Origin of the sequence: Streptomyces montanus (assembly GCF_005786655.1) — a bacterium.
GTDB classification, from domain to species: domain Bacteria; phylum Actinomycetota; class Actinomycetes; order Streptomycetales; family Streptomycetaceae; genus Streptomyces; species Streptomyces sporangiiformans.
Map to the genome: position 1 here is coordinate 1,033 of NZ_VBZC01000055.1, position 56,875 is coordinate 57,907.

50 protein-coding genes and 1 tRNA gene (1 of these 51 cut by a window edge) are annotated in these 56,875 nt (G+C 68.9%); 24 read left to right on the top strand and 27 right to left on the bottom strand.

Translation table 11 applies throughout. From position 1 onward, the window contains the following. Positions 1-80 precede the first annotated feature (80 nt). Positions 81-1,418, bottom strand: coding sequence for an MATE family efflux transporter (locus FE633_RS35865; protein ID WP_171060260.1), 1,338 nt, complete (start codon positions 1,416-1,418; stop codon positions 81-83). A gap of 459 nt (positions 1,419-1,877) precedes the next feature. Between FE633_RS35865 and dnaB the strand changes: the two genes are divergently transcribed. Beyond that, the gene (gene dnaB, locus FE633_RS35870) at positions 1,878-3,356 is read left to right on the top strand and encodes a replicative DNA helicase (protein ID WP_138049353.1); all 1,479 of its coding nucleotides are present in this window, start codon (positions 1,878-1,880) and stop codon (positions 3,354-3,356) included. 99 nt (positions 3,357-3,455) lie between these two features. Here dnaB and FE633_RS35875 read toward each other — a convergent pair whose 3' ends face one another. Next, positions 3,456-4,019, bottom strand: a complete 564-nt coding sequence (locus FE633_RS35875) for a dihydrofolate reductase family protein (protein WP_138049354.1) — start codon at positions 4,017-4,019, stop codon at positions 3,456-3,458. A 590-nt stretch (positions 4,020-4,609) separates the two neighbouring features. Between FE633_RS35875 and FE633_RS35880 the strand changes: the two genes are divergently transcribed. Further along, positions 4,610-6,079, top strand: coding sequence for an FG-GAP-like repeat-containing protein (locus FE633_RS35880; RefSeq protein ID WP_246113984.1), 1,470 nt, complete (start codon positions 4,610-4,612; stop codon positions 6,077-6,079). A gap of 497 nt (positions 6,080-6,576) precedes the next feature. On the opposite strand, the gene FE633_RS35885 is transcribed toward FE633_RS35880, so the two are convergent. Continuing rightward, entirely contained in the window at positions 6,577-7,692 is a 1,116-nt protein-coding gene (locus FE633_RS35885) for an FAD-dependent oxidoreductase (protein ID WP_138049355.1), read from the bottom strand. Between the two features lie 71 nt (positions 7,693-7,763). Between FE633_RS35885 and FE633_RS35890 the strand changes: the two genes are divergently transcribed. Beyond that, positions 7,764-8,444 carry a TetR/AcrR family transcriptional regulator gene (locus FE633_RS35890; RefSeq protein WP_138049356.1) on the top strand — a complete coding sequence of 227 codons (681 nt, stop codon included), beginning with the start codon at positions 7,764-7,766 and terminating at the stop codon, positions 8,442-8,444. A gap of 133 nt (positions 8,445-8,577) precedes the next feature. On the opposite strand, the gene FE633_RS35895 is transcribed toward FE633_RS35890, so the two are convergent. After that, positions 8,578-9,063, bottom strand: coding sequence for a DUF488 domain-containing protein (locus FE633_RS35895; RefSeq protein ID WP_138049357.1), 486 nt, complete (start codon positions 9,061-9,063; stop codon positions 8,578-8,580). A gap of 145 nt (positions 9,064-9,208) precedes the next feature. Next, entirely contained in the window at positions 9,209-9,562 is a 354-nt protein-coding gene (locus tag FE633_RS35900; RefSeq protein WP_212747322.1) for a YybH family protein, read from the bottom strand. 62 nt (positions 9,563-9,624) lie between these two features. Between FE633_RS35900 and FE633_RS35905 the strand changes: the two genes are divergently transcribed. Beyond that, positions 9,625-10,599 (top strand): helix-turn-helix transcriptional regulator, encoded by a 975-nt coding sequence (locus tag FE633_RS35905; RefSeq protein ID WP_138049358.1) that lies wholly within the window; start codon positions 9,625-9,627, stop codon positions 10,597-10,599. A gap of 220 nt (positions 10,600-10,819) precedes the next feature. After that, the gene (locus FE633_RS35910; protein ID WP_138049359.1) at positions 10,820-12,205 is read left to right on the top strand and encodes a serine hydrolase domain-containing protein; all 1,386 of its coding nucleotides are present in this window, start codon (positions 10,820-10,822) and stop codon (positions 12,203-12,205) included. A 143-nt stretch (positions 12,206-12,348) separates the two neighbouring features. Here the strand turns inward: FE633_RS35910 and FE633_RS35915 are convergent, their stop codons facing one another. Both FE633_RS35915 and FE633_RS35920 read right to left on the bottom strand, forming a co-directional pair. Continuing rightward, positions 12,349-12,801 (bottom strand): GNAT family N-acetyltransferase, encoded by a 453-nt coding sequence (locus tag FE633_RS35915; RefSeq protein WP_138049360.1) that lies wholly within the window; start codon positions 12,799-12,801, stop codon positions 12,349-12,351. Between the two features lie 10 nt (positions 12,802-12,811). Then, positions 12,812-13,285 (bottom strand): MarR family winged helix-turn-helix transcriptional regulator, encoded by a 474-nt coding sequence (locus FE633_RS35920; protein WP_138049361.1) that lies wholly within the window; start codon positions 13,283-13,285, stop codon positions 12,812-12,814. A gap of 143 nt (positions 13,286-13,428) precedes the next feature. Between FE633_RS35920 and FE633_RS35925 the strand changes: the two genes are divergently transcribed. After that, positions 13,429-14,637, top strand: coding sequence for an MFS transporter (locus FE633_RS35925; RefSeq protein ID WP_138049362.1), 1,209 nt, complete (start codon positions 13,429-13,431; stop codon positions 14,635-14,637). A gap of 32 nt (positions 14,638-14,669) precedes the next feature. Here the strand turns inward: FE633_RS35925 and FE633_RS35930 are convergent, their stop codons facing one another. Together FE633_RS35930 and FE633_RS35935 are read right to left on the bottom strand one after the other, a co-directional pair. Continuing rightward, positions 14,670-15,536 (bottom strand): GNAT family N-acetyltransferase, encoded by an 867-nt coding sequence (locus tag FE633_RS35930; RefSeq protein WP_138049363.1) that lies wholly within the window; start codon positions 15,534-15,536, stop codon positions 14,670-14,672. Between the two features lie 5 nt (positions 15,537-15,541). Beyond that, on the bottom strand, positions 15,542-16,078 hold the full coding sequence (locus FE633_RS35935) for a DUF2269 domain-containing protein (RefSeq protein WP_138049364.1): 537 nt from the start codon (positions 16,076-16,078) through the stop codon (positions 15,542-15,544). A gap of 76 nt (positions 16,079-16,154) precedes the next feature. Between FE633_RS35935 and FE633_RS35940 the strand changes: the two genes are divergently transcribed. Both FE633_RS35940 and FE633_RS35945 read left to right on the top strand, forming a co-directional pair. Then, positions 16,155-16,787: an HAD family hydrolase gene (locus FE633_RS35940; RefSeq protein WP_138049365.1), complete on the top strand. Its 633-nt coding sequence runs from the start codon at positions 16,155-16,157 to the stop codon at positions 16,785-16,787. Between the two features lie 431 nt (positions 16,788-17,218). Then, a complete protein-coding gene (locus FE633_RS35945) occupies positions 17,219-18,673 on the top strand; it encodes a globin domain-containing protein (RefSeq protein ID WP_246113985.1) in 1,455 nt (484 codons plus the stop codon). A gap of 29 nt (positions 18,674-18,702) precedes the next feature. On the opposite strand, the gene FE633_RS35950 is transcribed toward FE633_RS35945, so the two are convergent. The 5 genes from FE633_RS35950 to FE633_RS35970 all read right to left on the bottom strand — a co-directional run bounded on the left by FE633_RS35950 (position 18,703) and on the right by FE633_RS35970 (position 22,361). Further along, the gene (locus FE633_RS35950) at positions 18,703-19,185 is read right to left on the bottom strand and encodes an NUDIX domain-containing protein (RefSeq protein ID WP_138049367.1); all 483 of its coding nucleotides are present in this window, start codon (positions 19,183-19,185) and stop codon (positions 18,703-18,705) included. Positions 19,186-19,227: 42 nt separating this feature from the next. Next, positions 19,228-20,133 carry a LysR family transcriptional regulator gene (locus FE633_RS35955; RefSeq protein ID WP_138049368.1) on the bottom strand — a complete coding sequence of 302 codons (906 nt, stop codon included), beginning with the start codon at positions 20,131-20,133 and terminating at the stop codon, positions 19,228-19,230. A gap of 215 nt (positions 20,134-20,348) precedes the next feature. Beyond that, the gene (locus FE633_RS35960; protein WP_138049369.1) at positions 20,349-21,488 is read right to left on the bottom strand and encodes a cystathionine gamma-lyase; all 1,140 of its coding nucleotides are present in this window, start codon (positions 21,486-21,488) and stop codon (positions 20,349-20,351) included. Then, the gene (locus FE633_RS35965; RefSeq protein WP_138049370.1) at positions 21,485-21,976 is read right to left on the bottom strand and encodes a low molecular weight protein-tyrosine-phosphatase; all 492 of its coding nucleotides are present in this window, start codon (positions 21,974-21,976) and stop codon (positions 21,485-21,487) included. Before FE633_RS35965 ends, FE633_RS35960 begins: the two co-directional genes overlap by 4 nt. Before the next feature lie 7 nt (positions 21,977-21,983). Further along, positions 21,984-22,361 carry a phage holin family protein gene (locus FE633_RS35970; RefSeq protein WP_119106143.1) on the bottom strand — a complete coding sequence of 126 codons (378 nt, stop codon included), beginning with the start codon at positions 22,359-22,361 and terminating at the stop codon, positions 21,984-21,986. 60 nt (positions 22,362-22,421) lie between these two features. On the opposite strand from FE633_RS35970, the gene FE633_RS35975 reads away from it, so the two are divergent. The 4 genes from FE633_RS35975 to FE633_RS35990 all read left to right on the top strand — a co-directional run bounded on the left by FE633_RS35975 (position 22,422) and on the right by FE633_RS35990 (position 24,706). Further along, entirely contained in the window at positions 22,422-22,739 is a 318-nt protein-coding gene (locus FE633_RS35975) for a cupin domain-containing protein (protein WP_119106144.1), read from the top strand. A 152-nt stretch (positions 22,740-22,891) separates the two neighbouring features. Further along, complete coding sequence (locus tag FE633_RS35980) at positions 22,892-23,104, top strand: DUF5326 family protein (RefSeq protein ID WP_138049371.1); 213 nt, start codon at positions 22,892-22,894, stop codon at positions 23,102-23,104. A gap of 261 nt (positions 23,105-23,365) precedes the next feature. Next, positions 23,366-24,166 (top strand): IclR family transcriptional regulator, encoded by an 801-nt coding sequence (locus FE633_RS35985; RefSeq protein WP_281291310.1) that lies wholly within the window; start codon positions 23,366-23,368, stop codon positions 24,164-24,166. Positions 24,167-24,265: 99 nt separating this feature from the next. Continuing rightward, positions 24,266-24,706, top strand: a complete 441-nt coding sequence (locus tag FE633_RS35990; protein WP_119106146.1) for an SsgA family sporulation/cell division regulator — start codon at positions 24,266-24,268, stop codon at positions 24,704-24,706. 64 nt (positions 24,707-24,770) lie between these two features. Here the strand turns inward: FE633_RS35990 and FE633_RS35995 are convergent, their stop codons facing one another. Next, positions 24,771-26,108 (bottom strand): YibE/F family protein, encoded by a 1,338-nt coding sequence (locus tag FE633_RS35995; protein WP_425473271.1) that lies wholly within the window; start codon positions 26,106-26,108, stop codon positions 24,771-24,773. Between the two features lie 300 nt (positions 26,109-26,408). On the opposite strand from FE633_RS35995, the gene thiC reads away from it, so the two are divergent. Continuing rightward, entirely contained in the window at positions 26,409-28,211 is a 1,803-nt protein-coding gene (thiC, locus tag FE633_RS36000) for a phosphomethylpyrimidine synthase ThiC (protein WP_138049373.1), read from the top strand. Between the two features lie 130 nt (positions 28,212-28,341). Here the strand turns inward: thiC and FE633_RS36005 are convergent, their stop codons facing one another. From FE633_RS36005 to FE633_RS36015, 3 genes are all read right to left on the bottom strand, one after another. Continuing rightward, complete coding sequence (locus FE633_RS36005) at positions 28,342-29,211, bottom strand: hypothetical protein (RefSeq protein WP_138049374.1); 870 nt, start codon at positions 29,209-29,211, stop codon at positions 28,342-28,344. A 183-nt stretch (positions 29,212-29,394) separates the two neighbouring features. Continuing rightward, positions 29,395-30,501, bottom strand: a complete 1,107-nt coding sequence (locus FE633_RS36010) for a metallophosphoesterase (RefSeq protein ID WP_138049375.1) — start codon at positions 30,499-30,501, stop codon at positions 29,395-29,397. 215 nt (positions 30,502-30,716) lie between these two features. Further along, the gene (locus tag FE633_RS36015) at positions 30,717-31,829 is read right to left on the bottom strand and encodes a LacI family DNA-binding transcriptional regulator (protein WP_138049376.1); all 1,113 of its coding nucleotides are present in this window, start codon (positions 31,827-31,829) and stop codon (positions 30,717-30,719) included. A 443-nt stretch (positions 31,830-32,272) separates the two neighbouring features. On the opposite strand from FE633_RS36015, the gene hisC reads away from it, so the two are divergent. From hisC to FE633_RS36040, 5 genes are all read left to right on the top strand, one after another. Beyond that, entirely contained in the window at positions 32,273-33,352 is a 1,080-nt protein-coding gene (gene hisC / locus FE633_RS36020; RefSeq protein WP_138049377.1) for a histidinol-phosphate transaminase, read from the top strand. A 279-nt stretch (positions 33,353-33,631) separates the two neighbouring features. After that, positions 33,632-35,137, top strand: a complete 1,506-nt coding sequence (locus FE633_RS36025) for a cytochrome ubiquinol oxidase subunit I (RefSeq protein WP_138049378.1) — start codon at positions 33,632-33,634, stop codon at positions 35,135-35,137. A 20-nt stretch (positions 35,138-35,157) separates the two neighbouring features. Continuing rightward, positions 35,158-36,162, top strand: a complete 1,005-nt coding sequence (cydB, locus tag FE633_RS36030) for a cytochrome d ubiquinol oxidase subunit II (protein WP_138049379.1) — start codon at positions 35,158-35,160, stop codon at positions 36,160-36,162. 19 nt (positions 36,163-36,181) lie between these two features. Next, positions 36,182-39,889: a thiol reductant ABC exporter subunit CydD gene (cydD, locus tag FE633_RS36035; protein WP_138049380.1), complete on the top strand. Its 3,708-nt coding sequence runs from the start codon at positions 36,182-36,184 to the stop codon at positions 39,887-39,889. A gap of 166 nt (positions 39,890-40,055) precedes the next feature. Beyond that, positions 40,056-41,123, top strand: coding sequence for a M23 family metallopeptidase (locus FE633_RS36040; RefSeq protein ID WP_138049381.1), 1,068 nt, complete (start codon positions 40,056-40,058; stop codon positions 41,121-41,123). Positions 41,124-41,190: 67 nt separating this feature from the next. Here the strand turns inward: FE633_RS36040 and FE633_RS36045 are convergent, their stop codons facing one another. The 4 genes from FE633_RS36045 to FE633_RS36060 form a co-directional block, all read right to left on the bottom strand. Next, positions 41,191-42,078 (bottom strand): Cof-type HAD-IIB family hydrolase, encoded by an 888-nt coding sequence (locus tag FE633_RS36045; RefSeq protein WP_171060262.1) that lies wholly within the window; start codon positions 42,076-42,078, stop codon positions 41,191-41,193. 168 nt (positions 42,079-42,246) lie between these two features. Then, positions 42,247-43,149 (bottom strand): LLM class flavin-dependent oxidoreductase, encoded by a 903-nt coding sequence (locus tag FE633_RS36050; protein ID WP_138049383.1) that lies wholly within the window; start codon positions 43,147-43,149, stop codon positions 42,247-42,249. Between the two features lie 104 nt (positions 43,150-43,253). After that, positions 43,254-43,802 carry an RNA 2'-phosphotransferase gene (locus tag FE633_RS36055; protein WP_138049384.1) on the bottom strand — a complete coding sequence of 183 codons (549 nt, stop codon included), beginning with the start codon at positions 43,800-43,802 and terminating at the stop codon, positions 43,254-43,256. Positions 43,803-44,065: 263 nt separating this feature from the next. Next, positions 44,066-45,829, bottom strand: a complete 1,764-nt coding sequence (locus FE633_RS36060; protein WP_138049385.1) for an SDR family oxidoreductase — start codon at positions 45,827-45,829, stop codon at positions 44,066-44,068. A 248-nt stretch (positions 45,830-46,077) separates the two neighbouring features. Here FE633_RS36060 and FE633_RS36065 point away from each other — a divergent pair, with 248 nt between their 5' ends. The 6 genes from FE633_RS36065 to FE633_RS36090 all read left to right on the top strand — a co-directional run bounded on the left by FE633_RS36065 (position 46,078) and on the right by FE633_RS36090 (position 50,245). Further along, entirely contained in the window at positions 46,078-47,052 is a 975-nt protein-coding gene (locus FE633_RS36065; RefSeq protein ID WP_138049402.1) for an ABC transporter ATP-binding protein, read from the top strand. Beyond that, on the top strand, positions 47,042-47,947 hold the full coding sequence (locus FE633_RS36070; protein ID WP_138049386.1) for an ABC transporter permease: 906 nt from the start codon (positions 47,042-47,044) through the stop codon (positions 47,945-47,947). Before FE633_RS36065 ends, FE633_RS36070 begins: the two co-directional genes overlap by 11 nt. Then, entirely contained in the window at positions 47,944-48,855 is a 912-nt protein-coding gene (locus tag FE633_RS36075; protein WP_138049387.1) for an ABC transporter ATP-binding protein, read from the top strand. Before FE633_RS36070 ends, FE633_RS36075 begins: the two co-directional genes overlap by 4 nt. A 10-nt stretch (positions 48,856-48,865) precedes the next feature. Then, positions 48,866-49,585 (top strand): ABC transporter permease, encoded by a 720-nt coding sequence (locus FE633_RS36080; RefSeq protein WP_138049388.1) that lies wholly within the window; start codon positions 48,866-48,868, stop codon positions 49,583-49,585. Positions 49,586-49,661: 76 nt separating this feature from the next. After that, positions 49,662-49,898: an SGM_3592 family protein gene (locus tag FE633_RS36085; protein ID WP_138049389.1), complete on the top strand. Its 237-nt coding sequence runs from the start codon at positions 49,662-49,664 to the stop codon at positions 49,896-49,898. Positions 49,899-50,157: 259 nt separating this feature from the next. Continuing rightward, positions 50,158-50,245: transfer RNA gene (locus FE633_RS36090), tRNA-Ser, on the top strand. Positions 50,246-50,465: 220 nt separating this feature from the next. Here FE633_RS36090 and FE633_RS36095 read toward each other — a convergent pair. The 5 genes from FE633_RS36095 to FE633_RS36115 form a co-directional block, all read right to left on the bottom strand. Next, complete coding sequence (locus tag FE633_RS36095) at positions 50,466-51,287, bottom strand: HAD family hydrolase (RefSeq protein ID WP_119105657.1); 822 nt, start codon at positions 51,285-51,287, stop codon at positions 50,466-50,468. After that, the gene (gene serS, locus FE633_RS36100; protein ID WP_138049390.1) at positions 51,284-52,561 is read right to left on the bottom strand and encodes a serine--tRNA ligase; all 1,278 of its coding nucleotides are present in this window, start codon (positions 52,559-52,561) and stop codon (positions 51,284-51,286) included. Before serS ends, FE633_RS36095 begins: the two co-directional genes overlap by 4 nt. A 542-nt stretch (positions 52,562-53,103) precedes the next feature. Further along, positions 53,104-54,036 (bottom strand): prephenate dehydratase, encoded by a 933-nt coding sequence (pheA, locus tag FE633_RS36105; protein ID WP_138049391.1) that lies wholly within the window; start codon positions 54,034-54,036, stop codon positions 53,104-53,106. A gap of 69 nt (positions 54,037-54,105) precedes the next feature. Next, a complete protein-coding gene (gene efeB / locus FE633_RS36110; protein ID WP_138049392.1) occupies positions 54,106-55,374 on the bottom strand; it encodes an iron uptake transporter deferrochelatase/peroxidase subunit in 1,269 nt (422 codons plus the stop codon). 8 nt (positions 55,375-55,382) lie between these two features. Then, on the bottom strand, positions 55,383-56,875 hold the 3' portion of the coding sequence (locus tag FE633_RS36115; protein ID WP_138049393.1) for a copper resistance CopC/CopD family protein. It continues 448 nt past the right edge of the window; only the last 1,493 of its 1,941 coding nucleotides appear in the window; its start codon lies off the right edge, out of view; it ends in the stop codon at positions 55,383-55,385.

Sequence of the window (56,875 nt, forward strand, 5' to 3'; positions counted from 1 at the left end):
AGCGCGATCTCGAGGTGGGCGCTGGGCCCGTGGGCCCTCAACGCAGCGGCGCGTCTCCTCAACGCAGCACTTGCGTCCCCTCAGCGCGTGGCGCCCGTGACGATCCAGCGACCCGAGCGGGAGCGCTGCCACAAGGTCAGCATGCGCACCGCCATCATCAGAGTCATCGCTCCCCAGAGCGCCGTCAGGCCACTGCCGAGAGCCGGGACGAGCAGTGCGGCGGGCGTGAAGACAGCGAGCGTCACGAGCATCGCCCGTGCCAGATAAGGGCCGTCGCCGGCGCCCATCAGGACCCCATCGAGTACGAAGACGATGCCGCAGATCGGCTGGGAGAGGGCCACCACGAGAAGGGCGGGCAGCGCCGTGTCCTTGACCACCGAGTCACTGGTGAACAGGGGGAGGAAGAGCGGGCGGGTAATGATCACCAGCAGACCGAGCGCTACGCCGACCGCGATGCCCCACTCCACCATGCGGCGGCAGGCGTCGCGGGCCCCCTGGGCGTCGTTCGCGCCGAGGTAGCGCCCGATGATCGCCTGACCGGCGATGGCGATCGAATCCAGGGCGAAGGCAAGCAGGTTCCACAGGCTCAGGATGATCTGGTGTGCCGCGATGTCCGCGTCCCCGAGCCGGGCAGCTACGGCGGTGGCGATCATGAGAATGCCCCGTAGCGAGAGGGTACGGACCAGCAGGGGTGCCCCAGCCTGGGCACAGGCGCGTATCCCGGAGGCGTCCGGCCGTAGCGAGGCGCCGTGCTTCCGGGCCCCGCGTACGACGACCGCCAGATACACCGCGGCCATGCCGCACTGGGCGATGACGGTGCCCCAGGCGGAGCCGGCGATGCCGAAACCGGCGCCGTAGACGAGGATCGCGTTGAGGGCGGCGTTGGCGATGAAGCCCGCGATGGCGACGTACAGCGGTGTCTTCGTGTCCTGCAGCCCCCGCAGGACACCGGTGGCGGCGAGCACGACGAGCATCGCGGGGATGCCGAGCGCCGAGATCCGCAGATACGTGGTGGCGTAGGGCGCGGCGGTGTCCGAGGCGCCGAAGAGTTCCACCAGGGCGGGCGCCGCGGGGACGACGACGGCGATGACGGCGGCGCCGAGCAGGAGCGCGAGCCAGATGCCGTCCATGCCCTGGCGTATGGCGGCCTGTGCATCGCCCGCGCCCACGCGACGGGCGACGGCTGCCGTGGTGGCGTACGCGAGGAAGACGAAGATGCTGACGGCCGTGGTGAGGAGGGCCGAGGCGACACCGAGACCGGCGAGTTGCGCGGTGCCGAGATGGCCGATGATGGCGCTGTCGGCCATGACGAAGAGCGGCTCGGCGACCAGTGCGCCGAAGGCCGGGACGGCGAGGGCGACGATCTCTCGATCGTGCCGGCGCCGGGCGGCCTGGGACGCCGCGGGAGCCTGTGTCATGGCCATCAATGTAATCTTCCACAGGTAAGAGATGCAAATGTCTTGAGCCCCTTACTTCGCCTCCCGTGGGGCGTGCCGCCGCAGCTTGGTCGCGGCAATCTTGGTCCACCCGGAGGACTTTTTCTTCTGCACAGCCGGTGGACGGTAAAAATGCAGGTCAGTGGCGGTGTGGAAAAGGAGTCGCGTGCTTGTTCACAAGCCTGTCCACCGGGTCGTGCACAGGTTTTGCAGAGTTCTCCACAGCATCGGGGCCGTCGTCCACATGGCCTGTGGATAACCAGATTGGCTGACGGTGCCCGCGGGCCTACCGTAGTCCGGCGCCCGCTCTCTCCTCCGTCTTTGGAAACCAGGCAAAACCGACGCGCCAGAACCGGAGTTGGGCCTCTTATTTGTCAGTGCCGTGCCGTAGGAATGAGGGGCACGGCGAAGTCCGCGCGGCGGACGGGAGGAGGTGGCCCGGTGAGTATTTCCGAGCCTTTGGACGACCCGTGGGCCGACAGCGGTCCCAGTGATCGCCTGCCTGCCTCCCGCCAGCGCCGCGATGGTGGCCGGGGCCGTGAGGAGCAGCACGAGCGCGGCCGGGACAACAGCGAATGGGACGGCGGAAGTTCGGCCTTCGAGCGCGTGCCACCGCAGGACCTGGACGCCGAGCAGTCCGTTCTCGGCGGCATGCTGCTGTCCAAGGACGCCATCGCGGATGTCGTCGAGGTACTCAAGGGCCACGACTTCTACCGGCCCGCGCACGAGACCATCTTCAGTGCGATTCTCGATCTCTATGCCAAGGGCGAGCCGGCCGACCCGATCACGGTCGCCGCCGAGCTCACCAAGCGTGGTGAGATCACCAAGGTGGGTGGGGCCCCGTATCTGCACGGCCTGGTGCAGACGGTCCCGACGGCGGCGAACGCCGAGTACTACGCGGAGATCGTCCATGAGCGCGCCGTGCTGCGCCGCCTGGTCGAGGCCGGTACGCGCATCACGCAGATGGGATACGCGGCCGACGGCGATGTGGACGAGATCGTCAACAGCGCCCAGGCCGAGATCTACGCGGTCACCGAGCAGCGCACCACCGAGGACTATCTCCCGCTGGGCGACATCATGGAGGGCGCGCTCGACGAGATCGAGGCGATCGGTTCGCGGTCGGGGGAGATGACTGGTGTGCCGACGGGATTCACCGATCTCGACCAGCTCACCAATGGTCTGCATCCGGGACAGATGATCATTATCGCGGCCCGCCCCGCGATGGGTAAGTCGACGCTGGCACTGGACTTCGCGCGAGCCTGTTCGATCAAGCACAACATGCCGAGTGTGATCTTCTCGCTCGAGATGGGGCGCAACGAGATCGCGATGCGTCTGCTGTCGGCGGAGGCGCGTGTGGCACTGCATCACATGCGTTCGGGCACGATGACCGACGAGGACTGGACCCGGCTGGCCCGCCGGATGCCCGATGTGTCGGCCGCACCGCTCTACATCGACGACTCCCCGAACCTGTCGATGATGGAGATCCGCGCCAAGTGCCGGCGTCTCAAGCAGCGCAGTGACCTGAAGCTGGTGGTGATCGACTATCTGCAGCTCATGCAGTCGGGCGGTTCCAAGCGGGCCGAAAGCCGGCAGCAGGAGGTCTCGGACATGTCGCGAAACCTGAAGCTCCTGGCCAAGGAGCTGGAGCTTCCGGTGATCGCGCTGTCGCAGCTGAACCGTGGACCCGAGCAGCGTACGGACAAGAAGCCCATGGTGTCCGACCTGCGTGAATCCGGTTCCATCGAACAGGACGCGGACATGGTCATCTTGCTGCACCGCGAGGATGCGTACGAGAAGGAGTCGCCGAGAGCCGGCGAAGCGGACATCATCGTGGGCAAGCACCGTAACGGCCCTACGGCGACCATCACGGTTGCCTTCCAGGGGCACTATTCACGCTTCGTGGACATGGCGCAGACCTGATTTCTGTCTTGTAGGGTCTCGCGGCTGATGTCGTAATCTCACGGGCGTACCGATGTCGTATACGACATCACCGTGAGACTAGCGCGTGGGTGCTGCTGCTCAGCGCCTCGTCTCGTACTTGGTCAGGATCACGCCGCCGGGAAACGTCCGCGTCTCCACCAGGTTCAGGTTCACCCAGTTGTCCAGCGCGGTGAAGAACGGCGTGCCGCCGCCCACCAGGACCGGCGCGGTGGCCAGCACGTACTCGTCAATCAGCCCGGCCCGCATGGCCGCCCCGGCGAGCGTCGCGCCGCCGATGTCCATCGGGCCGCCGTCCTCGGCCTTGAGCCGGGTGATCTCGGCGACCGCGTCGCCGGTGACCAGGCGGGTGTTCCAGTCGACCTTGTCGATCGTCGAGGAGAACACCACCTTCGACATGTCCCGCCAGCGGCGCGCGAACTCGATCACCGCCGGGGTGGCGTTGGGCTGCTGGTCGCCGGTCGGCCAGTAGGAGCTCATCGTCTGCCACAGCTTGCGCCCGTACAGCGACAGGTCGGTTGCCTGCAACTGGTCGGACCAAAACTGGAACAGCTCGTCGCTCGGCACGCTCCAGCCGATGTCGTCGCCGGGCGCGGAGATGTAGCCGTCCAGGGTCAGGTTCATGCCGTAGATCAGTTTCCGCATGGCGCCAGCCTTCCGTGAGTCGGTCTCACGCGTACAGACCGGCGCGGCGCGGGAAACTCATTGGTGCGCGATCTGAGCTCACATGTAGTCCTCGTGCTCGGTGGCTCAGCCGCAGACTCATCGTTCCGCCGAGGAAATGGCATCGATCTGAGACTGATCTTGGGTGACATCGCGGTGAGACAACAGAGAACCAGCAGGTCACAGAAGATCGACATGTCATCGGCGGCGAGACCCCACAGTCTTGTGGGACCTCAGGATCCTCTGCACAGTCTCAGCGAGAACTGCATTCCAACAGCACTTATGCAGCGAACATGAGATTTGCTGCTCAGGTCTTCACTCACACGCGTGGCGCCGTCCCAACAGGCACTGCGCCCGAGGCGGCGGCGAGCATGAGTGACACACCGGCCGCACTGCTTGGAAAAACCATTTCGCGCCGCCAGTTGTCCAGTCCGGCGGCGCCCGCAACATTGAGGGTCTCGCCCGCCCACCGTGAACCCGGCGCCAACTACCGGTGAACTCCATACAACCAGCTCCGCCCTTCGACGGTCACACCAGATAACCCGCACCCCGTCGACCGAGTGGGAGCCTCCGTGCCACACAGCTGCCGCATCCTGACGTACGCCATCGCAGCCGCCGCTGCGGCCACCGCCGGGTTCGTGTTCCCGTCCGGCGCCACCGCTGCCGCACCCCGTACCGCCACGAGCGACTTCAACGGCGATGGCTACGCGGACCTCGCCGTCGGCGTCCCGGACGGGACCGTCGGCGGCCAGGCCAAGGCCGGGTACGTGAACGTCGTCTGGGGCGGCCCTAAGGGCGTCGGCGCCTACGGAAGCATCCGTGTCACCCAGGCCACTCCCGAGGTTCCCGGCACCCCGGAGGCGGGCGACCGCTTCGGCGCATCCGTGGCCCTGGTAGACCTCAACGGCGACGGCATCGCGGAACTGCTCGTCGGTGTCCCCGGCGAGGATGTCATCGACCGCGGTATGGACGCGGGCATGGTCATCGGGGTAGGCGGCTCGAAGGACGGGCCGGGACCGGGGTCGACGGTCCTCACCGGGCCGTCGCCGTCGGCTGCGTACGGCAAATCGGTCGCGGCAGCCGACCTGACCGGCGACGGCAACAAGGAGATCGTGATCGGCGGCACGGACAAGGTCGTCGCTCGTGTCGCTCAGGGCGAAGACAGCATGGTCACCACGGTTGTCGCCGCCCCCATGGGCGGCCGCGCCCCCGTCCTGGTCACCGGCGACTTCGACAGCGACGGCACGGCGGACCTGGCCGTGGCGTACTGGACCGCGGGCGACCCCAACACGCAGTCCCATGTGCGCCTGTGGAAGTGGGACGCCGACCGGTCCGCGATGGCCAACTTCTGGAACACGGACAACGCCGGCGTGACCGCCCTGGCCGCCGGCGACTTCGACGGCGACGGCCACGACGACCTGGCGCTCGGCGAATGCCGTGAGATCGCCGACGAGAACATCGACGACCCGTGCGGCCCCGAAAGACTCGCCAAGGGGGGCGGCATCCACATTCACTACGGAAGCCCCGCGGGCGGCCCGTTCGGCAGCCGCGCCCAGACCTTCAACCAGGACACGGCGGGCGTCCCGGGCGTGGCCGAGGACGGCGACCGCTTCGGCGCCGCCCTCGCCGTCGCCGACGTCAACCGCGACGGTCGCGACGACCTGATCGCGGGCGCTCCCGGTGAGGCCATCGGAAGCAAAGCGGGGGCGGGCGCCGCCTGGCTGCTCTACGGCGGCGCTCAGGGCCTGCTCGACGCCAACGGCGCTGCCACGTCCGTCTCCTGGAACCAGGACACGCCCGGCGTCCCGGGCGTCGCCGAGGCGGGCGACACCTTCGGCGCGGCGGTCGCCTCGGGTGACGGCAACGCCAACGGTGTACCGGATGTCACGGTCGGATCCCCTGGCGAGAACGCCTCCCTGGGCGCAGTATGGCTCCTCTCCAGCGCCTCGGCCGGGGGCTCTGCGGCCTTCTCGCCCCGCACGCTCGGCCTCCCGTACCTATCCACGGCTCAGAAGTACGGCAAGCCGCTGAGCAGCCGCTGAGTGCGCCTTACGGAGGTTGCACCCGCCTCGCAGCGTCGGCCCGCCCGCCGGGCGACGAGCCGATACCTACCTGCCCGGAGCACTCGATGTACGCCTCGACAGCTCGCAACGCAGAGGCGGTGGCAGACCAGACTCCGCGGCGCCCGTGAGTTCCTTCGTTGAGGCCGCGGTGGCCAACTATCCCTGAGCAAAACGGCCAATCACGGCTGAGCACAGGCCGCCCGCCAGCGGGCGCAATGGCTGCTTGGTCAGCTTCATGGCTCTGCCGCGCGCAGCTCGTTCCAGCAGGGGCTGTCCGAGGTCTCCCTCAAGCTGGTGGCTTGGACAACAGCTTTGGCAAACGAGTGGTCAGCGCGATCAACAAGATCCCTGCCGCGGAAATGACACGGCCATGAGGCAGAGGTCTTTGGCCGCGATGTGCGACAAAACGAGAAGTTTCAGGTCACAGCACGACACGTATGTCACGGACAGTGAGAACCTACAGACCTTGCAGGGTCTCAGATTCCGTCAGGTTGGAAGAATGCGAGCATCTTCCGGCTGGCGTCCGGCGACGTCAGCAATTCGTGCATGTCCGCGGACATCCGGGCGGCAGCGCTGGTGCGTTCGAACATCTCGCGTTCGTATTCTTTGACGGCGGCGGGAAAGTCGTCCGGGTGCGCGGCCAGCGCGAGACCGAGCAGGGCGCCGTCGAGCAGCGCCATGTTGGCGCCCTCTCCCACCGGCGGCATCAGGTGCGCGGCGTCGCCGAGCAGCGTGACGCCTGGCGTCGACGACCAGGTCAGGCCGACCGGGAGAGTGGTGATCGACCGCGGCACGACCGTGTCGTCGCACGCCGCGATCAGCGCGGTGAACCGTGAGTCCCAGCCGGGAAGCAGGTCGATCAGCCGCGCCCGGGCGGCGGCCGGGTCGTCGAACGGGATCCCGCTGGTAGCGAACCAGTCCTCGGCGGTGTTGTAGAAGCTGAGGCCGATGCGAACGCGGCCGTCGCCGTTGCGCTGCGCCACCAGGGATAGTCCGTGGCCGATCACCCAGTAGTTGCCGCGTCCGACCATCGCCGCGAGGTCGGGGTGCGTGCGGTCGATGTCGGGAATGCCGACCTCGATGATGTTCTGGCCGATATGCGCCGGGTGGGCGTCGGTGAGCAGCGCTCGGACCCGGGACTGCGCGCCGTCCGCGCCGACCAGCAGGTCATACGTCGCACTGCTGCCGTCGCCGAAGTGCAGCAGGCCGTTGTCGGCAGATTCGAACGCGTGCCCCCAGCGCACCACGTCTTCGGGGAGGGAATCCAGCAGCAGGTTGCGCAGATCGGCACGGTCGACCTCGGGTCGATCAAGCGGGGCGTCGTCGGGCGTGTCCTCCTGGAGCAGGAGGGTGCCATCCGGCTCGAGAAGACGCATGTCCTGGCCTTCACCACGGGCAATCGCGTAGAACTGGTCGATCAGACCGGCCTCGCGCAGCGCCCGCTGGCCGGAGTGGATGTCGAGCATGCCGCCCTGACCGCGCGCACCGCGTGACGATTCACGTTCATACACGACGGAATCTATGCCGTTCACGTGCAGCACACGGGCGAGAGCCAGGCCGCCGAGGCCGGCTCCGACGATGGCAATGGTCATGGTTGCTTCCCCTTCGATACGCCGTACTGGTCGATACAGTGTATCTTCCCATGCGATGTATCGTTAGCGGCATGTTGGTGTGGGAGAGGCCGGAGCCACCGAATCGACCCGTGCCGGCCCCGTTGAGCCGGGAGCGGATCGTGCGAGCGGCGATCCAGCTGGCCGACGCGGACGGCCTGGACGCGGTGTCGCTGCGCAAGGTCGCCACCGTGCTGGACGTCCGTCCGATGCGCCTGTACGGCTACATCGCCAGCAAGGAGGAGTTGCTCGACCTCATGGTCGACGCCGTCCACGCCGAGATCCGGCCGGTCGGAGACGACTGGCGGGAGGTGCTCCGGTCTCTTGCCGAAGCCACTCGGCACGCCGCTCACGAGCACGAATGGCTCGCCGATCTACTGGGTGGCCGACCCCAGCTCGGGCCGCACGCGCTGGCCAGTGGGGAGACCGTGGTGGCCGCACTGGGCGGCGTCGACGTGGACGCCATCATGCCGGTGGTCGCCGCAGTCAACGCGTACGCGATCGGCGCGGTGCGTCGGGAGGTCGCCGAGCGGCGTGCCGAGCGGGCCACCGGGATGGACGAGAAGCGTTGGCAGGCCTCACTCGGGCCCTATCTGGAGCGGACCTTCGCCACCGGCCGATTCCCCGCGCTGGCCACGGTGGTGCGCGATGCCGCTCACCTGGACGCCGACCACACCTTCCGGATCGGCCTCGACTTCCTGCTCGACGGCATTGAAGCCCGCATCTCAAGGTGACGCGCGGCCGAAGGACCGGACCGGTACCGCCCAAGCAGTCACGAGATCCGCGGTGAGCCTGTACGCGGTGTCGGTGGCCCAGCCGCGCGGGAGGCCCGTCAGCCACTCCACGAACGCCGGTGACAGGCGTGGCTCAGCCCGGGCGGAGGTTCGTGACTGGCAGGCCGTGCTCGGCGCGCAGGTGCGCGGCCACGAGCGAGCGGTGGCATGCCTCCGGATCGCGCTCGACGCAGAGAAGGGCGATTGCCGAGTCGCTCGGAAGCTCGGCCACGAGCGCGCCGAGGTCGAACGGGGCGAGGATCTCACGGGTGTAGCGCTCGGCGTACTCGGGCGCCAGCGCGATGCGGTTGCGCTTGCCCACGCCCTGGCGGTCGTCCTCGCGGTACTGGAGCCGGCGCAGCTCGGTCGTCGGCGCCAGCTCCTTCACGTGCCGGTAGCCGATGTCCGCCGCGGCGAGCGCGCGCTGGAGCCGCGCCGAGTTCGCCCAGGAGTAGTCGGGGCCCCGAACGCCGCGGCGCTGGCGGAGGTCGAGCAGCAGCCCCACGCCGCCGTCGGCGAGCTTCGCAAGGAAGGCTCCGGCCGTGAAGCGGTAGACGCCGATCGTCGCGATGCGCCTCATCGCAGCATCCGGCCGGCTCGGTGGCGTAGTGGGACGTCAAGTCCATGTCTGAGGCACTCGCCGAAAGCGGTGCGGCGCGCGCGCCGCTCGTCCGCACGCCGCTGAGCGGCGGTGGGCTCGGTCACGCCGGCCCACCGCCGCCCCGCTACGGCGCGAGTGCCGGCTGGTCCGCGGCCCATAGCCACGACCCGTCCGGCTGGCGACGGGCGACCTCGACGGTCACGTCGCCGTTGGTCTGTGTGGCCGCGGTCAGTGCCAAGTCGCCGGTCACCAGCGCTGGGTGCTGCCTACCCGGTGAGAGCACCGGCGCGGCCGCGACGAACTGCTCGTACACTTTGCGGATTTCCGCGTGTCCGGTCGCGAGGTTGCCCGGTGGGAACGCCAGCACGGCGTTCGGCTCGTACAACGCCACCAGCCCGTCGACGTCGCCCGCGTTGGCGCGCTCGATGAAGTACCTGCCCAGGTCGTTCGGCTCAGTGGCCACCTTCTTGTTTGTCATGCTCATAAGCCTCCCCATGAATACGCGACACCCTGTGTCGTGTATTCCTGTAGGTTTTTCGCATGCGCGCCGACCGGTTGGTCTCGCTGGTGCTGCTGCTTCGGCAGCACGGTCGGCTGTCCGCGACCGCGCTCGCCCGCGAGCTGGAGGTATCAACCCGCACCGTGCTGCGCGACATCGAGGCGCTGTCCGCAGCCGGCGTCCCGGTCTACGCCGAACGCGGTCGGCACGGCGGATTCGCATTGCTGCCCGGTTTCCAGACCGAGCTCACCGGACTGAATCACGACGAGGCACTTGCCCTGCTGGTCGCCGGATCGCGGCGCGGCGCGCAGGCATTCGGCCTCGGCGCGGCGCTCGCTTCGGCCATGCGCAAGGTGGTTGACGCGCTGCCCGAAAGCTATCGGGCCACCGCGGCCGGCGCGGCTCAGCGATTGCTCATCGACCCGGAGACCGACCTCCTCTCGCGTCGGCTGGTTGCTGAGGAGGTGCCTGACACCATCGTGGCCGAGGTCCGGCGCGCGGTGTTCGCCGGACACAAGTTGCGCATTCACTACGCAGCCGTGGACCAGACCCCGAAGTGGCGCACGGTGGACCCGATCGGCCTGGTCACCGTACGCGGCCAGGGCTACTTGCTGGCCACGAGGTCTGGCGCGGACCGCACCTACCGGCTGTCCCGGGTCTTGGCCGCCGAGGAACTCGCCGAACCGGCACAGCGACCAGACCGGGTCGATCTGGACCGGGCCTGGCAGGAACGCAGCACGCAGTTTCGGACCGGCGGCGACCAAGTCACCGTGCTGGTGCGGGTGAACCCGGCGCGGCGGCAGGACCTGGTGGGCACCGCGCTGGCCGTCCGCGCCGAAGAAGCCGACGCAGACGGCTGGCTGCGGCTGGAGGTGACCTTCCAAGATTCGAGACACGCCGAATGGGCGCTGTGGCAGCTCGCCACGAGCGCGGAAGCCCTGGCCCCGCAGTGGTTGCGCAACTCCCTGCGCAACCGCGCCGCCGCGATCGCCACGTGCTACGGAGTGTCGTCGTGAGAGCAGTCGCCTTCTGCGGTCCGCCGCCGAAGCCGACAAGCGCCGGCCGGGCTCGCCGGACATCTGCTTGAGACGGCTGGAGGACGCATGCTTGAGGCGCCCAGTCACGGCCGTCAATTTGGTCAACTCTTCTGCGGACCTACGTGTCCGGCTCGCTGGTGATCCGTTGCAGAGGACAAATGAGCTCGACTGGGAGCGTCGGAACAGCTGGACTGGGCTCATGACGTCTCTTCAGGAAGAGCTGCTACCCGGCACACGCCGAGCGCTGTTGCGCCGTATCGCCATCGCTCAGGCCGAGGGGCGGGCGCCGTCGCTGGTGGCGGCGGTCGTCCGGGGCGGGCAGGCGGTGTGGCACGGCGCGCGCACGTCGGTCGACGGGCATGGACCGGACGAGAACGTGCAGTACCGGATCGGGTCGATCACCAAGACGTTCACCGCCGTGCTGGTCCTGCGGTTGCGGGACGAGGGGGTGCTGGACCTGGGTGATCCGCTGGAGAAGCATCTGCCGGGCACCGGGGCGGGGGAGGCGACGATCGCGGAACTGCTCGCGCACACGGGCGGCTTGGCTGCGGAGGCGCCCGCGCCCTGGTGGGAGCGCACTTCGGGCTCGCTTCGCCCCGAGCTTGCCGATGTGCTGGGAGAGCAGCCGCACCGGCACCCGGTGGGGCGGCGGCACCATTACTCGAACCCCGGATATACGTTGCTGGGTGCGCTGGTCGAGGAGCTGAGGGGCGCGCCGTGGGAGGAGGTCCTGCGGGGCGAGGTGCTCGAGCCACTGGGGCTGCGGCGTACGAGCGGACGCCCGCAGGCGCCTCACGCGGGCGGCTGGGCTGTGCACCCCTGGGCGGATGTGATGTTGCCGGAGCCGACCGAGGATCTGGGGCGGATGGCGCCTGCCGGTCAGCTCTGGTCGACGACAGGTGACTTGGCGCGCTTCGCCGCCTTCCTGGCCAAGGGGGACGATCGGGTGCTGAGCGCGGAGTCCGTGCTGGAGATGCGGACGCCCGCCGCGCCACCCGAAGTCGACGAAGTGGCGGCCGGTACGGCCTATGGCCTTGGCATGCAGGTTCAGCACCGGGACGGCCGCATTCTGGTGGGCCACTCAGGGTCTCTGCCGGGCTTTCTCGCCGGTCTCGTGATCAGTGTCGAGGACGATCTGGCCGCCGTCGCGCTCGCCAATTGCACCTCAGGCCCGCTGGTGATGACGGTCGCCGCAGATCTCGTACGGATCGTCGCCGAGGCTGAGCCGCGGCTGCCCGAGCCGTGGCGGCCGTTGCCCGAAGTCGACCAGTCCCTGCTGCAGTTGGCGGGACCGTGGTACTGGGGGACTCAGGTATTCGCGTTGCGTCTCGCGGCCGACGGGGACGTCTCACTCGAGCCGCTGTCGGTCAATGGCCGGCGCTCACGCTTCCGGGCCAACGGTGACGGGTCGTGGACGGGGCTCGATGGCTACTACGCAGGCGAGCTTCTGCGGGCCGTACGGCGCCCCGACGGCACGGTGAGTCATCTGGACCTCGGGTCGTTCGTGTTTACGCGGCAGCCGTACGACGAGGGGGCGCCGGTGCCGGGTGGGGTGGACCCTGAGGGGTGGCGCGGGATCCGGTAGGCGCAGGCTCGGATGTGGGGCAGCTTGAACGAGGAGTAGCGCTCTGGACGACGCGTAGCGCCCTGTCTGACGAGAAGGGTCCTGTTTCACGTGAAACAGGACCCTTCCCGCGTGGGCGTGGGCGTGGAGCACACGCATCCGCCTCAGAGCGGAAGCTTGAATCCCACGTGCGAAGCCGTGAACCCGAGCCGTTCGTAGAACCGATGGGCGTCGGTGCGGGTGGCGTCGGAGGTCAGCTGGACCAACTGGCAGCCCTCGCGCCGGGATTGCTCGACCGCCCACTCGATGAACCGCGTGCCCAGTCCGCTGCCGCGCTCGTCGGCGTGGACGCGTACCCCCTCGATGATCGAGCGGGTCGCGCCCTTGCGGGAGAGGCCGGGAATGATCGTGAGCTGGAGAGTGCCGACGACGCGGCCTTCGCGCACGGCGACGACCAGATGCTGGTTCGTATCACGGCTCACACGATCCAGCGCGGTGAAGTACGGGGCCAGGTCGTCCGGTGACTCGCGTTGGGCGCCCAACGGGTCGTCGGCGAGCATCGCGACGATGGCGGGGACGTCGTCCGGGACCGCCGGTCGTATTTCGAGATCTCCCATGGGCGGCAGCCTATGCGGGTACGCCCTGGGCGGGTGCGTTCACCGACTCCACCACCCGGACCAACGGGGCCAGTTCGGCGTTCTCGGCCGCTTCGTCGAGTGCTTGACGCAGGGCGGTGTCGTTGGTGGGGCGGGCTTCTTCGAGGAGCTTGAGGCCTGCCTCGGTGACGTTCGTGTAGATGCCACGGCGGTCGGTCGGGCACAGGTAGCGCGTGAGCAGGCCGCGGTCCTCGAGTCGGGTGACGAGGCGCGTGGTGGCGCTCTGGCTGAGGACGACCGCGTCGGCGACCTGCTTCATCTGCAGATGGCCGCCGTCGCCGTCGTGCTGACGGCTGAGGACGTCGAGGAGGGAGTACTCGCGCACGCTCAGGCCGTGCCTGGCCTGCAGGGCGCGTTCGATGTGCGCCTCGATCCTCCCGTGGAGCAGGGAGAGGGCGCACCAGCCCTGGGCAAGGGCGGTGAGCGCGGGGTCCGTCGCTGTCATGGCGTTGTCCTCCGTCCCGGAGCAGCTGAAACCAGGGTAGAGCACGCATGAAATAGCCCGCGCTTGCAATTATCAGGCGTCTGCAATTATTGTGAGCGCAGGCTAAGTGCTCTTGCAATCATCTTGGAAGGTGTTGGCAACCCATGCCTCTCGCGCTCCTGGCCCTCGCGATCGGGGCCTTCGGAATCGGAACCACCGAGTTCGTGATCATGGGCCTACTGCCCGAGGTCGCGGGGGACTTCGGTGTCTCCATCCCCACCGCCGGGTTCCTCGTGACCGGCTACGCGCTCGGCGTCATGTTCGGCGCCCCGATCATGACCGCCCTCGGCACCAGGGTTGCCCGCAAGCGGATGCTGATGCTGCTGATGGGGCTGTTCATCGTCGGCAACCTGCTCTCCGCCGTCGCTCCCGCCTTCGCCGTCATGCTGATCGGCCGCGTGGTCGCCTCACTCGCCCACGGTGCCTTCTTCGGCATCGGCTCGGTCGTCGCGGCTGACCTCGTGGCACCCGACAAGAGGGCCGGTGCCATCGCGATGATGTTCACCGGACTGACCGTCGCCAATGTCGTCGGCGTACCTCTTGGCACCCTTCTTGGGCAGTCCGCCGGATGGCGTGTCACTTTCACCGTCGTCGCCGCCCTGGGCGTCATCGGCCTGGCTGGTGTCGCCAAGTTCGTACCCGATATTCCCAAGGTGGAAGGCGTGCGGCTGCGCCACGAGCTCGCCGCGTTCAGGAACGTCCAGGTGCTGCTCGCCATGGCGATGACTGTCCTCGGTTTCGGCGGCGTCTTCGCGGCCATCACCTACATCGCGCCGATGATGACCCGTGTCACCGGCTTCGCGGACGGCTCCGTCACCTGGCTGCTCGTCCTCTTCGGCCTCGGCATGGTCGGTGGCAACCTGGTCGGCGGCAGGTTCGCCGACCGCGCCCTGATGCCCATGCTCTACGTCTCCCTGGGCGCTCTCGCCCTCGTCCTCGCACTGTTCACGCTCACCGCGCACAACAAGATCGCGGCTGGTGTGACCATCACGCTGATCGGTGCCCTCGGGTTCGCCGCGGTGCCGCCACTGCAGAAGCGGGTCCTCGACCAGGCACACAGCGCCCCGACGCTGGCTTCGGCCGTGAACATCGGCGCCTTCAACCTCGGCAACGCCCTCTCGGCCTGGCTGGGCGGCATCGTCATCGCAGCCGGCCTCGGTTACACCGCCCCCAACTGGGTCGGCGCCGCCCTGGCTGCCGCTGCCCTGGTGCTGGCCCTCCTGTCGGCCGCGCTGGAGCGCCGCGCCGATGGCCCGAGCATGGTCGTGGCGGGGTCGGAACCCGCCGAACGGAAGACGGGCGTCCCCCACTGACCAACAGCCCGGGAGCCTCTCCGGGGAGCGGCTCAGCCCGCTGCCACCGTCAACGGAGCGAACCGGCGGGTCCAGTCGCCCGGGAGTTCCGCGAGGCCGTACGTCATGACCGCATTGAAGGCGATGGGGGCGAGCCCGCGCTCCTTCACCCAGGCCAGCAGTTCCTCGTGCCGTACGTCGATGTCGGTGCGCAGGACGCGGCCGGTGTGGGCGGCGAGCGAGGCGATGAGAGCCTTCGCGGTCTCCGTGTCCCGGGCGATCAGAGGTCCCACGACATGGTTGTCCATGTTGGGCCAGGCGGCCGCGTACCCGATGATCCGGCCGTCCTCCTCGGCGACGCGTAACTGGTCGGCGAAGGCGGGCAGCCGCGTGATCATGTGCGTGCGGTCGGTGCCGAAGACTTCCTCGTCGAGCCGGAGGATCGCGGGGAGGTCCTCGGCCGTGGCCGCACGCGTGGTGGCGTCGGGCTCCGCCCCGGCGGGCGTGAAGTGCCCGCGGACCATCTCCGCCCGGCCGGTGGTCTTGAAGCCCAACTCCTCATAGAGCGGGCGGCCGTACGGCGTCGCGTGCAGGGTGAGGGGTGTGGTGCCCAGCTCCGCGACGACATGCCGCATCAGTCGGCGGCCGACACCGCGGCGGGCGTGCCGCTCGGCGACCAGCACCATGCCGATCGCACCCAGAGCGGGGTGTTCCCGCGGTCCGTACGAGGTCACGACGCAGGCGCTGACGAGACCGCCGTCCGGATCGTCGATGCCGTAGCCCGTGCCGGCCGTGAGCAACAGACCCCACTTGTGTTCCTCACGGGGCCAGCCCCGGTTCTCGGACAGGTCGGCGCAGGCGGAGAGGTCGAGAGGCGTCAGACGACGGATGGGCAGGGCGGCAGGAGAAGGAGTCGACACGCGGTTCAGGCTGTCTGACGGGCGCGCTCGACGTCCACCGGTTTCCGGGCAGACGCGCGCAGTTTTCGACCACGCCGAGTCAGCCCCCAGGGCTTGAGGATCGAGATCGCCGTCATGAAGACATAGGCGGCCAGCGAGACGATCGGCCCGAACAGAACGTCGCCGGCGTCGGGCAGTGGTCCGCCCGCGGAAACGGCGACGACCGCGGAGTTCACCCCCGGGCGCAGTGCGAAGGCCGTGGCGGTGGTTGTGGCCAGGGTCAGCCAGAACTTTGTGTAGACCCATCGGTGCCTGGCCAGTCCCCAAGGGGTGCCCAGGGACAGCACCATGCCGCTGAGGAGCGTGAGGAAGGCCAGAGGGAGCAGGAGCCAGTCGGCGAACAACTTCATGACGCGGACGGAGGCCTCCAGGGTCACCGCGGAGCCGGTGGTGGTCGCGGTGATCCCGAGTGAGAGCAGCCCGAGCGTGAGCCCGAGCCAGCTTGCGGAGGCGGCTACATGGACAACGAGGGAGGCCCGGCGTGCGGGGCGGCTTAGTTTCACGTGAAACACCGTGCCGGGTAAGGGCGGCGAAGACGTCTGACAGTGGGAGTAACCCCGCGTACTAGCCTCGGCGTACATGGCGAGACTTCATCTCTTCGATCTGGATGGGACGTTGCTGCATGGCAGCTCGGCACCTGTCGAGATATCCCGTCAGCTCGGGCTGGAAGCCGAGACAGTGGCGCTCGACCAGGCGGTCGGTGCGGGGCGCATCAGCCCACCGGAGTACGCGGAGCATGTATATGCCCTCTGGGCTGACCTCACCGAGGTGCATGTGGCGGCGGCCTTCGCGACGGCGCCCTGGCTGTCCAGCATTCAGGAGGTTTGGGCTGATATCAGGGGGAATGGCGATTTCTGTGCTGTCGTCTCGCTCTCGCCCTCGTTCTTCGTGGAGAGGCTGGCGGAGTGGGGTGCGCATGCCACGCACGGTTCACGTTTCCCCGCGCTGCCGTTTACCGAGCCAGTGGATCCGGCGGGCATCCTGAGTGCCGCGGCCAAGGTGCTGATCGCGGACCGGCTCTGCGCCGAGTTCGGCGTGGAGCGGGCGGACTGTATCGCATACGGCGACTCGATGTCGGACAAGGACCTGTTCGCGGTGGTTCCGGTATCCGTCGGGATCAATGCGGACCATCACCTCACAGATCTCGCCACCCACTCCTATGTCGGGCGGGATCTGTCGGATGCCTATCAACTGGTCCGGCGCGCCCGGTAATTGAACGAACTCAGGACCCTGCCTTCAATTCTTGGAGCGATGAAGGGGGGACTTGTGCGGCGGACGGTGGCCGGTATGGTCGACTCCGGTTCGTGTCCACAGCGATGTGCACAGATGTTGTGCGCACATCCAGTCGCGGGGACGAACGCAGGGCAATGCAGCCTAACGGGACGGAGAGATCGAAGACCCGCGTTCTCCGTTATGCGGCCGGGGCGTTGACGAGGAGTGGGATGCTGCGATGACGGTAGTGCGGCCAATGTCACATTCTCGCCTTACTTGTCCGTAGGCGGCGGGATTACGGGATTGAATAGGGCCGCATTGGCCGGTGGGACAGAACGGGGAAAAGCGAAACCGTCTGCGGGAGCAAGCAGGCATCTTCCGACCGAGGAAGTGCGCAGACCGACCGAAAGATGCTCGAGGCGAGGCACACCATGGACGCTCCGACGACCACGTCGGCCGACAACGGCACTTCGGGGGGCAATAGCGAGGGCGGCTGGTTCACGCCGCGCAAGAATCCTGAGCCGCCGGCCGGTGGCGAGCGGGAGACGACCGAGGGCCGCCGCCTGTCCGCGATGCGCACCGTCGGCCGGCCCGCGGCGGGTGACGACGAGGTGGCGGAGGAACGAATATCTTCGGCCGCCGAGGCCGTTCCAGCCGCGGCCCCGCCAGTCGATGACGACACGCCCCCCGCAGCCGCCGACGTCCACCGCGACCCCCAGCCCGCTCACGAACCCGTAGGACAGGACCCCGCCACGGCCTCGGTCGAGGCCGCATCCCCCGATGCCGTCCTCATCCGCCGCACCATGGACGAAGTGGGCCCCGTTGCCGACAAGGTCACCTCGTACTTCTACGCGCTGCTCTTCGTGCGCCACCCGGATCTGCGCCCGTTGTTCCCCGCCGCCATGGACGCCCAGCGGGACCGGCTCCTCAAGGCGCTGCTGACCGCGGCCGAGCACATCGACAACAGGAGAGTGCTGGTCGAGTATCTGGAGAACCTCGGCCGCGGGCACCGCAAGTACGGCACCCTGCCCGAGCACTACCCGGCGGTCGGTGAGTGTCTCATCGGTTCCCTGAGCCGGTACGCCTCCGCGGTCTGGGACGAGGACACCGAGGCAGCGTGGGTCCGGACGTACACGACGATCTCGCAGATCATGATCGATGCCGCGGCCGCCGACGAGTTGCGCGCCCCTGCCTGGTGGTACGCCGAGGTCGTTTCGCACGACCTGAGAACCCGGGACGTCGCGGTCATCACGCTCCGCCCCGATCAGCCGTATCCCTTCCTCGCCGGGCAGTACACGAGCCTGGAAACCCCTTGGTGGCCGCGGGTCTGGCGGCACTATTCCTTCGCCACGGCACCCCGCTCCGACGGGCTGCTGTCCTTCCATGTGAAGGCGATCCCGGCGGGCTGGGTCTCCAACGCCCTGGTGCATCGCGCCCGGCCCGGCGACATCGTCCGGCTCGGTCCGCCGGCCGGCTCGATGACCGTCGACCACACCACCGACAGCGGGCTGCTCTGCCTGGGCGGTGGCACCGGCATCGCGCCCATCAAGGCGCTCGTCGAAGACGTGGCCGAGCATGGTGCGCGGCGCCCGGTCGAGGTCTTCTACGGTGCCCGCACCGATCACGACCTCTACGACATCGACACGATGCTGCGGCTCCAGCAGATCCACCCCTGGCTCGCTGTACGCGCCATCGTCGACCAACAGGCGCATCTCCAGCTCCCCGACGCCGTACGCACGTATGGGCCGTGGGACGAGTACGACGCGTATCTGTCGGGACCGCCCGGCATGATCCGCAGCGGTGTGCACGCGCTGAGAGACATAGGCATCCCGTTGGAACGGATCCGCCACGACTCGGTGGAAGAACTCGTCGCGGCCGGGAGCTGAACCCGCCCTCAGATCCAGGGCCGAGGGCGTCAGCCCAGGTCAGGCGCGTGCATTGCCCGCACGCCCTCGATGTTCCCGTCTAGATAGTGCCGCAGCGACAGCGGGACGAGATGCACGGAGGCGATCCCCACGCGGGTGAACGGGATGCGCACGATCTCGTACTCGCCGCTTGGCTCGTCGACCTCGGGGCCATGGCGCTGCGAGGGGTCCATGGACTCCAGACGGCACACGAAGAAATGCTGCACCTTCACTCCGGTCGCGCCGCCGTCCTCTCCGATGTGCTCGACAGTGTCGACGAAGCAGGGCACGACGTCGGTGATCTTTGCGCCCAGCTCTTCATGCACTTCACGATGGAGGGCGTCGACGACGGTTGTGTCCCCCGGCTCGACCCCGCCGCCGGGCGTGAGCCAGTAAGGATCCACGCCGGGTTTGGTTCGCTTGATGAGGATCAGGTCATCGCCGTCCAGCAGGACGGCCCGGGCGGTGCGCTTGACCACGGGTCGGACGGTCATGGGAGAAATGTGGCCCGGCTGGTTCCACGTGAAACATCTAGCTCACGACCAGTCGGTGGCGGCATGCAGCAACCATTCGTGTGCCCGCGCGATATGCGGCATGGCGAGCGTGCCGGTGCGCGCCACCAGGAAGTACGTACGCAGCGGGGGCACGGCGGGTTCCAGCAGCTCCACCAGATCACCGCGCTTCACGGCTGAGGCGCACAGATAGCGGGGTAACACCGCGAGCCCGGCGCCAGTGATCGCGCAGGCGAGGACCGCGCGCAGGTCGGGGACGATGACGGTGCCCGATGCGGCCGGGCGGGAGTCGAAGACGGCGGCCCAGTAGCGGGCGACGAACGGCAGCGACTCATGCACTTCCACGACCGGAAAGTTCTCCAGCGCGGGAGCCCCCTTGCTGTGCAGCTTGTCGGAGCCGATGCGGGCCTCCCAGCGCGGGGAGGCGACCAGGACATGCTCTTCGTCACAGAGCGGGGTCGCGGTGAGCAGGGCGCCGCGCGGACGGGCCGTACTGATGGCCAGATCATGATGTCCCGCGGCGAGCCCTTCGAGTGTCTCCTCGGCATTGCCGAAGGAGGCGCGCAGCGCGAAGCCCTGGCCGTCCTCTCCGGCCAGCTCGGTCAGCGCGGGCAGGGCGCGTTCGGCGGTGAACTCCGGTGGCCCGGCGAGATGGAGGGTGCGCAGGAAGGAGGCCTCATCGATTCCGGTCTCGGCGATCTCCACGAGGGCGTCGAGATGTGGGGCGGCCTTGTGGGCGAGCTCGTCGCCGATCGTCGTGGGGGTCACCCCGCGGGCCTGGCGCAGGAAGAGGGGGCGCCCCAGCTGCCGTTCCAGGGTGCGGATCTGGGAGGTGACGGCCGGCTGCGAGAGGCCGAGCAGTGCGGCGGCTCGGGTGAAGGAACCGGCCCGGTGCACGGTCACGAAGGTCCGCAGCAGAGCCAGATCCATGGTGTGTTCCTCCCCTCCCCAGCCACGGCAGCGCTCAACTATAAATAAGTCGATAGGTCGCTGTCGCTACTGTGATTGGACACTGACACAGAGTCAACTAGCCTTGTTCGCGCGGTTCTTCGCGCGCAGAACCGGGGCGGTCCGAGCCACGAGGGGGGAGGCTCGGACCGCCCGCTGTACCTGGCCGGGTTACTGACCGGTCGCCCAGGAAGCCGTCACGTGGCCGACTCGTCGAGCGCACGGAGCACATCCGCCACCAGGTCCTCGGGATCCTCGGCGCCCACGGAGAAGCGGATGAAGCCCTCAGGGACCGCGTCCCCGCCCCACCGGCCGCGCCGCTCGGCCGTGGACCGCACTCCGCCGAAGCTCGTCGCGTCGTCCACCAGGCGCAGCGCGTCGAGAAAACGATCGGCACGCGCGCGCGTGGGCAGTGTGAACGACACCACGCATCCGTAGCGCCGCATCTGCTGTGAGGCGACCTTGTGCGAGGGGTCGCCGGGCAGTCCCGGATGCCGGACGCCAGTCACCTCGGGCCGGCCGCGCAGAGCCTCGGCGAGCGTCAGCGCCGTGGCGCTCTGCCGGTCGACGCGCAACTGGAGGGTGGCGATCGAGCGGTGCGCGAGCCAGGCCTCCATCGGCCCGGGGATCGCACCGGCGATCTTGCGCCAGCGCCGTACGGAAGCCATCGCCGATGCGTCGGCGCCGACGACGTACCCGAGAAGGACGTCCCCGTGCCCAGTGAGCTGCTTCGTGCCGCTGGCCACGGAGAAGTCGGCGCCGAGTTGCAGCGGGCGCTGCCCGAGCGGAGTCGCCAGGGTGTTGTCGACGGCGACCAGGCAGCCATGCGCGTGTGCCGCCTCGGTGAGCCGCCGGATGTCGCACACGTCGAGTGCAGGGTTCGACGGGGTCTCGATCCACAGCAGCTTCGCGCCGTCGAGCACCTCGAGCTGGGCGTCGCCGCCGGTCGGCGCGGTGCGCACCTCGATGCCGTACGCCTCGAGCTGCTCTCGGACGAGCGGCAGCACCTGGTAACCGTCGCTGGGCAGGACGACCACGTCGACCGCGCGCAGCTGCGAGAAGAGCACCGCCGATACGGCCGCCATGCCGGAGGCGAAGGCGAGCGTCTCGACACTGTCCTGGCCCGGCGCCTCCAGCTCGCCGATGGCGCGTTCCAGGCCGGTCCAGGTGGGATTCTCGTCGCGGCCGTAGGTGTACGGTCCCGTGGGGTCGCCCGGCAGGTGGTAGTGGGCGGCGAAGACCGGCCCCGGGAGGGGTGGCTCGTGCTTCACGGGGTCGGGCAGCCCGGCCCGCACCGCACGCGTGCCGTCACCCGCCCCCAGGACGGAATCAGTCATGCTGCTTGCCCTTCCACGTCCCCCTGAACGGCGGCCAGCAGCCCCGGACTCGCTGCCTGCACCATTTCAAGGCACTCCTCGAAGCCGTCCAGGTCCCCGTAATAGGGGTCGGGTACATCCAGATCGTGGCGCGCAGCGGGATCGTAAGTACGCAGGAGCCGGACCTTCTCCGCGTCCGCCGGGGTGGGGGCGAGGCGTCGCAGGGCCTTCAGGTGGCTGCTGTCGAGCGCTATGACCAGGTTGATCCCGGAAAACCATGAAACCTGGAACTGCCGGGCCGTATGGTCGCTTTCATAGCCGTTCGTCTCAAGGACGGAGACGGTACGCGGGTCGGCGCCGTCACCCTCGTGCCAGCCACCGGTACCGGCGCTGTCCACCATGACCAGGCCGTCGAGTCCCGCCTCCGCCACATGTGCGCGGAATACGGACTCGGCCATAGGGGAGCGGCATATGTTGCCGGTGCAGACGAAGCACACGCGATAGGGCATCAGTCACTCAGTCCTTGTCGGGGAGGACGACGTGCAGCGCCCAGGAGACGATCGAGATGATCAGGCCGCCCAGGACGGCGGTCCAGAAGCCCTCGACGTGGAAGCTCAGGTCGAGCTTGTCCGCGAGCCACGAGGTGAGCAGCAGCATCAGGGCGTTGACCACCAGGGTGATCAGGCCGAGCGTGAGGATGAACAGTGGGAAGGTGAGTAGCTTCACAAGCGGCTTGACCAGGAAGTTCACCAGGCCGAAGATCAGCGCCACGAGAAGCAGCGTGCCGATCTTCTTACCGGTGCTGTCGCCGGTCAGGGTTATCTTGTCGAGCACCCAAACGGCGACGGCGAGGGCGCCTGCGTTGGCGATCGTCTTGACTACGAAATTCTTCATGTGTCTGATCGTGGCAGACGAGATCGGTTAAAAGCACTGGCCAAGGACGGACTAAGGGCGATGAAGGCATTCCGGCTGGACGAACTGGAGGCCGAGCGCGCCGCCAACGAGGGCGCGTATCTCCAGTTTCTGCGCGAGAAGAACATGTCGGTCGGCCTCTACGCCCTGGACGCGGGTACGCAGGACCCGCAGCAGCCCCACCGTCAGGACGAGGTCTACTTCGTCGTGAGCGGCCGCGCCGCGATCACCGTCGGCATGGAGACGACGCAGGTGGCGCGCGGCAGCGTCGTCTACGTGCCCGCCGGGGTGGCCCACAAGTTCCACCACATCAGCGAGGATCTGCGGGTGTTGGTGGTGTTTTCTCCCCCCGAGAGCTGACGTTCGGCCCCAGGGTTCCCTAGGGGAACGTTCAGGGGAGGACAAGGGGTGCGGAGCCTCCGTCGGCACCCCTGCCGCGCCTAGCATCGAGGGCAGGACATTCAAGACCTGTCAGCAGTCGGAATCGGGCCGAGAGACAAGGAACAAGGGCGATGCGAGAGATCTTCGCGGGGATGCCGTGGTGGGTGAAGTGGGTCGCGGTGCCGGTCATCGCCTTGGTCGTGTTCGGCAGCGTGATCGCGACCGTGGTCGGTTTCGTGATCGGCCTGCTCTTCAAGGTGCTGGTGTTCGTGGCGCTGGTCGGCGGGCTCATCTATGTCGTGCGGAAGTTCATGTCGAACTCGTCGTCGCGGAGCGACTGGTAGGCGGGCGACGGGGAAGCCGGGGCGTCGGGCAGGCGCGGCGACAAGAAGGTGCGTCGGCAGGAGGGCCAGTCGGCCACCGGCGCCGGTAACAGGAATCAGGGGTTCCCTCGGGCGAGGGAAGTTTGCCGGACAGGTCCTCTGCGAGCGGTGGCGGACGGTTAAAGTCCGGAATTCGACGCGGGGTTGATCCCCGCGGGCGGCGCACCTTCCTCCCGTGTTATCCCCGCACGGGTGGCCCTCCTCGCGCTTCGGGAGTGACCCTTGGCCACTGACACCGCACCCGCAGGACCGCACACACCTTCCACCGAACCGCACCCCACCACCCTCATCGGATCCGTCCAGCGAGCGATGCGTCTCCTGGAATCCGTCGCCCAGCACGGGCACGGGGCGCCCGCCAAGCAGCTGGCCCGAGAGGCCGGCCTCGCGTTGCCCACGGCGTACCACCTGCTGCGCACCTTGGCGTACGAGGGCTATCTGCGCCGCGAGAAGGGACTGTTCTTCCTCGGTGAGGCGGCCGAGCGACTGGCAGGCAGCGCTGCCCGGCAGAAACGTCGCAGCACGGTCGCGGACGCGCTCGCGCAGTGGCGCGATGCGATCGGTGTGCCCGTGTACTACGCGGTCTACCGGGAGGGCGAGATCGAGGTTGAATGTGTCGCCGACTCCCCGGCCATCCCGGCCGTCGAGGAGTGGGCCGACTTCCGCGAGACCGGGCACGCCCACGCGATCGGCCAGTGCCTGCTGTCCCAGCTCGGCGAGGAGGCCCGCAGGGACCACCTCGACCGCTACCCCGTGCAGTCGATCACTCCGTACACGGTGCGTGACGAACGCACCCTGCTGCGGCGCCTTGACGAGACGAAACGCATGCAGCCCGTGATCGAGCGTCAGGAATACGCACTGGGCACGGTCTGCGCGGCGATCCCGGTCACCGCCGGCACGATGGCCGCCACGATGGCCATTTCTCTGCCCGCCCACCAGGCCGACCGGCTGCTGCCCGCGGCACGTCAGCTGCAGGACGAGATGGGGCGGCTGTTGGGCTCTTTCGCCCTCTCTATCAGCATCTGAAAACTCACTCCTTGTGATCTGGTGTGTACGTTCAGCAAGATGCCAGCAACGTCAGGGGTATGGTTCCTGGCCAGTCGACGGCAAACGACGGGTGAGGCGATGCGCGAGTCAGCGGTGCAGGCAGAGATCATGATGAGCTTTCTCGTATCGGAAGAGCTCTCCTTCCGCATTCCGGTGGAGCTGCGATACGAGACCTGTGATCCCTATGCCGTGCGGCTGACCTTCCACCTTCCCGGCGATGCCCCGGTGACCTGGGCGTTCGGGAGAGAGCTGCTGGTCGACGGGGTGGGACGGCCGTGCGGGGACGGCGATGTGCACATCGCGCCTGTGGGCTCCGAGGGTTTCAGCGATGTGGTGATCCGGCTTCAGGTGGGCGTCGACCACGCGCTCTTCCGCTGTGGCGCGGTTCCCCTCGTGGCCTTCCTCGACCGGACGGACAAGCTGGTGCCGCTGGGACAGGAGCATTCCCTCGCCGACTTCGACACACATCTCGACGAGGCACTGCACCGCATCCTGGCGGAGGAGCAGAGCGCGGGCTGAGGCGTCGTTACGCCCACACTGGCGTAACGCTTCACCTCACAAGCTCGCGCGCGTGCGGCGGGCTTCAGCGCTTGCGGCGGCGGCCCCTTCCCCCGCGTGCCGGTTCCGCCGCGGCAGCCGTCTGAGGACCGGGACGATCCGCGGAGACCACCAGAGCGGCCAGAGCCGTGGTGACGGGAACCGAGGCGACCAGGCCGATCGAGCCGACGAGCGTGCGCACGATCTCCTCGGCGACCAGTTCGCTGTTGGCCACCGTCCCGACGCTGCTCTGGGCGATCGAGAAGAGCAGCAACAGGGGCAGCGCGGCACCCGCGTACGCGAGGACGAGCGTGTTGACGACGGACGCGATGTGGTCGCGCCCGATACGTATGCCCGCGCGGTACAGCCCGCGCCAGCCCATCGCCGGATTGGCCTCATGCAGCTCCCAGACCGCCGATGTCTGCGTCACTGTCACATCGTCGAGTACACCGAGCGAACCGATGATGACGCCCGCGAGCAGCAGACCGCTCATGTCGATGTTCGGGTACAGCCCGTGGATCAGACCGGTGTTGTCGTCCGTGTTGCCGGTGAGCGCGGACCAGCCTATGAACGACGAGCCGAGCAGTCCGATCAACACAAGCGAGAGCAGTGTGCCGAGCACCGCCACCGAGGTCCGGGCCGAGAGACCGTGGCACATATAGAGCGCGATCAGCATGATGGCGCTCGCCCCGACGACCGCCACGATCAGTGGATTCGAGCCCTGCAGAATCGCGGGCAGGATGAAGAACGTCAGGATGAGGAAGCTGACGGCCAGCGCGATCAGCGCCATGACACCGCGCATCCGGCCCACCACGACGACGGCGAGCGCGAAGATCCCGGCGAGCAGCGCCATCGGGAGCTTGCGGTCCGCATCGGTGACCGAGTACTGGAGGTCCTTGGGGGCGTCGGGCGCGTACGCCACGATCACCTTCTGCCCCTGGCTGAGCTGCCGCGACGCGTCCGGCTGCACGATCTCCGTGAAAGTACGGCCCTTGTCCTTGCCGGTGTCTACCCGGACCGTCGCCTTCTTGCAGGTACCGGTCGCCTGCTGCTGCGCGGAGGAGCCCTCGGCCGTGGACGTGTTGCCGGTCGGGGTCTCCCCCGACGCGTTGACGGACTTGCAGTCCACCTCGTCGACCTTGGTCACCGTGGCCTGCTGGGTCTGGCGGTCGAAGCCCACACCGGTGCGCTCGTGCGAGGGAGCTCCACCGGGCCAGAGCACGGCCAGGCCCACAATGACGGCCGCGGTGAAGGGAATCAGCACCGCGGCGATGACCTTGCGCAGGTGTCGGGACACGGGTGCGGGAGGGCCATGGCTATGGCTGTGTGCATGTCCGTTTCCGTCACCGGAACCATTGCCATGACTGTCGCTGTGGCCCTGCATGTGCGGCTCCGGCGGTGGGGGCGGAGGGTGGTGCGGGGGCTGATGCGGGGGCTGGTGCGGGGGCTGGTGTGTCGAATTCACCGACCGATCATCCCAAGAACCGGAGGGGCCCACTGTTCAGCTCGCCCAATATGACGCTAGCGTGGACGTACCTTTGCACACGCGGGAGCTCGGAGCACCGGGCTGAGAGGGCGCTGACCTCCGTCCCAGCGATGTTTCACATGAAACATCGAAGGCGGAAGTGGCTGCGTCGACCGCTGAACCTGTTACCGGGTAATGCCGGCGTAGGGAGTAGGTCTCATGACCAACGAGGACGTACGCACGCCTGCCTCCAGCCAGAGGGACGGGGCACCCGCCTCGTCCGGCAACGGCGAGGCCGGGAAGTCCATCGGCTGGCACAAGGCGTATGTCGAGGGCTCACGCCCCGATCTGCGGGTGCCGGTCCGCCAGGTGCATCTCACCAACGGGCAGTCGGTCACCCTGTACGACACCTCCGGCCCGTACACCGATCCGACCGTCGACACCGAAGTCCGCAGGGGCCTGGCGCCCCTGCGCGAGAACTGGATCATCGCCCGCGGCGACACCGAGGAGTACGAGGGCCGTCCTGTCCGCCCCGAGGACGACGGGATCAAGCACACCTCGCCGCGCGGCGGGCTGCGCAACCTCGACGCGGTCTTCCCGGGGCGCCCGCGCCAGCCCCGCCGCGGCCGCGCCGGTGCGGCCGTCACTCAACTCGCGTACGCACGACGTGGCGACATCACACCGGAAATGGAGTTCGTGGCGGTACGCGAAAACGTCGCCCCCGAGGTCGTACGTGAGGAGATCGCTGCCGGCCGGGCCGTGCTGCCCGCGAACGTCAACCACCCGGAGATCGAGCCGATGATCATCGGCAAGCGGTTCCTGGTGAAGGTCAACGCCAACATCGGCAATTCCGCGGTCACCTCCTCCATCGAGGAGGAGGTCGAGAAGATGACATGGGCGACCCGCTGGGGCGCCGATACGGTCATGGACCTGTCCACCGGCCGCAACATCCACACCACGCGCGAGTGGGTGCTGCGCAACTCCCCTGTCCCCATCGGCACGGTGCCGCTCTACCAGGCGCTGGAGAAGGTCGACGGCCGTGCCGAGGAGCTGACCTGGGAGATCTACAAGGACACGGTCATCGAGCAGGCCGAGCAGGGCGTGGACTACATGACCGTGCACGCGGGCGTGCGCCTGCCGTACGTACCGCTCACCGCGAACCGCAAGACCGGCATCGTCTCGCGTGGCGGCTCGATCATGGCGGCCTGGTGCCTGGCGCACCACAAGGAATCGTTCCTCTACGAGAACTTCGAAGAACTGTGCGAAATCCTGGCCGCCTACGACGTCACGTACTCGCTCGGCGACGGCCTGCGGCCCGGCTCGATCGCCGACGCCAACGACGAAGCGCAGTTCGCGGAGTTGAGGACGCTCGGGGAACTCAACACGATCGCCAAGCGTTTCAACGTACAGACCATGATCGAGGGCCCGGGCCATGTCCCGATGCACAAGATCAAGGAGAACATCGACCTTCAGCAGGAGATCTGCGATGAAGCTCCGTTCTATACGCTCGGCCCGCTGACGACGGACGTCGCGCCGGCGTACGACCACATCACCTCCGGCATCGGTGCCGCGATGATCGCCTGGTGGGGCACGGCCATGCTCTGCTATGTCACGCCCAAGGAACACCTGGGCCTGCCCAACCGTGACGACGTCAAGACCGGCGTCATCACCTACAAGATCGCCGCCCACGCAGCCGACCTCGCCAAGGGGCACCCAGGTGCGCAGGAATGGGACGACGCGCTGTCCGACGCCCGCTTCGAATTCCGCTGGGAGGACCAGTTCAACCTGGCCCTCGACCCCGACACGGCCCGCCAGTTCCACGACGAGACCCTCCCGGCCGAGCCGGCCAAGACGGCTCACTTCTGCTCGATGTGCGGGCCGAAATTCTGTTCGATGAAGATCTCCCAGGACATTCGCCGCGAGCATGGCGGTTCGCAGACGGAGGTCGAGGAGGGCATGGCGCAGAAATCCAAGGAGTTCGCGGCCGCGGGTAACCGTGTGTATCTGCCGATCGCGGACTGACCCGCTGATGGACACGCCTCAGGCGGGCCTCTCTCGGTAGAGGCCCGCTGTGAGGGTCTGCCGCTCGGGTTGCGGCGCCGCCCTCAACCCCGGCCGCCCTCAACCCCGGCCGCCCTCGCCCCGGCCGCCCTCAGTCCGGCTGGTGTTCCGGCCCTCCGAAGTCCGGGCTGGAGAAGTCGGGGCTGGAGTAGCTGGGGCGAGGGCCTGCCTCGGGGCCGCCGTCGGGGCTGCTGAAGCCCGGGCGGTTGTAGCCGAGTGTGGGTATGCGGCTGGTCGACTGCGGTGGTGCCGTACGACCGAGGGCCGCCGAGCCCGGGTCGGCGAGTGCCTCCCGGAGGAAGGGCATGATGCCCCGCTCCAGGAGGGCGTCGTGCCAGGCTTCCTTGGCCCGGGTCATTTCCTCGCTGCGTTCGCCGTGCGCGCCGGCCCGAAGCGAGCTCGCGTCGTTGCGCAGGGCGGTCAGCAGCAGACCGATCGCGGCGATCAGGATCGCGGCCGCGGTCACGGCGCCGAAGACCCACCCGGTGGTGAGCAGGGTCTGGGCGAACGCCGGTGGGGGGTTGAGCATCTTCAGGATGTAACCGACGAGCAGGAAGATCGCCGCCGCCGTGCCGGCGAGGACGGGAGTGAGCACCGCGGCGACGGCGACGGCGCCCGCCCCGGCGGTCTCGGCGGCCTCCCCCATGGTGGCGGCGAGCCCCACCGCGCTCGTGCCCGGATCTGTGGAACCGGATCCTTCGCGGACGCGGGGGGTGGACGGCGCGGGCTGGCGCAGTTCCTCGCGGACCTTCACGTAGTGCTGGTATTCGGTCGCCGCGGCCGCCGTTATGAGAGCGGTGGCGTTGAGCGCCATCGTGCGCAACTGTTCGGGGTTGAGCCGCTGGCCGACAGCGGCGAGTTCCGGACGGTGTGGTGCGGAGCGCAGCGCCTCATCGAGGATCCGCTCGTACTCTTGGCGGTCCTCGCTCAGCAGGTGCTGCGGAACGCTGTTCATGTGCATCCCCCGATGCTCCGTAGGGCTTGGGGCTCGGCATGCTGACGAGCCGTCGGGCAGAAACGGAGGGGAGCCTGCTACGGATAAGCCGATGGTAGAGCGGCGACGGCACGCGGTGACAGGGGGTTTCCAGAAATTGCCCCTTCGCCGGCACCGTCCCCGGTGGGAGAACGCCTGCCCGGGGAGCGTTCAGCTATCCAATGGGAGTTGCTGGACCAGTAGCTTTCCGGCCATGGTCACTCCGCCGTCCATCGCGATGGCCAGACCGTCCGCGTAGACGTGCGGTCCCTCGACCACCGGGCCAGCGGCATCGTCGCCCTCTTCCGATCCGACCTCGCCGAGGAGGTATGGAATGGGGCTGTGACCATGGACGATACGGGAGCCGCCGTAGACGTCGAGGAGGTCGCGCACCGCCTGCGCGCCCCCGTCGTCGCGGAACGCGAAGCGCTTGGTGAACTTGCGGAAGAGGTCCCAGCACTCGTCCGCGTCGTTGCGCGTGAGGGTTTCGCGGACGGTGTCATTGACCGCTTCGATGGAGTCGCCGTAGTCGAGATAGGCGGTGGTGTCCGAGTGCACCAGGAGGTGCCCGTCCGCCATCTCCATCGCGTCGAGACGGGCCATCCACTGCAGATGGTGGTCCTGGAGGCGGTCCATGTCCGTCTTCTGACCGCCGTTGAGCAGCCAGGCCGCCTGGAACGTCGCCGTACCCGCACCGGAGTTGACGGGAGTGTCACCGAACCGCTTGGCGCCGAGCAGCAGCAGTTCGTGATTGCCCATCAGCGCCTTGCAGTAGCCGCCGGCCGCGGCGGCCTCGGCGGACAGCCGCATCACGAGGTCGATGACGCCGATTCCGTCGGGCCCGCGGTCGGTGAAGTCCCCGAGGAACCACAGCCGAGCGGTCCCCGCCGACCAGTTGCCGTCGATGTCGATGAGCCCCTTCTCGCGGAGCGCGGCGACCAGTTCGTCGAGATAGCCGTGTACGTCGCCCACGACGTACAGCGGACCCGGCCCCTCGGCGGACTGCGGATCCGGCACGAGTTCAGGGTCGACCGGCACCTGAAGCGTGTCGCCGCGCTTGATGACGGGCAGATCGCGCTGCGTCGGCGTGTAGCCCTCCGGCTCCTCGGCGGGTCTGGCCTCCTCGTCGGGGGGCGTGTGCTGCGCGAGAGGGCCGGGCTCGGCGTATGGGGTGGGAGGCTGCGCATACGGATCGGCACCGTGGACGTACGCCGGTACGCGGAAATCGCGCACCGTCGGCGTCCGCACCTCGGGTCCCTGACCGGCCCCCTGAGTCATTGACCCCTCCACCACCATCGCGCCGCATCTGCACCGCATCGGACTGCCTGGTCGCAGCGGCCCGCGGTGTCGTCCGCCCATCATAGGAATGCGGATCGCGCCATGTGATGACCCAGGGGTGCTGAATCGGAGCAGAGCCGCTGTTCATCGTGGTTTTCTCCCGAATTGGGAGGTGCTTTCCCCGTTGGATCTCACGCTGGCCCCCGCTCTGGACGTCACCCCGCCTCCGGTGACCGGGGTGCGCTGACGGTCGTACGCGGCGGCCGTCGTTCGGAGGAGGTGCGCACGATCAACTCCGTCGGTATCACCTGCTCGACCGGTTGGTCCGATTCGACCCCCTCGATGGCGTCGATGAGAAGCTGGACCACGGCCGTACCGATGCGGCGCGGTTTGAGGGAGAGTGTCGTGACGGGCGGCTCGGTGTTGGCGTACACGGCCGACTCGCTGCAGCACACGAGCAGCAGATCATCCGGTACGCGCAGGCCGTACCGACGGGCCGCCGCGAGGAGGTCGGTGCCGTTCGGGTCGAACAGCCCATACACGGCGTCGGGCCGGTCGGGCCGGGCGAGCAGCCGGTCCGCGGCGACGGCGCCCGCGCAGGGATCGTGCGCGGGGTAGGCCTCGTACACCGGATCCTGGCCGACGCGCTCGCACCAGCGCAGGTACGCGGTCGTGGACAGATGGGTGTACGTGTCCGTGGACGTCCCGGTGAGCAGGCCGATACGGCGCGCTCCGGCGTCGGCCAGATGGTCGAGGATCCCCATGACCGCTGCCTCGTGGTCGTTGTCCACCCAGGCGGTCACCGGCAGCGGGCCGGCCGGGCGCCCGTCGGAGACCACCGGTAAACCCTGGCGGACCAGTTCGCCGACGACCGGGTCCTGGTCGGACGGGTCGATGACCACGGTTCCGTCCAGGGCCACGTTCGACCACACGTCGTGGCGTGAGGTCGCGGGGAGGATGACCAGGGCGTAGCCCCGTGCGAGCGCGGCCGAGGTGGCGGCTCTGGCCATCTCCGCGAAGTAGGCGAACTCCGTGAAGGTGAAAGGTTCATCCCCGTAGGTCGTGACCGTCAGGCCGATGAGGCCCGACTTTCCGGTACGGAGCGTTCGGGCCGCGGCGGAAGGGCGATAGCCCAGCCGGTCGGCGACCTCGCGGACATGGCGTCGGGTGGCGTCCGGGAGCCGACCCTTGCCGTTGAGCGCGTCGGACACCGTCGTAATGGAGACCCCGGCGGCCGCGGCCACGTCTCTGATGCCCGCCCGGCCCGGCCGGCTGCTTCGCCGGGCGGTTTCCGCCCGGCTCACCTGATGGTTCCCTGCTGCTGTCATGGCGAGCCGATAGTAGGGCTCATGCGGTGGGGTAGGGCGGACGCATATTCACTCGTCGGCAGGCACGTTTCTGCATGGTCGGACCCGATCAATTGCCTTAGAAGACAAGGTAGTTGAGCGATTCAATGACAGTACGTCACTTGTCGACGCACATGGGCCTGCCAAAGGGGCCATGTCTCGAAGAGGTCTCAACTCACCTTGACGAGGGATGCGCGCCACGGCGTGAGCCACCGGCGTGAGCGCCGGGACGCGGCGCGCCCCCTGTTCCGTAAGCCCTCGGGCGCGTTCGTGCGCCTTCGTGAGCTTTCGCGCCCCGACGCCCTGCGGCGGGGGTGCGCACGCAGTCGGTGCCCAGCCATTCGCAGCGGCGCCGAATCCTCTTAAGGTGAGGAGTATTGGTAGCCGGTGCGGGTCATCCGGTGGTGGTCATGAGGAGGACTGCGGTGAGCGAGACGAGCCCCAAGCTGCGTGCGGAGCTGGAGGGTATCCCCACCTACAAGCCGGGCAAGCCTGCCGCAGCCGGTGGTCCGGTGGCGTACAAGCTGTCTTCCAACGAGAACCCCTACCCCCCGCTGCCCGGGGTGATGGAGACCGTGACCGCGGCGGCCGGAGCCTTCAACCGATACCCGGACATGGCGTGCACGGCGCTGATGAGCGAGCTGGCCGACCGATTCGCGGTTCCGCTCACGCATCTGTCCACCGGCACGGGTTCGGTCGGGGTCGCCCAGCAGCTACTGCAGGCCACGAGCGGTCCCGGTGACGAGGTGATCTACGCCTGGCGGTCCTTCGAGGCGTACCCGATCATCACTCAGATCAGCGGGGCGACCTCGGTGCGGGTGCCGCTGACGCCGGGGGAGGTGCACGATCTCGACGCGATGGCAGACGCGGTGACCGACCGGACGCGGCTGATCTTCGTCTGCAACCCCAACAACCCCACCGGCACCGTGGTGCGCCGGGCGGAGCTGGAACGGTTCCTCGACCGGGTGCCGAGCGATGTCCTCGTGGTCCTCGACGAGGCGTATCGCGAGTTCATCCGCGACCCCGAGGTGCCGGACGGCGTCGAGATCTACCGCGAGCGGCCGAACGTCTGCGTTCTGCGCACCTTCTCCAAGGCGTACGGACTCGCCGGGCTCCGGGTCGGCTTCGCGATCGCCCATGAGCCGGTGGCGGCGGCGCTGCGCAAGACCGCCGTGCCTTTCGGTGTGAGCCAGCTCGCGCAGGACGCTGCCGTCGCCTCGCTGCGCGCCGAGGACGAACTCCTCGGGCGGGTCGGCTCGCTGGTGGGCGAGCGCACACGTGTGACCGACACGCTGCGGGGGCAGGGCTGGACGGTGCCCGAGACGCAGGCGAACTTCGTGTGGCTGCGACTCGGTGAGCGCACGGTGGAATTCGCGGCCGCCTGCGAACAGGCCGGGGTCGTGGTGCGTCCCTTCCCGGGGGAGGGCGTGCGCGTGACGGTGGGCGAGACCGAGGCGAACGACATCTTCTTGAAGACGACGGAGAGCTTCCGCAAGGAGCTCTAGCCTCCGGCGGTCAGCAGGAGCTGTACCCGTCCCTGACCTCCTCGCCCGGATCGTGGGCGAGGAGGTCGGCGCGGAGGTGAGCGACGGCACGAGGGGCCCGGTTCGCGCCATGGGCATGTCGGTCCCCCTTAGGGACCCCCCACCCCTCAGCGTTCCGAAAGCGATGCGTCATAATTGCTTGTGAATGTGAACGCGTTCACAAGCTTGCCAGTTTGTCCTGTGATGTACATCACGAACGGGGCAAACCGCCGACGTGACCACGGCATGTAAGGAGAAGACGTGGACATCGCTTTGGCGCCGGAGACACTGGCGCGATGGCAGTTCGGCATCACCACCGTCTACCACTTCCTCTTCGTTCCCCTGACGATCTCCCTCGCCGCCCTCACGGCCGGCCTGCAGACCGCCTGGGTGCGCACGGAGAACGAGAAGTACCTCAGAGCGACGAAGTTCTGGGGCAAGCTCTTCCTGATCAACATCGCGATGGGTGTCGTCACGGGCATCGTGCAGGAATTCCAGTTCGGCATGAACTGGTCCGACTACTCGCGCTTTGTCGGTGATGTCTTCGGTGCCCCGCTCGCCTTCGAGGCCCTGATCGCCTTCTTCTTCGAGTCCACGTTCATCGGTCTGTGGATCTTCGGCTGGGACAAGCTGCCGAAGAAGATCCACCTCGCCTGCATGTGGATGGTCTCGATCGGCACCATCCTGTCGGCGTACTTCATCCTCGCGGCCAACTCCTGGATGCAGCACCCCGTCGGCTACCGGATCAACGAGAAGAAGGGCCGCGCCGAGCTCACCGACTTCTGGCTGGTCCTGACCCAGAACACCGCGCTCTCCCAGTTCTTCCACACCCTCTCCGCCGCGTTCCTCACGGGCGGCGCCTTCATGGTCGGCATCGCCGCCTTCCACCTGGCCCGCAAGAAGCACATACCGGTGATGAAGACCTCGCTGCGGCTCGGCCTGGTCACCGTCGTCATCGGTGGCATGCTCACCGCGATCAGCGGCGACGTGCTCGGCAAGGTCATGTACGAGCAGCAGCCGATGAAGATGGCCGCGGCCGAGGCACTGTGGGACGGCGAGAGCCCGGCACCGTTCTCGGTCTTCGCCGTCGGCGACGTCGACAAGGGCCACAACAAGGTCGCGATAGAGATTCCGGGACTGCTGTCGTTCCTCGCCAAGGACGACTTCAGCTCCTACGTCCCCGGTATCAACGACGTCAACAAGGCCGAGCAGGAGCGATACGGCCCCGGCGACTACCGGCCCAACATCCCCGTCGCGTACTGGGGATTCCGCTGGATGATCGGCTTCGGCATGGCCTCCTTCACCATCGGTCTGGTCGGACTGTGGCTGACCCGGAAGAAGTTCCTGCTGCCCCGGCATCTGCGGGTGGGCGACGACGAAGTGCCGCACGTGGTGCTCTTCAAGAAGGCCCTCGGCCCCACACTCACCACCTGGTACTGGCGCATCGCCTTCCTGACCCTGGGCTTCCCGCTGATCGCCAACTCCTGGGGCTGGATCTTCACCGAGATGGGCCGCCAGCCGTGGGTCGTCTACGGCGTGCTGCAGACCCGCGATGCCGTCTCCCCCGGTGTCTCACAGGGCGAAGTCCTCACCTCGATGATCGTCTTCACGACGCTCTACGCGATCCTCGCCGTCGTCGAGGTCAAGCTGCTCGTCAAGTACGTCAAGGCCGGACCGCCCGAGCTCACCGAGGCCGACCTCAATCCGCCCACCAAGATCGGCGGCGACTCCCGTGACGCCGACAAGCCGATGGCCTTCTCCTACTAGGCCAAGGGAGCTGCAGAGTCATGGAACTTCACGACGTCTGGTTCGTCCTCATCGCGGTCCTGTGGACCGGCTACTTCTTCCTGGAGGGCTTCGACTTCGGGATCGGCGTCCTCACCAAACTGCTCGCGCGTGACCGGGCCGAGAAGCGGGTGCTCATCAACACCATCGGTCCGGTCTGGGACGGCAACGAGGTCTGGCTGCTCACAGCGGGCGGCGCGACCTTCGCCGCCTTCCCTGAGTGGTACGCCACACTTTTCTCCGGCTTCTACCTACCGCTGCTGCTCATCCTGGTCTGCCTGATCGTGCGCGGAGTCGCCTTCGAGTACCGGGCGAAGCGGCCCGAGGAGCAGTGGCAGCGCAACTGGGAGACGGCGATCTTCTGGACCTCTCTCATCCCGGCGTTCCTGTGGGGCGTGGCCTTCGGCAACATCGTCCGAGGCGTGAAGATCGACAGGAACCTGGAATACGTCGGCACCTTCTGGGACCTGCTCAACCCGTATGCGCTTCTGGGCGGGCTGGTGACGCTGACGCTGTTCACCTTCCACGGCGCGGTGTTCGCGGCGCTCAAGACCGTCGGGGACATCCGGGAGCGGGCGCGGAAGACGGCGCTGCGCGTCGGCCTGGTGGCTGCCGCGCTGGCGCTGCTCTTCCTGCTCTGGACGCAGATCGAGAACGGTGACGGCAAGAGCCTGGTCGCGATGGTCGTGGCGGTGGCCGCGCTGGTCGCGGCTCTCGTGGCGAACCAGGCGGGGCGTGAGGGATGGTCGTTCGCCCTGTCCGGCGTCACCATCGTGGCGGCGGTGGCGATGCTCTTCCTGACGCTCTTCCCGAACGTCATGCCGTCCTCGCTCAATGACGCCTGGAGCCTGACGGTCACCAATGCCTCGTCGAGCCCCTACACCCTGAAGATCATGACCTGGTGTGCCGTGATCGCGACGCCGATCGTGGTGCTCTACCAGTCGTGGACGTACTGGGTGTTCCGCAAGCGGATCGGTACGCAGCACATCGCCGAGGCCGCGCACTGAGTTCGCCGAACCGAAGGGCATGTTTCACGTGAAACCCATCGACCCGCGTCTGCTGCGGTACGCCCGTGCCACCCGCCTCTTTCTGGTGGCGGTCATCGGTCTGGGCGCCGTTGGGGCGGCGTTGGTCATCGCCCAGGCGATGCTCATCGCCGAGGTGGTCGTGGGTGCCTTCCAGCACGGGCTGGAGATCGCGGAACTCCGCACGCCACTCTTGCTGTTGGTGGCGGTCGCGGGTGGTCGGGCGCTCGTCGCCTGGCTCACCGAACTCGCGGCGCACCGGGCAAGCGCGGCGGTCAAGTCGGAGCTGCGAGGGCGGTTGCTGGAGCGTGCGGGGGCGCTGGGGCCGGGGTGGCTGAGCGGGCAGCGGACAGGATCACTGGTCGCGCTCGCCACGCGCGGGGTCGACGCGCTGGACGGCTACTTCTCCCGCTATCTGCCGCAGTTGGGGCTGGCGCTGGTGGTGCCCGTGGCGGTGCTGGCGCGGATCGTCACCGAGGACTGGGTGTCGGCGGCGATCATCATCGGCACCCTGCCTCTCATCCCTGTTTTCATGGTGCTCATCGGCTGGGCCACGCAGTCCCGGATGGACCGCCAGTGGCGACTGCTGTCGCGGCTCTCGGGACACTTCCTGGATGTGGTCGCGGGACTGCCCACCCTGAAGGTGTTCGGGCGGGCCAAGGCGCAGGCCGAGTCGATCCGGCGGATCACCGGCGAGTACCGGCAGGCCACCATGCGGACCCTCCGGATCGCCTTCATCTCGTCCTTCGCCCTGGAGCTGCTCGCCACGCTGTCGGTCGCACTGGTCGCGGTGACCATCGGGATGCGGCTCGTCCATGGCGAGATGGATCTGTACGTGGGGCTGGTCATCCTCGTCCTCGCGCCCGAGGCGTATCTGCCGCTCCGCCAGGTGGGTACGCAGTACCACGCGGCCGCGGAAGGGCTGGCGGCTGCGGAGGAGATCTTCGCGGTACTGGAGACGCCGGTGCCGTCGTCCGGTACCGCGATCGTGTCGATGTCCGGGAACCGGACTGAGGCGTTGTCCGGAACCGAGACCGTGCCGTCCTCAGGCGGGATGCGCCTCGACGAGGTGACGGTCCGGTATCCCGGGCGGTCGTCGGACGCGGTATCGGACGTGTCCTTCACGGTTGAGCCCGGTGAGACGGTGGCGCTCGTCGGGCCCAGTGGGGTGGGCAAGTCGACACTGCTGAACGTGTTGTTGGGGTTCGTGGAGCCCGCGTCGGGACGGGTGCGTGTCGGGGGAGTCGATCTCGCCGGGGCCGACCTGGAGGAGTGGCGGTCGCGTATCGCGTGGGTCCCGCAGCGGCCGCATCTGTACGCCGGGACGATCGCCGGGAACGTACGGCTGGCGCGCCCCGACGCGGATGACGCCGAGGTACGCAGGGCGCTCGGTGACGCGGGTGCTCTCGAGTTCGTGGACGCGTTGCCTGACGGGGTGCGGACGGAACTCGGTGAGAACGGGGCCGGGCTGTCCGCGGGGCAGCGGCAACGGCTCGCGCTGGCCCGGGCGTTCCTGGCGGACCGGCCCGTGCTGCTGCTCGACGAACCGACGGCTTCGCTGGACGGACAGACCGAGGCGGAGGTCGTGGAGGCCGTTCGGCGCCTGGCCGTGGGGCGGACCGTACTGCTCGTGGTGCACCGGCCGGCGTTGCTCGGGGTGGCGGACCGGGTGGTGCGGCTGGAGCTCGGCGCGCCCGTGCTGGGATCCGGTTCGGAGCGCTCCGACGGTGCGGAGGTGCACCGCACCGAAGTGGCGGCAGCCGTGCCAACCGTGGGCGCCGGCAAGGCGCCGTTCACCTTGGAGGCAGGGGGTCCGGAGACGCAGGGCCCAGAGGCACGGAGACCGGAGGCGGGGGGCTCCGAGGCGGGAGACTCTGAGCCGCGGCCGTCTCAGTCGCGGGAGTCTCAGTCGCAGGTGTCTCAGTCGCAGGTGTCTCAGTCGCGGGTGACCGAGGCGCGGGGCGGCGTTCTCGCGCGCGTGCGGGCCATGGCCGGCCCTCGGCGCGCTCGGCTCGCGCTGGCTCTCCTGCTCGGCACCCTCGCGCTCGGGAGCGCGGTCGGGCTGATGGCCACCTCAGGGTGGCTGATCTCGCGGGCCTCGCAGCAGCCTCCTGTGCTGTATCTGATGGTCGCCGTGACGGCCACGCGGGCGTTCGGCATCGGGCGGGCCGTCTTCCGGTATGCCGAGCGGTTGGTGTCGCACGAGGCGGTGCTGCGGATGCTGGCCGACACCCGGGTCGCCGTGTACCGGCGGCTCGAACGGCTCGCTCCCGCCGGGCTGCGGACCACCCGCCGAGGTGACCTGCTGTCGCGGCTCGTCGCCGACGTCGACGCGCTGCAGGACTACTGGCTGCGCTGGCTGCTGCCCGCATCCGCCGCGGTCGCGGTGTCCGCCGCCTCCGTCGGGTTCACCGCCTGGCTGCTGCCCGAGGCCGGAGCCCTCCTCGCCCTCGGGCTGCTGGCCGCAGGGGCCGGCGTCCCGCTGCTGACCGGCGCCGTCGCACGCCGCGCGGAGCGTCGGCTGGCCCCCGCGCGGGGCGTCCTGGCGACCCGCGTGGCAGATCTCCTCACCGGTACCGCCGAGTTGACGGTCGCCGGTGCGCTGCCCGCTCGTACCGCGGAAGCCCGGCGGGCCGACGGGGCGCTCACCCGCATCGTGTCGCGCGCCGCGACCGCCACCGCGCTCGGCGACGGGCTCACCGCACTCATCTCCGGGCTCACCGTGGCGGCCACCGCGCTCGTCGGCGCACAGGCCGTCGCCGACGGACGCCTCGACGGCGTGCTGATGGCCGTGGTCGTCCTCACCCCGCTGGCCGCTTTCGAGGCCGTCCTCGGGCTGCCGCTGGCGGTCCAGTACCGGCAGCGGGTGCACAAGAGCGCGGAACGCGTCTACGAGGTCCTGGACGCCCCCGAGCCCGTACGCGAACCGGAGCGGCCGGGCCCCGTGCCCGCGTCGCCGTTCCCGCTCGTCCTCAAGGAGCTGAGCGCTCGCCACCCCGGGCAGGACCGGGACGCGCTGGCCGGGCTCGACCTGACCCTGGAACAGGGGAGCAGGATCGCTGTCGTCGGATCGTCCGGAGCAGGCAAGACGACCCTCGCGCAGGTGCTGCTGCGGTTCCTGGACGCGGGAGCGGGCTCGTACACGCTGGGCGGCGTGGACGCGTACGACCTGGACAGTGACGACGTACGACGCCTGGTCGGGCTGTGCGCGCAGGACGCGCACCTCTTCGACAGTTCGGTCCGCGAGAACCTGCTGCTCGCGCGCAAGGACGCGACCGAGAACGAGTTGCGTGACGTACTCGGGCGGGCCCGACTGCTCGACTGGGCGGACGGACTGCCGGACGGACTGGACACACTGATCGGTGAGCACGGCGCACGGTTGTCCGGCGGTCAGCGGCAGCGGCTCGCGCTGGCCCGCGCACTGCTCGCCGACTTCCCCGTCCTCGTCCTCGACGAACCCGCGGAGCACCTCGACCTTCCGACGGCCGACGCGCTCACCACCGATCTGCTGGCCGCGACCGAGGGGCGCACGACGCTGCTCATCACGCACCGGCTGGCGGGTCTGGAAGCCGTCGACGAGGTGATCGTGCTGGCGGAAGGCCGTGTGGTGCAGCGAGGTCCGTACGGCGAGCTGGCCGCCGTGGACGGCCCGCTGCGGGCGATGCGGGAGCGCGAGGACGAGACGGAGCTGTTGGTGGCGGCGAGCTAGAAGGTCATCCAAAGGACATCCCCTGGCTCCGGCGCCGCCGTTGCCGGAGGTCGTGCTGTTGCAGGCCCCTGTTCGGAGCAGCGCGGTGATCCATCCGTGGCATCGCGTCCCCCAGGCGTACGCCTTGAACGGGCCAGTGCCTCCGACGCACGACACGATCCCTGTCATGCGCTCACCTCGCCGCCATGCCCTGCTCGTACCGGCGCTGCTGTGCGCGCTGGCCGTCCTGGCGGCCGGGTCCACGGCGGCCATAGGAGACGCCGGGGATTCCGATGGCTCCGGCGGCTCCCGTGGCGCCGGAGCCGAGGTGGCGCGGCTGCTCGAGGAGACGTCCGTCGCGACGCATCAGTACGAGGAGGGACGCAGGGAAGCCGAGGCGCAACGAGCCAAGGCGCGGCGGTTGGAGCAGCTTCTCGCGCGGGAGCGGCGGAACATCGACGTACTGCACGAGGAACTCGGCCGGATCGCGCGCGCTCAGTACCGCAGCGGAGGCTCGCTCCCCCAGGCGGCGCAGATGCTGCTCGCGGACAGCCCCGAGGATCTGATGCGCGGTCAACATGCCCTGTGGCAGGCCGACCTGGCGCTCAACAACACCGTCATCAAGAGCCGCCGCGCGGAGACACAGCTCGCCGCCGACGAGGCGAAGGCCTCCGCGGCCTGGCAGGCGCTGGAGCGGCGCAACGACCGGCTCGCCGAGATGAAGCGGGGGATCGAGCGGAAGCTCGAAGCGGCTCAGTGGACGCTTCAGGGGCGGGCGGACGCCTCGGTCGCGGCGGGATCGTGCCGCGGCGCCGTCCGCCTCGGCGAGCGGAAAAGAAAGAGCTTCACGCGCGCGTGGGTCGCACCGGTGGAGACGTACGAACTCTCCGCGGGCTTCGGCAGCGGCGGAGCGCACTGGGCGAACGGGCACACCGGGCAGGACTTCGCGGTGGACATCGGCACGCCGGTGCGTTCGGTGGGCGAGGGACGGGTGGTGAAGGTGTCGTGCGGCGGCGCGTTCGGCGTCGAGGTCGTGGTGCGGCATCCGAACGGCTACTACACGCAGTACGCGCACCTCTCAGCCGTCGCCGTCGACCAGGGGGAGCGGGTGGCGCCGGGACAGTGGATCGGCCAGTCGGGCACGACCGGCAACTCGACCGGCCCGCACCTGCACTTCGAGGTGCGTCTGACGCCGTACCTGGGGTCGGGTGTCGATCCGCTGGAGTGGCTGGCCGAGCATGGAGTGCACCTTTAGGGGCTTCTCTCCCCGATTCAGGGGCTACTCCCCCAGGCTTTCGGCAGGCTCCGGGCCCGCGTCCCGCTCACCCGCGCTCTGCGAGCATCCGCTCGATCACGACGGCCACCCCGTCCTCGTTGTTGGCGACCGTGCGCCCGGAAGCCGCGGCGATCACGTCGGGGTGCGCGTTGCCCATCGCGTACGACGTGCCCGCCCAGGTGAGCATCTCGACGTCGTTCGGCATGTCCCCGAAGGCGACGACCTCCTCGTGCGAGATGCCGCGCTCGGCGCAGCACAGCGCGAGCGTGCTGGCCTTGGAGACGCCGGGGCCGCTGATCTCCAGCAGCGCGCTGGGGCTGGAGCGGGTGATGACCGCCCGGTCGCCGACGGCGATGCGGGCCAGGCCCAGGAAGTCGTCCGGGGCGATGTCGCTGTGGTGGGCGAGCACCTTGAGCACCGGTTGGTCCGCGTCCTGCGCGTCCTCGGCGAGGAGTTTCTCGGCGGGCGCGATGGTGTCCGGCGGCTCCATGTGCAGCGACGGGTAGGTCGGCTCCAGGTGGAAGCTGTAGGTCCGCTCGACGGCGAACGCCGTGCCGGGCGCGGCGGCGCGCAGCATGGTGACGACGTCCAGGGCGGTCTCGGTCGCCAACTCCCGGATCTTGACGAACTGGTGGCTTCCGGGGCCGCCGTGCAGGTCGACCACCGCGGCGCCGTTCCCGCAGATGGCCAGCCCGTGGCCGTGGACGTGGTCGCTGACGACATCCATCCAGCGGGCCGGGCGGCCGGTCACGAAGAAGACCTCGATACCGGCCTCCTCGGCGGCGGCCAGAGCGGCGACCGTTCGCTGCGACACGGACTTGTCGTCGCGCAGCAGGGTGCCGTCCAGATCCGTGGCGATCAGCCGGGGCGGAACGGTGGAGGCCGGGGGCGGGGGCCGGCGGGTCGCTGAGGTCACCTCGCCATTGTCCCGCATATGCCAGCACGGCCGTGTGGAACCTCGCACATCTGCATGCCGTACGCCCTCACCTGTACCTTTGCCTGCTCCCTGCTCCCTGCTCCCTGCTCCCTGCTCCCTGCTCCCTGCTCCCTGCCCCCCGGCCCTCGCGCCTTCGTGTGCTTACCGGAGCCTCGGTGAGCAGCGTCAGCCCAGCTGCCCGACCGCCTCCATCGCGATGTGCTCGAAGACCTTCTGGTCCGCCGCGAAGTCCGAGTCCGGGATGGGCCAGTGGATCACGATGTCCGTGAAGCCCAGCTCCCTGTGCTTGCCGGCGAAGTCGACGAACGCGTCGAGGGACTCCAGCGGGCGGAGACGGTCCGGGGTGAATCCGGTGAGCAGGATCTTGTCGAGCTCGTCGACATCACGGCCGACCGTGTCGCACGCGGCGGCCAGCTTCTCGACCTGTCCGCGAATGGCTTGAACCGACTGCTCCGGAGTGCCCGTCTCGAGGAGCTTCGGGTCGCCCGTGGTCACCCACGCCTGTCCGTACCGGGCCGCGAGGTTCATTCCGCGCGGCCCGGTGGCGGCCACCGCGAACGGCAGCCGGGGGCGCTGGATGCAGCCAGGGATGTTGTAGGCCTCGTGTGCCGAGTAGAACCGGCCGTCGTACGAGACGGAGTCCTCGGAGAGCAGCCGGTCGAGCAGCGCCACGAACTCGCCGAAGCGGTCGGCCCGTTCGCGAGGCGTCCAGGGCTCCTGGCCCAGAACGGTGGCGTCGAAGCCGGTGCCGCCCGCGCCGACGCCGAACGTGATACGACCGCCGGAGCTGTCGTCGAGCGAGATCAGCTCCTTGGCGAGAGGGACCGGATGCCGGAAGTTCGGCGAGGTCACCATCGTGCCGAGGCGCAGATGGTCGGTGGCGCCCGCGGCCGCGGTCAGCGTCGGCAGCGCGCCGAACCACGGCCCTTCACGGAACGTCCGCCACGACAGATGGTCGTACGTGTAGGCCGTGTGGAAGCCCAGCTGCTCCGCGCGCTGCCACATGGACCGCCCTCCCTCGTGCCAGCGGACATACGGCAGGATCACGGTGCTCAGGCGCATACTCATGCCACCGAGCCTAAGCGCAGTCGAGAAGGCTGCCCGGCCAGGTGCTCCGTGCCGGCCGTCAGGGCACTGCGTGCGGGCCGCCCGGTCGTTTCCCTGCGGAGCCGTCAGTGCGCACCGGGAAACCGCAGGTAGCGCGGCGGTACGGCGGCTGTGAGCCAGACTCCGTTGGCGCTGACCCGGAAGACGTGGCCGTCGCGGTGCATGGCGGCGGCGTCCACGGAGAGCACGACGGGGCGACCGCGGCGGGCACCTACGCGGGTCGCGGTCTCGCGGTCCGGTGAGAGGTGCACGTCGTGCCGTGCCATGGGTTTCAGGCCCTCGGCACGGATCGCGTCCAGGCTGCGGGCGACCGTCCCGTGGTAGAGGTACGCCGGCGGGGTCGCCGGGGGCAGGCCGAGGTCGACCTCGACGGAATGGCCCTGGCTGGCACGGATCCGGTTGCCCTCGATCGCGAAGCGCCGCTTGTCGTTGTTGGCCACCACGTGATCGAGCTCCTCCCGCGTGAACCGGAAGCCGTGCGCGGCGGCCGCGGCCATCAGGGTCTGGATCTCCACCCAGCCGCCGTCGTCGAGCGTGAGTCCGATGCGCTCGGGCTGGTGCCGCAGATGCTTCGAGAGGTATTTCGACACCTTCAGGGTGCGTCGTTCGTCCATCTCACCTTTCTTCATCTCCCCTTTATCCACCCCATCTTCGCCCATTTCGACAGGGTATCCGCGAGACGCTGATCACTCATTTGATGAAGGCTCGGAGGTTTGATCCACAGCGAAGTGCGTTATCCACAGGGGAAGTTGACGAGTCTGTGGACAACTCACCTTTCGCTTGAGCGCTTTCGTCAGCCTTTTTATAGAGCTTCATGGACCTTCATGGGACTTCATGGGATTCGCGTGATGTGCGGCAAGTGTGTGTGCATCGCACCTCACAGCGGCGGCTCCATCCGTGCGATCGCGCGCAGGGCCCTCGGCGTGAAGCGGGACATGAGGCGGCCGCCGCGTGCCTCGGGTGTCACGGGCACCACGGGCTCGTTGTGGACGACGGCGCGCAGCACGGCGTCGGCGACCTTCCCCGGAGGATAGTTGCGCAGCCTGTAGATCCGGGCGGTCTTCTTCCGGAGGCGTTTCTCCTCGTCGGCGTCGACCCCCGCGAAGCGCGCCGTCGAGGTGATGTTGGTGTTGACGAAGCCCGGGCAGATAGCGGAGACCCCGATTCCCCGGCCCGCCAGCTCCGCGCGCAGGCACTCGCTGAGCATCAGCACCGCCGCCTTGGACGTGCTGTAGGCGGGCAGTGCCTTCGAGGGCAGATACGCCGCCGCCGAAGCGGTGTTGACGATGTGGCCGCCCTGCCCCCGCTCGGCCATCTGCTTCCCGAAGAGCCGGCAGCCGTGGATCACGCCCCACAGGTTGACGTCGAGGACCTGTTTCCAGTCCTCCGGGGTGGTGTCGAAGAACGAGCCGGAGAGCCCGATCCCGGCGTTGTTCACCAGCACGTCCACCACCCCGTACTCGGCGGCGACCTTCTCGGCGAGCTGCTCCATGGCCTGTGCGTCACCGACGTCGACCGTCTCGGCCCACGCCTCGGGGGCGCCCAGCAGACGGGCGCGCTCCGCGGTGCGGACCGCGCTCTCCGTGTCCCGGTCGACGGCCACCACGCGCGCGCCGGCCTCGGCGAACGCGAGGGCCGTGGCCCGCCCGATGCCGCTGCCCGCGCCGGTGACCAGCACGAGCTGCCCGCCGAACCGGTCCGCGTGGGTGCCGGTCGCCACCGGGACGGGCCGTCCGCCCTCGGTGGACGTCACGAACTCGGTGATCCAGGAGGCCAGTTGATCCGGCCGGGTGCGGGGGATCCAATGCTTGGCCGGGAGCGTACGGCGCACCGACTGGGGGGCCCACCGCTCCAGCTCGTCGTAGAGCCGCTCCGACAGGAAGGCGTCGTCCAGGGGCGTGATGAGCTGCACGGGCGCGTGTGCGTACGCGTCGACGCGCGGACTGCGCAGGCGCGCCCGTACGTTGTCCCGGTACAGCCACGAGCCGTGTGCCGCGTCCGAGGGCAGCGACGACGTGGGGTAGCCGTCCGCGGGCAGCTTCTCGGCTCGCCGCAGGATCTTCGGCCACCGCTTGCCGAGCGGGCCGCGCCAGGCCAGCTCGGGCAGGGCGGGCGCGTGCAGCAGGTACACGTACCAGGACTTGGCGCCCTGGCCGAGGAGCTGACCGACCCTGCGGGGGGTCGGACGGGTCATGCGCTTCTTGATCCAGTGCCCGAAGTGGTCGAGGGACGGCCCCGACATCGACGTGAAGGAGGCGATCCGCCCCTCGGTGCGCCTGACCGTGACGAACTCCCAGGCCTGCACCGACCCCCAGTCGTGCCCCACCAGGTGCACCGGCCGGTCCGGACTGACCGCGTCCGCGACGGCCAGGAAGTCCTCCGTCAGCTTCTCCAGCGTGAAACCGCCGCGCAGCGGCCGCGGGGCAGTCGACCTGCCGTGCCCCCGCACGTCGTACAGCACCACATGGAAGCGCTCTGCGAGGCGCCTCGCGACCTCGGACCACACCTCCTTGGAGTCCGGATAGCCGTGCAGGAGCAGCACCGTGGGCTGCGTCTCGTCTCCCAGCTCGGCGACGCACAGCTCGACGCCGCCCGTGCGTAACCGGCGCTCGCGCGCGTACTTGAGTAAAGCTGAGGTCATGCCACCGTCCCGTTCCACGCTGATTGCGGTACGCGTTCGTAACTTGACACTGACGAAGGTGACAATGGGGCGGAGGTCGCGTCAATAGGGCCGTGTGAGGCCTGTGGACAACCGGTCCGATGTGGATACCGCCGGTTGTTCTACTTCAGGGGGACCCTTACGGGCTCGTACGACTGGAGAGTGATACCGATCCAGCTCCCTGGGTTGACGCCCGCTGTGGCCTGCGCCACTACTTTCGAAGCGTGACTGTGATCGCGACCGAAAGCCTGAGCAAGCGGTTCCCCAGGGTGACCGCGCTTGACCGGCTCTCCGTGGATGTCGGGCCCGGTGTGACGGGACTCGTCGGGGCCAACGGAGCCGGCAAGTCCACACTGATCAAGATCCTGCTGGGTCTGTCCCCCGCCACCGAGGGCCGCGCGGAAGTACTGGGCCTCGACGTCGCCACCAAGGGCGGCGCCATCCGCGAGCGGGTCGGCTACATGCCCGAGCACGACTGTCTGCCGCCCGACGTCTCGGCCACCGAGTTCGTCGTCCACATGGCGCGCATGTCCGGCCTGCCCCCGACGGCGGCGCGCGAGCGCACCGCCGACACGCTGCGCCACGTCGGCCTGTACGAGGAGCGCTACCGCCCGATCGGCGGCTACTCGACCGGCATGAAGCAGCGCGTGAAGCTCGCGCAGGCCCTCGTCCACGACCCCCAGCTGGTCTTCCTCGACGAGCCGACCAACGGCCTCGACCCGGTCGGCCGCGACGAGATGCTGGGCCTGATCCGCCGCATCCACACCGACTTCGGCATCTCGGTCCTGGTGACCTCGCACCTGCTGGGCGAGTTGGAGCGCACCTCCGACCACATCGTCGTCATCGACGGCGGCAAGCTCCTGCGGTCCAGTTCCACCACGGACTTCACCCAGACCACGACGACCCTCGCCATCGAGGTCACCGACAGCGACGAACACCCGGACGGCACCCGCGCGGTGCGCGAGGTGCTGCACGCGCGCGGGATCGACACGCACGACGGCAGCGGACTGCCGGGCGCGGGCCACATCCTGCTGCTCACAGCGGAGGGCGAGCAGACGTACGACCTCGTACGCGACGTCGTCGCCGATCTCGGCCTGGGCCTGGTCCGCATGGAACAGCGCAGGCACCACATCTCGGAGGTCTTCAACGACACCGACGAAGCGCGGGACGACCAGCGGAAGGAGGCGGTCGGCCATGGCGGTTGAGCAGACCCCGGCCCGGGCCGGCGAGCAGACCCGGATCCACAACATCGGCTACCGCAACTACGACGGCGCGCGCCTGGGCCGCGCGTACGCCCGCCGCTCGCTCTACTCGCAGTCCCTGCGCGGCGCGTACGGTCTGGGCCGCTCGGCCAAGTCCAAGGTCCTGCCGATGCTGCTCTTCGTGGTGATGTGCGTGCCCGCGGCGATCATGGTGGCCGTCGCGGTCGCCACCCAGGCGAACGACCTGCCGACGGACTACACCCGTTACGCGATCTTCCTGCAGGCGGTCATCGGCCTGTACGTGGCCTCGCAGGCGCCGCAGTCCGTCTCGCGCGACCTGCGCTTCAAGACCGTACCGCTGTACTTCTCGCGCCCCATTGAGACTGTCGACTACGTCCGCGCCAAATACGCGGCGCTGGCCTCGGCGCTGTTCATCCTCACGGCCGCACCGCTGCTCGTGCTCTATGTGGGCGCGCTGCTGGCCAAACTCGACTTCGCGGACCAGACCAAGGGATTCGCACAAGGGCTCGTCTCCGTGGCACTGCTTTCCCTGCTCTTCGCCGGCATCGGCCTGGTCATCTCGGCGGTCACGCCGCGCCGCGGCTTCGGCATCGCGGCCGTCATCGCCACGCTGACCATCTCCTACGGGGCGGTGTCCACCGTCCAGGCCATCGCGTTCGACCAGTCCAGCACCGGTGCGATCAGCTGGCTCGGCCTCTTCTCGCCCATCACGCTCATCGACGGAGTGCAGACCGCCTTCCTCGGAGCCTCGTCCTCCTTCCCCGGAGGAGTGGGCCCCTCGAACGGTGAGGGCGTCGTCTACCTCCTCGTCGTCCTGGGCCTCATCGCCGGCTGCTACGGCCTCCTGATGCGCCGCTACCGAAAGGTCGGACTGTGACCACGCTCAACATCGACCATGTCTCACGCTGGTTCGGCAACGTGGTCGCCGTCAACGACATCACCATGACGATCGGCCCCGGCGTCACCGGCCTGCTCGGCCCGAACGGCGCCGGAAAGTCCACCCTCATCAACATGATGGGCGGCTTCCTGGCCCCCTCCACAGGCTCCGTCACGCTCGACGGACAGCCGGTCTGGCGCAACGAACAGATCTACCGGCAGATCGGCATCGTCCCCGAGCGGGAGGCGATGTACGACTTCCTCACCGGCCTTGAATTCGTCGTCGCCAACGCCGAACTGCACGGTCTCGGCAAGAAGGCCGCCCAGAAGGCCCTCGCCACGGTCGAGATGGAGTACGCGCAGGACCGGAAGATCCAGACCTACTCCAAAGGCATGCGGCAGCGCGTGAAGATGGCCTCCGCACTCGTCCACGACCCGTCCCTGCTGCTGCTCGACGAGCCCTTCAACGGCATGGACCCGCGTCAGCGCATGCAGCTCATGAACCTGCTCCGGCGCATGGGCGACGAGGGCCGCACGGTGCTGTTCTCGTCCCACATCCTCGAAGAGGTCGAGCAACTCGCCTCGCACATCGAGGTGATCGTCGCCGGACGGCACGCCGCCAGCGGCGACTTCCGGCGCATCCGCCGCCTGATGACCGACCGCCCGCACCGCTACCTCGTGCGCTCCAGCGACGACCGCGCGCTCGCGGCCGCGCTCATCGCCGATCCGTCGACCTCCGGCATCGAAGTGGACCTCCAGGAGGGCGCGTTGCGCATCCAGGCGGTCGACTTCGGGCGGTTCACGACGCTGCTGCCGCGGGTGGCCCGGGACAACGGCATCCGGCTGCTCACGGTCTCGCCGTCCGACGAGTCCCTCGAATCCGTCTTCTCGTATCTCGTCGCGGCGTAGGAGGCCGAAGATGTACGACCCCACAGTCGCCCGGCTCACCTACCGTGGCCTGCTCGGCCGCCGCCGGGCTCTCATCCTGGGCGCGCTGCCCGTCCTGCTGATCGTGATCTCGATCGCGGTACGCGTCTTCGCCGGCGCCGACGACCAGGTGGCCTCCGACGTCCTCGGCGGGTTCGCGCTCGCCACCATGGTGCCCATCATCGGCGTCATCGCCGGGACGGGCGCGATCGGGCCCGAGATCGACGACGGCTCGGTGGTGTACCTCCTCGCCAAGCCGATCAAGCGCCCCACGATCATCTTCACCAAGCTGATCGTCGCCATCGCGGTGACCATGGCGTTCTCGGCGATCCCGACGTTCCTCGCCGGGATGATCCTCAACGGCAACGGGCAGCAGATCGCCGTCGCGTACACCGTGGCCGCGCTCGTCGCCTCCATCGCGTACGCCGCCCTCTTCCTGCTGCTCGGTACCGTCACGCGGCACGCGGTGGTCTTCGGGCTCGTCTACGCCCTCGTCTGGGAGGCCCTCTTCGGGTCGCTCGTGTCCGGCGCGCGCACGCTCAGTGTCCAGCAGTGGTCGCTCGCCGTGGCCCACAAGGTCACGGGCGGGGACCTCGTCACCTCCGACGTCGGGCTGACCACAGCGACGGTGCTGCTGGTCGCGGTGACCGTGGCCGCCACGTGGTTCGCGGGACAGAAGCTGCGCACGCTGACACTGGCCGGGGAGGAGTGAGGGCTCCTTGATGCCGGCTTCACACGCGTAACGGCACACTTGCTCAAGGGGATGCGCGCAGCGAGGAGGAACGGGGATGGCAGGGCAGACACCGCGCGACGGTCACGGGGAGTCCGAGGACATCTGGGACGACCTCGTCCTGGACGAGGACTTCATACGGTCCGCCGAGACGGCCGAACCGTCGGCGCGTGCCCGCATGCTGGCCGCCCGCTGGCGCGATGAAGGCCCCGAACCGCAGCCCTGGCGGTCCGACGAGCCTCCCGCGGGATGGTTCTTCAGCAAGGCGCGCCGTCGCAGGTGGCGCCGCCGGTAGCCGTCCCGGGCGCCCCGTTTATTCGGTGGCGCCCGACTCGGCGTACGGGCAGAGTGGTGTTGTCCGAGTCGCCGGGTCCGCCGGCGCCACATGCTGGGAGAGGAGCGCGACGATGCCCATCAGTAGCAGTTCGTCGAGTTCCCGACAGGGCAGCCCGCAGCGGGCTCCGGAGTAGCTACCTCTCCGTCGAGTCCGCCCCACACAGGGACCTGCCCGGGACGGCCGCTTCGAGCGCGCATCTCGCGCGGGCCGTCTTCCCGGAGGATTGGCCGAGCGGTAAGGCACCGGCTTGCTAAGCCGTGGTCGGGGGCCACCCCGCGCGCGTTCGAATCGCGCATCCTCCGCCAGACGCTGTCGCTTTGACTCAGCGGGTTTCTGGTTGCCGCTTGGTGGAGGTTTTTCCCACCCGCGCGCCCTTGAGCGGAGGTCTTTTCCCACCCGCGCGCCCTTGATAGGGCGGACGGGCGGGGGAAGTTCAGGGGCGGGCCGGCCGCGCGCCGTCGCGGGACGCATGCGGTGCTCGCGGCACCTACGGGGTGGCATGCGGCGCGTGTTCGCGGCGCGCGCTCAGCCCAGCAACCGCTCCAGCACCACCGCGATCCCGTCCTCCTCGTTGGACAGGGTCATCTCGTCGGCGACCGCCTTGAGTTCCTCATGGGCGTTGGCCATCGCCACGCCGTGGGCGGACCAGGCGAACATGGGGATGTCGTTGGGCATGTCGCCGAAGGCGATGGTGTCGGCCGCCTTGACGCCCAGGCGGCGGGCCGCCAGGGACAGGCCGGTGGCCTTCGAGAGGCCTAGGGGGAGGATCTCGACGATGCCCTCGCCCGCCATGATGATGTTCACCAGGCCGCCCGCGGCCTGGCGGGCCGCCTCCGCCAGTTCGTCGTCGGAGAGCCTGGGGTGCTGGATGTACATCTTGGTCAGGGGCTCGGCCCACAGTTCCGCGAGGTCGGTGAACGGGACGGCCTGCAGCAGCCCCTGGACCTGGTAGCGGGGGCCGACCAGGACGTCGCCGTCCAAGCCGTCACGGCTCGCGGCAAGGGCCAGCGGGCCGACCTCGGCCTCGATCTTGGCGACCGCCAGGCCGGCCAGCTGCCGGTCGAGGGTCAGCGATGTGAGCAGCCGGTGCGCCCCGGCGTCGTACACCTGCGCGCCCTGAGCGCACACCGCGATCCCGTCATAGCCGAGTTCATCGAGTATGTGCCGGGTCCAGGGCACCGCCCGCCCGGTGACGACGATGTGCGCGGCGCCCGCCGCGGTCACCGCGGCGAGCGCCTCACGAGTGCGCTCCGAGACCGTGTCGTCGGAGCGCAGCAACGTTCCGTCGAGATCGGTCGCGACGAGCGTGTACGGGAAGGTGGGAGCGGAGGAACTCACTTGGCTCACTTGGCGACCGGCTCCAGAATCTCCCGGCCTCCGAGATACGGACGCAGCACCTCCGGCACGCGTACGGAGCCGTCGGCCTGCTGGTGGTTCTCCAGGATCGCCACGATCGTGCGCGGTACGGCGCACAGCGTGCCGTTCAGCGTCGCGAGCGGCTTGACCTGCTTTCCGTCACGCATGCGGATCGCCAGACGGCGCGCCTGGAACTCGGTGCAGTCCGAGGTCGACGTCAGCTCGCGGTACTTGCCCTGGGTCGGGATCCAGGCCTCGCAGTCGAACTTGCGGGCCGCCGAGGAGCCGAGGTCGGCCGTCGCCACGTCGATCACGCGGAACGGCAGCCCGAGCGAGGTCAGCCACTGCTTCTCCCACTCCAGCAGGCGCTGGTGCTCCGCCTGCGAGTCGGCGGGGTCGACGTACGAGAACATCTCGACCTTGTCGAACTGGTGCACGCGGAAGATGCCCCGCGTGTCCTTGCCGTGCGAACCGGCCTCGCGGCGGTAGCAGGGCGAGAAGCCCGCATACCGCAGGGGCAGACGGTCGCCGTCGATGATCTCGTCCATGTGGTACGCGGCGAGCGCCACCTCGGAGGTGCCGACCAGGTACAGGTCGTCATTGTCCAGGCGGTACACGTCCTGCGCGGCCTGGCCGAGGAAGCCCGTGCCGGCCATGGCCTGCGGACGGACCAGCGACGGGGTCAGCATCGGCGTGAAGCCGGCGGCCGTGGCCTGAGCCATCGCCGCGTTCACCAGCGCGAGTTCCAGGAGCGCGCCGACGCCGGTGAGGAAGTAGAAGCGGGAGCCGGAGACCTTCGCACCGCGCTCGACGTCGATCGCACCGAGCGTGGTGCCGAGTTCCAGGTGGTCCTTCGGCTCGAAGCCCTCGGCCGCGAAGTCGCGGATCGTGCCGTGCGTCTCCAGCGTGACGAAGTCCTCTTCGCCGCCGACCGGGACGTCGGGGTGCACGAGATTGCCGAGCCGGAGCAGCAGCTCCTGGGTCTCGGCCGCGGCCTCGTCCTGCGCGGCGTCGGCCGTCTTGACGTCGGCGGCGAGCTGGCCCGCCTTCTTCAGGAGCTCGGCCTTCTCGTCGCCGGAAGCCTTGGGGATGAGCTTGCCGAGCGCCTTCTGCTCGGCGCGCAGCTCGTCGAAGCGGACGCCGGAGGACCTGCGCCGCTCATCGGCGGAGAGCAGGGCGTCGACGAGCTCGACGTCCTCTCCACGGGCGCGCTGCGACGCACGCACACGGTCGGGGTCCTCACGGAGCAGGCGAAGGTCAATCACCCCTCAAGGCTACCGGTGCGGGGTTCCGGTCCACGACCCGGTATTCCGATCTACCGCCTCTGTAGCGCTTTGGGAGATGTGCCGGTTCTGTCAATGAATGGAACGATGCTCCCCGGAATGGGGCGGACGGGCTCGGCGAGTTGACTCGATTCCCTTGTGGGGAACGGGATTTGGAGGGTGGGTTGTCCACAGGAATCCACACCCCCCAAAAGTTATCCACAGGCTGTGCGAAAGATCTGTGGATGCCGGAGGTGATCGTTCCGAAAGCCGCATGAAGGGCGCAGGATTCCCGAACCGAACTCTCCCTACACCCACTTTCGAGTGGAAATGGGTCGCCCCAACGAGTTGATCAATGGAAAAGGGTGGACGGAGGGTGATGCGTCATGGGGTGGGCTGAGTTAGGTCCGGTAGGGCGATTTGTCGACCATGTCGTGCTTAGTTGTCGACTTGTCCCCAGGTCGAGATGGCCACCTGTGGATAACTTCTGTGGATGAAAGAAATCCGCTGGTAGGACCGGCTTCAGGGCCGGCCGTCCTGGCGTCTCAGAACCGGCCGTCCTGGCGGCGGGCCAGCCAGTCGGACGCCGCCGCGAACTCCCCGTCGGACGTGCCGGCCTCCGGAGTGCGGACGCTCTGGGGGTCGACCTCGGCCCGCGGATAGGACCCGAGGAACCGCACCTGGGGACAGCGCCGCTTGAGCCCCATCAGCGCCTCGCCCACCCGGCGGTCCGCGATATGGCCCTCGGCGTCGATGGCGAAGCAGTAGTTACCGATGCCCTCACCGGTCGGCCGGGACTGCAGCAGCATCAGGTTGACCCCGCGTACGGCGAACTCCTGGAGGAGTTCGAGCAGGGCACCCGGGTGGTCATCACGTTGCCAGACGACCACGGACGTCTTGTCCGCGCCGGTCGGTGCCGCGGGCCGGGCGGGCTTGCCCACGAGGACGAAGCGGGTCTGCGCGTTCTCCGCGTCGTGGATCTCCGTCTCCAGCGGTTCCAGCCCGTACCGCTCCGCCGCGAACTCGCCCGCGAACGCGGCGTCGTAGCGGCCCTCCTGCACCAGGCGTGCCCCGTCCGCGTTCGAGGCCGCCGACTCCCAGATCACGTCCGGGAGGTGGTTCTTCATCCAGTTGCGCACCTGCGGCTGGGCGGCCGGGTGCGCGGTCACCGTCTTGATCTCCGACAGCTTCGTGCCGGGCCGGACCAGCAGCGCGAAGGTGATCGAGAGCAGCACCTCGCGGTAGATCATCAACGGTTCGCCGGCGACCAGCTCGTCGAGGGTCGTGGTGATGCCGCCCTCGACGGAGTTCTCGATCGGTACGAACGCGGCCTCGACCTCGCCGCCTCGGACCGCGTCGAGCGCGGCGGGCACGGACACCATCGGGATGAGCTCCCGGGTGGCGGTCTCCGGAAGTGTCCGCAGAGCGACTTCGGTGAAGGTGCCCTCGGGGCCGAGATACGCGTAGCTGGCTGGCATGGCCTCACCCTAATGGGCCCTGAGCGGCCCGGTTCACGATTCTCGCTCCGGCCGCCCCAGGGGACGCCCTCATCCCTCCAGCAACCGCTGCCCCACGTACTCCCCCTTGGCCGCGCCGCCCGGCACGGCGAACAGCCCGCTCGCCTCGTGCCGGATGAACGTGGACAGCGCGTCCCCCCGGTCGAGCTTGCGCTGCACCGGCACGAAGCCGCGCAGCGGGTCGGCCTGCCAGCAGACGAAGAGCAGGCCCGCGTCCGGTACCCCGTCCGCGTCGAAGCCGTCGTGGAAGGAGAACGGTCGGCGCAGCATCGCGGCACCGCCGTTCTGGTCGGGCCGGGTGATGCGCGCGTGCGCGTTGATGGGGATGACGAGCTTGCCGGACGCGTCCGTCTTCTCCAGAGCCGGCTCGGTGGTCTCGGTGCCGCCGGTCAGCGGTGCCCCGTTCGACTTCCGCCGCCCGATGACGTCCTCCTGGGCCTTGAGCGAGAGCTTCTCCCAGTCGTCGAGGAGCATGCGGATGCGGCGTACGACGGCGTACGAGCCTCCCGCCATCCATGCCGGGTCGCCCGAGCCGGGCACGAAGATCCGCTGGTCGAAGTCGGCCTCGGACGGCTTCGGATTGCGCGTGCCGTCGATTTGACCCATCAGGTTGCGGGCCGTCATCGGCAGTGCGGTGGCGCCGGGCGAGCGGTTGAAGCCGTTCATCTGCCAGCGGACCCGGGCCGCAGAGCCGGCGTCCTTCTGTATCGCGCGCAGGGCGTGGAAGGCGACGAGGGAGTCGTTCGCACCGATCCGCACCCACAGGTCGCCGTTGCTGCGCGACTTGTCGAGGTGGTCCGAGGAGAAGTCGGGCAGCGGGTCGAGGGCGACCGGGCGCTGCTTCTCCAGTCCCGTACGGGCGAAGAAGCTGTGCCCGAAGCCGAAGGTGACGGTCAGGGACGACGGGCCGGCGTCGCGGGCGACATCCGTGTCCTCGCTGCCCGTCCTCTCGCCTGCCATCAGCCGCTGGGCCGTGGCCGACCAGCGGCGTAGCAGCGCTGCCGCCTCCTTGCGGCCCGAACCCGCCGCCAGGTCGAACGCGACGAGATGGCCGCGTGCCTGGAGGGCGGTGGTGATGCCCGGCTGATGTTTCCCGTGAAACATCACCTCGTCCGTGCCGAGCGAGGCGAGGGGCGTGGCCTGGTCCGCGGAGGGTGCGGCGGCATACCCGGCGGCGCCGCCCGCCGCGCCGAGCGCGAGCCCGGTGGCACCGGCGGTACCGAGCAGCCGCCGCCGCGAAATGGAGCCCTGAGGGGAGGGCTCCTGGGGAGCGGTATCCGAAGTGGACTGTTCAGGCATGGTGAGGTTCAGCCGATCTGCGCGTTCTTGTCCACGGTCACCTGGTCGATGTCGGAGGTCCGCACCGTGACCGCGATGTTCCAGTTGCCCGCCATGGGGATCTGCACCCCGCTCGCCGTCCAGTGTCCGGTGGCGATCCGGTCGGGGACCACGGGCAGCGGCCCGATGTCCTTCGACTTGAGCGTGAAGGCGACCTTGACCTCGGGAATGTCGAAGGCCCTGCCGTTGGGACGCTCCGCATAGACGTGCATGTCGTTGCCGCCGACGCGTGCCGGGTCGATTTCGAGCCGCGCGACGCCCTTGCCGTCCTGTCCGCCCGTGTCGAAGGGCATCTCCAGGGACACCGCTCCGGTCTGCGGCGAGGTGGCTGCTGCGGTGGCGGCCTTGGCCTCCTCCACCGTGCGCCCCGGTTCGGTGGACGTCAGCACGGTGGTCACGGCGAGCAGGACCACGGCGACGCCTGCTTCGGCGAGCACCGAGCGGCGCAGGCCGTAGCGGTGCGGGTCGGCGTCGCGGACGCGCTTCTGGCGTGCGGTGGCCACGGCGGCCCGCTGCCGGGCCAGCTGGGCCGCACGCTTGCTGTCTCCGACTCCGCCGACCTGGGCGGCGACCGGCTCCTTCTCGGCCGCACGCTCCTCCGACTCCGCGTCCGCCGCGTCCGCCGTGTCCGCCGCGTCCTCCGTGTCGTGCACGGCTTCCGCGTCCTCCGCGTCCTCCCGAGCCGGCGCCTGCGCCAGCTGGGCGGTCCAGCGCCGGGAGATCCACGCGATGCCGACGAGGACGGCCACCAGTCCGATCTTGACCAGCAGCAGTTGCCCGTACGACGTGCCGGTGAGCGCCGACCAGGAGCCGACCTGGCGCCACGACTGGTAGAGCCCGGTCGCGGCGAGCACGGCCACACTGCCGAACGCGACGCGCGAGAAGCGGCGTATGGCGAACGACTCGATCGAGGGCGCTCGGTAGAGCGCCAGGAGCAGCACCGACAGCCCACCCAGCCAGGCGGCGACGGCCAGCAGATGCAGGACGTCGACGGGCATCGCGAGCCCCGCCTGGATGCCGGTCGAGGCGTGCTCGGCCATTGCCCAGGTCGCGGCCAGGCCCGCCGCCACGACGACCCCGCCGATCGCGAGCCCGAAGGTCAGGTCCTGTTTCTCCTTCTCGTCCTCCCGCTTCTCGAACGCCCCGAAGAGAACGGCGATGAACAGCGCACCCGCGGCGAGCAGCAGCAGCCGCGCGACCAGCGCCGCGCCCGTCTTGGTCTGCAGCGCCTGGCTGAGCAGGTTCAGGTCGAAGATGTCCCCGACCTTCCCGGAGCCGGTGTAGGAGCCACGCAGCAGCAGCATGGCGAGTGTGGCCCCGGTGAGCGCGAGCCATCCGGAGACGACCAGCCGCTGCACCGGTCGTACCCCGGCGCCGCGCTGCCAGCAGGCGAGGACGAAGGCCGCGCCACCGATGAAGAGAATGAATCCCGTGTACGAGACATAGCGCGCGAAGCCATAGA

What these genes read in the sequence shown, in the direction of transcription:
- FE633_RS35970 (WP_119106143.1), bottom strand. Translation starts at nt 22,361, where the DNA reads ATGAAGAATTTCGTAGTCAAGACGATCGCCAACGCAGGCGCCCTCGCC.
- FE633_RS36060 (WP_138049385.1), bottom strand. Translation starts at nt 45,829, where the DNA reads ATGACCTCAGCTTTACTCAAGTACGCGCGCGAGCGCCGGTTACGCACG.
- FE633_RS35875 (WP_138049354.1), bottom strand. Translation starts at nt 4,019, where the DNA reads ATGCGGAAACTGATCTACGGCATGAACCTGACCCTGGACGGCTACATC.
- FE633_RS36040 (WP_138049381.1), top strand. Translation starts at nt 40,056, where the DNA reads ATGCGCTCACCTCGCCGCCATGCCCTGCTCGTACCGGCGCTGCTGTGC.
- FE633_RS36045 (WP_171060262.1), bottom strand. Translation starts at nt 42,078, where the DNA reads ATGCGGGACAATGGCGAGGTGACCTCAGCGACCCGCCGGCCCCCGCCC.
- FE633_RS36050 (WP_138049383.1), bottom strand. Translation starts at nt 43,149, where the DNA reads ATGAGTATGCGCCTGAGCACCGTGATCCTGCCGTATGTCCGCTGGCAC.
- FE633_RS35980 (WP_138049371.1), top strand. Translation starts at nt 22,892, where the DNA reads ATGCGAGAGATCTTCGCGGGGATGCCGTGGTGGGTGAAGTGGGTCGCG.
- FE633_RS36085 (WP_138049389.1), top strand. Translation starts at nt 49,662, where the DNA reads ATGGCAGGGCAGACACCGCGCGACGGTCACGGGGAGTCCGAGGACATC.
- FE633_RS35990 (WP_119106146.1), top strand. Translation starts at nt 24,266, where the DNA reads ATGCGCGAGTCAGCGGTGCAGGCAGAGATCATGATGAGCTTTCTCGTA.
- FE633_RS35975 (WP_119106144.1), top strand. Translation starts at nt 22,422, where the DNA reads ATGAAGGCATTCCGGCTGGACGAACTGGAGGCCGAGCGCGCCGCCAAC.
- FE633_RS36015 (WP_138049376.1), bottom strand. Translation starts at nt 31,829, where the DNA reads ATGACAGCAGCAGGGAACCATCAGGTGAGCCGGGCGGAAACCGCCCGG.
- cydD (WP_138049380.1), top strand. Translation starts at nt 36,182, where the DNA reads ATGTTTCACGTGAAACCCATCGACCCGCGTCTGCTGCGGTACGCCCGT.
- FE633_RS35945 (WP_246113985.1), top strand. Translation starts at nt 17,219, where the DNA reads ATGGACGCTCCGACGACCACGTCGGCCGACAACGGCACTTCGGGGGGC.
- cydB (WP_138049379.1), top strand. Translation starts at nt 35,158, where the DNA reads ATGGAACTTCACGACGTCTGGTTCGTCCTCATCGCGGTCCTGTGGACC.
- FE633_RS36080 (WP_138049388.1), top strand. Translation starts at nt 48,866, where the DNA reads ATGTACGACCCCACAGTCGCCCGGCTCACCTACCGTGGCCTGCTCGGC.
- FE633_RS36070 (WP_138049386.1), top strand. Translation starts at nt 47,042, where the DNA reads ATGGCGGTTGAGCAGACCCCGGCCCGGGCCGGCGAGCAGACCCGGATC.
- FE633_RS35920 (WP_138049361.1), bottom strand. Translation starts at nt 13,285, where the DNA reads ATGACAGCGACGGACCCCGCGCTCACCGCCCTTGCCCAGGGCTGGTGC.
- FE633_RS35940 (WP_138049365.1), top strand. Translation starts at nt 16,155, where the DNA reads ATGGCGAGACTTCATCTCTTCGATCTGGATGGGACGTTGCTGCATGGC.
- FE633_RS35955 (WP_138049368.1), bottom strand. Translation starts at nt 20,133, where the DNA reads ATGGATCTGGCTCTGCTGCGGACCTTCGTGACCGTGCACCGGGCCGGT.
- FE633_RS36010 (WP_138049375.1), bottom strand. Translation starts at nt 30,501, where the DNA reads ATGACTCAGGGGGCCGGTCAGGGACCCGAGGTGCGGACGCCGACGGTG.
- FE633_RS35865 (WP_171060260.1), bottom strand. Translation starts at nt 1,418, where the DNA reads ATGACACAGGCTCCCGCGGCGTCCCAGGCCGCCCGGCGCCGGCACGAT.
- FE633_RS35950 (WP_138049367.1), bottom strand. Translation starts at nt 19,185, where the DNA reads ATGACCGTCCGACCCGTGGTCAAGCGCACCGCCCGGGCCGTCCTGCTG.
- pheA (WP_138049391.1), bottom strand. Translation starts at nt 54,036, where the DNA reads ATGCCAGCCAGCTACGCGTATCTCGGCCCCGAGGGCACCTTCACCGAA.
- FE633_RS35890 (WP_138049356.1), top strand. Translation starts at nt 7,764, where the DNA reads ATGTTGGTGTGGGAGAGGCCGGAGCCACCGAATCGACCCGTGCCGGCC.
- FE633_RS36005 (WP_138049374.1), bottom strand. Translation starts at nt 29,211, where the DNA reads ATGCACATGAACAGCGTTCCGCAGCACCTGCTGAGCGAGGACCGCCAA.
- FE633_RS35895 (WP_138049357.1), bottom strand. Translation starts at nt 9,063, where the DNA reads ATGAGGCGCATCGCGACGATCGGCGTCTACCGCTTCACGGCCGGAGCC.
- FE633_RS35910 (WP_138049359.1), top strand. Translation starts at nt 10,820, where the DNA reads ATGACGTCTCTTCAGGAAGAGCTGCTACCCGGCACACGCCGAGCGCTG.
- FE633_RS35915 (WP_138049360.1), bottom strand. Translation starts at nt 12,801, where the DNA reads ATGGGAGATCTCGAAATACGACCGGCGGTCCCGGACGACGTCCCCGCC.
- FE633_RS36055 (WP_138049384.1), bottom strand. Translation starts at nt 43,802, where the DNA reads ATGGACGAACGACGCACCCTGAAGGTGTCGAAATACCTCTCGAAGCAT.
- FE633_RS35885 (WP_138049355.1), bottom strand. Translation starts at nt 7,692, where the DNA reads ATGACCATTGCCATCGTCGGAGCCGGCCTCGGCGGCCTGGCTCTCGCC.
- thiC (WP_138049373.1), top strand. Translation starts at nt 26,409, where the DNA reads ATGACCAACGAGGACGTACGCACGCCTGCCTCCAGCCAGAGGGACGGG.
- FE633_RS35925 (WP_138049362.1), top strand. Translation starts at nt 13,429, where the DNA reads ATGCCTCTCGCGCTCCTGGCCCTCGCGATCGGGGCCTTCGGAATCGGA.
- FE633_RS35995 (WP_425473271.1), bottom strand. Translation starts at nt 26,108, where the DNA reads ATGCAGGGCCACAGCGACAGTCATGGCAATGGTTCCGGTGACGGAAAC.
- FE633_RS35965 (WP_138049370.1), bottom strand. Translation starts at nt 21,976, where the DNA reads ATGCCCTATCGCGTGTGCTTCGTCTGCACCGGCAACATATGCCGCTCC.
- FE633_RS35960 (WP_138049369.1), bottom strand. Translation starts at nt 21,488, where the DNA reads ATGACTGATTCCGTCCTGGGGGCGGGTGACGGCACGCGTGCGGTGCGG.
- efeB (WP_138049392.1), bottom strand. Translation starts at nt 55,374, where the DNA reads ATGCCTGAACAGTCCACTTCGGATACCGCTCCCCAGGAGCCCTCCCCT.
- FE633_RS35905 (WP_138049358.1), top strand. Translation starts at nt 9,625, where the DNA reads ATGCGCGCCGACCGGTTGGTCTCGCTGGTGCTGCTGCTTCGGCAGCAC.
- FE633_RS35900 (WP_212747322.1), bottom strand. Translation starts at nt 9,562, where the DNA reads ATGACAAACAAGAAGGTGGCCACTGAGCCGAACGACCTGGGCAGGTAC.